This is a genomic window from Burkholderia arboris (assembly GCF_902499125.1).
GTDB lineage: Bacteria > Pseudomonadota > Gammaproteobacteria > Burkholderiales > Burkholderiaceae > Burkholderia > Burkholderia arboris.
In genome coordinates, this window is the sequence record NZ_CABVPX010000003.1 from 168,808 (window position 1) to 225,814 (window position 57,007).

Annotated in this window: 47 protein-coding genes and 1 pseudogene (2 of these 48 running past the window's edge); 14 read left to right on the plus strand and 34 right to left on the minus strand. The window is 67.4% G+C overall.

What is annotated here, in order from left to right:
• Both BLA15945_RS05195 and BLA15945_RS05200 read right to left on the minus strand, forming a co-directional pair.
• On the minus strand, positions 1 to 1,189 hold the 5' portion of the coding sequence (locus BLA15945_RS05195) for an NAD(P)/FAD-dependent oxidoreductase (protein ID WP_059238433.1). It extends 62 nt beyond the left edge of the window; the window shows 1,189 of its 1,251 coding nt (coding positions 1–1,189); its start codon is at positions 1,187 to 1,189; its stop codon lies off the left edge, out of view.
• Positions 1,190 to 1,220: 31 nt separating this feature from the next.
• The gene (locus tag BLA15945_RS05200; protein WP_059238431.1) at positions 1,221 to 1,574 is read right to left on the minus strand and encodes a RidA family protein; all 354 of its coding nucleotides are present in this window, start codon (positions 1,572 to 1,574) and stop codon (positions 1,221 to 1,223) included.
• A 275-nt stretch (positions 1,575 to 1,849) separates the two neighbouring features.
• Here BLA15945_RS05200 and BLA15945_RS05205 point away from each other — a divergent pair, with 275 nt between their 5' ends.
• Together BLA15945_RS05205 and BLA15945_RS05210 are read left to right on the plus strand one after the other, a co-directional pair.
• Positions 1,850 to 2,488, plus strand: coding sequence for a helix-turn-helix domain-containing protein (locus BLA15945_RS05205; protein ID WP_059238429.1), 639 nt, complete (start codon positions 1,850 to 1,852; stop codon positions 2,486 to 2,488).
• Between the two features lie 127 nt (positions 2,489 to 2,615).
• Entirely contained in the window at positions 2,616 to 3,125 is a 510-nt protein-coding gene (locus BLA15945_RS05210) for a GNAT family N-acetyltransferase (protein WP_059238427.1), read from the plus strand.
• A 116-nt stretch (positions 3,126 to 3,241) separates the two neighbouring features.
• Here BLA15945_RS05210 and BLA15945_RS05215 read toward each other — a convergent pair whose 3' ends face one another.
• Positions 3,242 to 5,239 (minus strand): glycoside hydrolase family 28 protein, encoded by a 1,998-nt coding sequence (locus tag BLA15945_RS05215; RefSeq protein WP_174991681.1) that lies wholly within the window; start codon positions 5,237 to 5,239, stop codon positions 3,242 to 3,244.
• A 262-nt stretch (positions 5,240 to 5,501) separates the two neighbouring features.
• Positions 5,502 to 6,080, minus strand: coding sequence for a hypothetical protein (locus BLA15945_RS05220; protein WP_174991682.1), 579 nt, complete (start codon positions 6,078 to 6,080; stop codon positions 5,502 to 5,504).
• A 437-nt stretch (positions 6,081 to 6,517) separates the two neighbouring features.
• Here BLA15945_RS05220 and BLA15945_RS05225 point away from each other — a divergent pair, with 437 nt between their 5' ends.
• Complete coding sequence (locus tag BLA15945_RS05225; RefSeq protein ID WP_174991683.1) at positions 6,518 to 7,876, plus strand: aspartate aminotransferase family protein; 1,359 nt, start codon at positions 6,518 to 6,520, stop codon at positions 7,874 to 7,876.
• A 53-nt stretch (positions 7,877 to 7,929) separates the two neighbouring features.
• Here the strand turns inward: BLA15945_RS05225 and BLA15945_RS05230 are convergent, their stop codons facing one another.
• Genes BLA15945_RS05230 through BLA15945_RS05250 form a run of 5 tightly spaced genes read right to left on the minus strand, consistent with a single transcriptional unit; the run spans position 7,930 to position 13,968 of the window.
• The gene (locus BLA15945_RS05230; RefSeq protein ID WP_233464124.1) at positions 7,930 to 9,222 is read right to left on the minus strand and encodes a serine hydrolase domain-containing protein; all 1,293 of its coding nucleotides are present in this window, start codon (positions 9,220 to 9,222) and stop codon (positions 7,930 to 7,932) included.
• Positions 9,222 to 10,418 carry a serine hydrolase domain-containing protein gene (locus BLA15945_RS05235; RefSeq protein ID WP_174991684.1) on the minus strand — a complete coding sequence of 399 codons (1,197 nt, stop codon included), beginning with the start codon at positions 10,416 to 10,418 and terminating at the stop codon, positions 9,222 to 9,224. The genes BLA15945_RS05230 and BLA15945_RS05235 overlap by 1 nt, the downstream gene beginning before the upstream one ends.
• Positions 10,419 to 10,467: 49 nt before the next feature.
• Positions 10,468 to 11,880, minus strand: a complete 1,413-nt coding sequence (gene hydA, locus BLA15945_RS05240) for a dihydropyrimidinase (RefSeq protein ID WP_174991685.1) — start codon at positions 11,878 to 11,880, stop codon at positions 10,468 to 10,470.
• Between the two features lie 10 nt (positions 11,881 to 11,890).
• Entirely contained in the window at positions 11,891 to 12,619 is a 729-nt protein-coding gene (locus tag BLA15945_RS05245; RefSeq protein WP_059238419.1) for a maleate cis-trans isomerase family protein, read from the minus strand.
• 50 nt (positions 12,620 to 12,669) lie between these two features.
• Positions 12,670 to 13,968 carry an MFS transporter gene (locus BLA15945_RS05250; protein WP_059238417.1) on the minus strand — a complete coding sequence of 433 codons (1,299 nt, stop codon included), beginning with the start codon at positions 13,966 to 13,968 and terminating at the stop codon, positions 12,670 to 12,672.
• Between the two features lie 172 nt (positions 13,969 to 14,140).
• Between BLA15945_RS05250 and BLA15945_RS05255 the strand changes: the two genes are divergently transcribed.
• Positions 14,141 to 14,854: a GntR family transcriptional regulator gene (locus BLA15945_RS05255; RefSeq protein ID WP_059238416.1), complete on the plus strand. Its 714-nt coding sequence runs from the start codon at positions 14,141 to 14,143 to the stop codon at positions 14,852 to 14,854.
• Between the two features lie 25 nt (positions 14,855 to 14,879).
• Here BLA15945_RS05255 and BLA15945_RS05260 read toward each other — a convergent pair whose 3' ends face one another.
• Together BLA15945_RS05260 and BLA15945_RS05265 are read right to left on the minus strand one after the other, a co-directional pair.
• On the minus strand, positions 14,880 to 16,055 hold the full coding sequence (locus BLA15945_RS05260; RefSeq protein WP_174991686.1) for a M20 aminoacylase family protein: 1,176 nt from the start codon (positions 16,053 to 16,055) through the stop codon (positions 14,880 to 14,882).
• 29 nt (positions 16,056 to 16,084) lie between these two features.
• Positions 16,085 to 17,317 (minus strand): diaminopropionate ammonia-lyase, encoded by a 1,233-nt coding sequence (locus BLA15945_RS05265; RefSeq protein WP_174991687.1) that lies wholly within the window; start codon positions 17,315 to 17,317, stop codon positions 16,085 to 16,087.
• Between the two features lie 180 nt (positions 17,318 to 17,497).
• Here BLA15945_RS05265 and BLA15945_RS05270 point away from each other — a divergent pair, with 180 nt between their 5' ends.
• Positions 17,498 to 17,974 carry an Lrp/AsnC family transcriptional regulator gene (locus BLA15945_RS05270; RefSeq protein ID WP_059238411.1) on the plus strand — a complete coding sequence of 159 codons (477 nt, stop codon included), beginning with the start codon at positions 17,498 to 17,500 and terminating at the stop codon, positions 17,972 to 17,974.
• Positions 17,975 to 18,049: 75 nt separating this feature from the next.
• Here the strand turns inward: BLA15945_RS05270 and BLA15945_RS05275 are convergent, their stop codons facing one another.
• From BLA15945_RS05275 to BLA15945_RS05340, 14 genes are all read right to left on the minus strand, one after another.
• Entirely contained in the window at positions 18,050 to 19,774 is a 1,725-nt protein-coding gene (locus BLA15945_RS05275) for a tannase/feruloyl esterase family alpha/beta hydrolase (RefSeq protein ID WP_174991688.1), read from the minus strand.
• Positions 19,775 to 19,802: 28 nt separating this feature from the next.
• Positions 19,803 to 20,951 carry a porin gene (locus BLA15945_RS05280; RefSeq protein ID WP_174991689.1) on the minus strand — a complete coding sequence of 383 codons (1,149 nt, stop codon included), beginning with the start codon at positions 20,949 to 20,951 and terminating at the stop codon, positions 19,803 to 19,805.
• Between the two features lie 67 nt (positions 20,952 to 21,018).
• The gene (mhpT, locus tag BLA15945_RS05285) at positions 21,019 to 22,224 is read right to left on the minus strand and encodes a 3-(3-hydroxy-phenyl)propionate transporter MhpT (protein ID WP_174991690.1); all 1,206 of its coding nucleotides are present in this window, start codon (positions 22,222 to 22,224) and stop codon (positions 21,019 to 21,021) included.
• Between the two features lie 214 nt (positions 22,225 to 22,438).
• Complete coding sequence (locus BLA15945_RS05290; RefSeq protein WP_174991691.1) at positions 22,439 to 24,340, minus strand: feruloyl-CoA synthase; 1,902 nt, start codon at positions 24,338 to 24,340, stop codon at positions 22,439 to 22,441.
• Complete coding sequence (locus tag BLA15945_RS05295) at positions 24,337 to 25,785, minus strand: aldehyde dehydrogenase (protein ID WP_174991692.1); 1,449 nt, start codon at positions 25,783 to 25,785, stop codon at positions 24,337 to 24,339. The genes BLA15945_RS05290 and BLA15945_RS05295 overlap by 4 nt, the downstream gene beginning before the upstream one ends.
• Before the next feature lie 58 nt (positions 25,786 to 25,843).
• Positions 25,844 to 26,674, minus strand: coding sequence for a p-hydroxycinnamoyl CoA hydratase/lyase (locus tag BLA15945_RS05300; protein WP_174991693.1), 831 nt, complete (start codon positions 26,672 to 26,674; stop codon positions 25,844 to 25,846).
• 213 nt (positions 26,675 to 26,887) lie between these two features.
• Entirely contained in the window at positions 26,888 to 27,391 is a 504-nt protein-coding gene (locus BLA15945_RS05305; RefSeq protein ID WP_059238396.1) for a MarR family winged helix-turn-helix transcriptional regulator, read from the minus strand.
• Between the two features lie 179 nt (positions 27,392 to 27,570).
• Positions 27,571 to 28,473 (minus strand): SMP-30/gluconolactonase/LRE family protein, encoded by a 903-nt coding sequence (locus BLA15945_RS05310; RefSeq protein WP_174991694.1) that lies wholly within the window; start codon positions 28,471 to 28,473, stop codon positions 27,571 to 27,573.
• Between the two features lie 51 nt (positions 28,474 to 28,524).
• A complete protein-coding gene (gene araH, locus BLA15945_RS05315) occupies positions 28,525 to 29,544 on the minus strand; it encodes an L-arabinose ABC transporter permease AraH (protein ID WP_059238391.1) in 1,020 nt (339 codons plus the stop codon).
• A 32-nt stretch (positions 29,545 to 29,576) separates the two neighbouring features.
• Entirely contained in the window at positions 29,577 to 31,124 is a 1,548-nt protein-coding gene (araG, locus tag BLA15945_RS05320) for an L-arabinose ABC transporter ATP-binding protein AraG (protein ID WP_174991695.1), read from the minus strand.
• Between the two features lie 20 nt (positions 31,125 to 31,144).
• Positions 31,145 to 32,158 (minus strand): arabinose ABC transporter substrate-binding protein, encoded by a 1,014-nt coding sequence (locus BLA15945_RS05325; protein WP_174991696.1) that lies wholly within the window; start codon positions 32,156 to 32,158, stop codon positions 31,145 to 31,147.
• An 86-nt stretch (positions 32,159 to 32,244) separates the two neighbouring features.
• Complete coding sequence (locus BLA15945_RS05330) at positions 32,245 to 33,174, minus strand: Gfo/Idh/MocA family protein (RefSeq protein ID WP_059238386.1); 930 nt, start codon at positions 33,172 to 33,174, stop codon at positions 32,245 to 32,247.
• Between the two features lie 25 nt (positions 33,175 to 33,199).
• On the minus strand, positions 33,200 to 34,129 hold the full coding sequence (locus tag BLA15945_RS05335) for a dihydrodipicolinate synthase family protein (protein WP_059238384.1): 930 nt from the start codon (positions 34,127 to 34,129) through the stop codon (positions 33,200 to 33,202).
• A gap of 114 nt (positions 34,130 to 34,243) precedes the next feature.
• Positions 34,244 to 35,995, minus strand: coding sequence for an IlvD/Edd family dehydratase (locus tag BLA15945_RS05340; protein WP_174991697.1), 1,752 nt, complete (start codon positions 35,993 to 35,995; stop codon positions 34,244 to 34,246).
• Positions 35,996 to 36,109: 114 nt separating this feature from the next.
• Here BLA15945_RS05340 and BLA15945_RS05345 point away from each other — a divergent pair, with 114 nt between their 5' ends.
• Positions 36,110 to 37,060, plus strand: a complete 951-nt coding sequence (locus tag BLA15945_RS05345; protein ID WP_059238380.1) for a LysR substrate-binding domain-containing protein — start codon at positions 36,110 to 36,112, stop codon at positions 37,058 to 37,060.
• A 132-nt stretch (positions 37,061 to 37,192) separates the two neighbouring features.
• Here the strand turns inward: BLA15945_RS05345 and BLA15945_RS05350 are convergent, their stop codons facing one another.
• Together BLA15945_RS05350 and BLA15945_RS05355 are read right to left on the minus strand one after the other, a co-directional pair.
• Positions 37,193 to 37,837, minus strand: a complete 645-nt coding sequence (locus BLA15945_RS05350; protein WP_059238378.1) for a glutathione S-transferase family protein — start codon at positions 37,835 to 37,837, stop codon at positions 37,193 to 37,195.
• 28 nt (positions 37,838 to 37,865) lie between these two features.
• Positions 37,866 to 38,342 carry an OsmC family protein gene (locus tag BLA15945_RS05355; protein ID WP_059240867.1) on the minus strand — a complete coding sequence of 159 codons (477 nt, stop codon included), beginning with the start codon at positions 38,340 to 38,342 and terminating at the stop codon, positions 37,866 to 37,868.
• Positions 38,343 to 38,473: 131 nt separating this feature from the next.
• Between BLA15945_RS05355 and BLA15945_RS05360 the strand changes: the two genes are divergently transcribed.
• On the plus strand, positions 38,474 to 39,115 hold the full coding sequence (locus BLA15945_RS05360) for a GntR family transcriptional regulator (RefSeq protein ID WP_174991698.1): 642 nt from the start codon (positions 38,474 to 38,476) through the stop codon (positions 39,113 to 39,115).
• Between the two features lie 21 nt (positions 39,116 to 39,136).
• On the opposite strand, the gene BLA15945_RS05365 is transcribed toward BLA15945_RS05360, so the two are convergent.
• Entirely contained in the window at positions 39,137 to 40,162 is a 1,026-nt protein-coding gene (locus tag BLA15945_RS05365) for a LacI family DNA-binding transcriptional regulator (protein WP_174991699.1), read from the minus strand.
• 189 nt (positions 40,163 to 40,351) lie between these two features.
• On the opposite strand from BLA15945_RS05365, the gene BLA15945_RS05370 reads away from it, so the two are divergent.
• The 5 genes from BLA15945_RS05370 to BLA15945_RS05390 all read left to right on the plus strand — a co-directional run bounded on the left by BLA15945_RS05370 (position 40,352) and on the right by BLA15945_RS05390 (position 46,692).
• Entirely contained in the window at positions 40,352 to 41,500 is a 1,149-nt protein-coding gene (locus tag BLA15945_RS05370) for an ABC transporter ATP-binding protein (RefSeq protein ID WP_174991700.1), read from the plus strand.
• A gap of 8 nt (positions 41,501 to 41,508) precedes the next feature.
• Entirely contained in the window at positions 41,509 to 43,500 is a 1,992-nt protein-coding gene (locus tag BLA15945_RS05375; protein WP_174991701.1) for a beta-galactosidase, read from the plus strand.
• A 64-nt stretch (positions 43,501 to 43,564) separates the two neighbouring features.
• Entirely contained in the window at positions 43,565 to 44,824 is a 1,260-nt protein-coding gene (locus BLA15945_RS05380; protein WP_174991702.1) for an ABC transporter substrate-binding protein, read from the plus strand.
• 54 nt (positions 44,825 to 44,878) lie between these two features.
• Positions 44,879 to 45,823, plus strand: coding sequence for a carbohydrate ABC transporter permease (locus BLA15945_RS05385; protein ID WP_174991703.1), 945 nt, complete (start codon positions 44,879 to 44,881; stop codon positions 45,821 to 45,823).
• Positions 45,824 to 45,840: 17 nt separating this feature from the next.
• Entirely contained in the window at positions 45,841 to 46,692 is an 852-nt protein-coding gene (locus BLA15945_RS05390) for a carbohydrate ABC transporter permease (RefSeq protein WP_174991704.1), read from the plus strand.
• Positions 46,693 to 46,866: 174 nt separating this feature from the next.
• On the opposite strand, the gene BLA15945_RS05395 is transcribed toward BLA15945_RS05390, so the two are convergent.
• From BLA15945_RS05395 to BLA15945_RS05405, 3 genes are all read right to left on the minus strand, one after another.
• Complete coding sequence (locus BLA15945_RS05395) at positions 46,867 to 48,180, minus strand: DUF3944 domain-containing protein (RefSeq protein ID WP_059238364.1); 1,314 nt, start codon at positions 48,178 to 48,180, stop codon at positions 46,867 to 46,869.
• A 209-nt stretch (positions 48,181 to 48,389) separates the two neighbouring features.
• Positions 48,390 to 50,003 carry a hypothetical protein gene (locus BLA15945_RS05400; protein WP_174991705.1) on the minus strand — a complete coding sequence of 538 codons (1,614 nt, stop codon included), beginning with the start codon at positions 50,001 to 50,003 and terminating at the stop codon, positions 48,390 to 48,392.
• Positions 50,004 to 50,312: 309 nt separating this feature from the next.
• Complete coding sequence (locus BLA15945_RS05405) at positions 50,313 to 50,492, minus strand: hypothetical protein (protein WP_059238360.1); 180 nt, start codon at positions 50,490 to 50,492, stop codon at positions 50,313 to 50,315.
• Between the two features lie 318 nt (positions 50,493 to 50,810).
• Between BLA15945_RS05405 and BLA15945_RS05410 the strand changes: the two genes are divergently transcribed.
• Complete coding sequence (locus BLA15945_RS05410; RefSeq protein WP_059238359.1) at positions 50,811 to 51,863, plus strand: helix-turn-helix transcriptional regulator; 1,053 nt, start codon at positions 50,811 to 50,813, stop codon at positions 51,861 to 51,863.
• A 538-nt stretch (positions 51,864 to 52,401) separates the two neighbouring features.
• On the opposite strand, the gene BLA15945_RS05415 is transcribed toward BLA15945_RS05410, so the two are convergent.
• The 3 genes and pseudogenes from BLA15945_RS05415 to glcC form a co-directional block, all read right to left on the minus strand.
• The gene (locus tag BLA15945_RS05415; RefSeq protein WP_174991706.1) at positions 52,402 to 53,829 is read right to left on the minus strand and encodes a DEAD/DEAH box helicase; all 1,428 of its coding nucleotides are present in this window, start codon (positions 53,827 to 53,829) and stop codon (positions 52,402 to 52,404) included.
• A gap of 47 nt (positions 53,830 to 53,876) precedes the next feature.
• A pseudogene (locus tag BLA15945_RS05420) lies at positions 53,877 to 54,299 on the minus strand (DUF6306 domain-containing protein); the annotation flags it as partial.
• 252 nt (positions 54,300 to 54,551) lie between these two features.
• Positions 54,552 to 55,322 carry a transcriptional regulator GlcC gene (glcC, locus tag BLA15945_RS05425; RefSeq protein ID WP_059238354.1) on the minus strand — a complete coding sequence of 257 codons (771 nt, stop codon included), beginning with the start codon at positions 55,320 to 55,322 and terminating at the stop codon, positions 54,552 to 54,554.
• A gap of 218 nt (positions 55,323 to 55,540) precedes the next feature.
• On the opposite strand from glcC, the gene glcD reads away from it, so the two are divergent.
• Positions 55,541 to 57,007 carry the 5' portion of a glycolate oxidase subunit GlcD gene (gene glcD, locus BLA15945_RS05430; RefSeq protein WP_059238352.1) on the plus strand. 33 nt of this gene lie beyond the right edge of the window, so 1,467 of the gene's 1,500 nt are visible here — the first part of the coding sequence; the start codon lies at positions 55,541 to 55,543; the stop codon falls past the right edge of the window.

Consider the following 57,007-nt stretch of genomic DNA (forward strand, 5'->3'; position numbering starts at 1 on the left):
CGGTCATCAGGTCGGCGATCAGCCGGCCGGTCACGGGGCCGAGCGTGAAGCCGTGATGCGCATGCCCGAACGCGAACCACAGATCGCGGTGGCGCGGCGCCGCGCCGATCACGGGCAGCATGTCGGGCGTACACGGCCGGCGGCCCAGCCACGGTGTGCCGTCGACACGTGCGCCGAGCGGAAACAGCTCGCGCGCGACCGGTTCGACGGCGGCGAGCTGGGCCGGCGTGGGCGGCGTGTCGCGATCGCCGAGTTCGACGCCGGTCGTCAGGCGAATGCCGCGCGTCATCGGCGTAATCAGGAAGCCGCTGTCCGCATCGAGCACGGGCCGGTGCAGCCGTGCGCCCGGCTGCGGCGCGTAGTGCATGTGATAGCCGCGCTTGACCGCGAGCGGCAGCGTATAGCCGAGCCGTTCGCACAGCAGGTCCGACCACGGGCCGAGCGCGACGACCGCCGCGCGCGCGTCGACCGGGCCTTGCGCGGTGTCGACACGCCAGCCGTTCGCGGCCGACAGCGTCAGCGCATCGCCAGTCATGATGCGGCCGCCGAGTTGCTCGAAGTGCCGCGCGTAAGCCGTGACGAGCGCATTCGGATCGCTGATCGAATCGGAATCCGTATAGCGCAGCGCGCCGAGCAGCGCGCGGCTCAGGTGCGGCTCCGCGTCGCGCAGCGCCGCCGCATCGAGTGCGTCGAACGTCACGCCGTATTCGGCGCGCCAGCGCTCGGCGTCGCGCGTTTCGGCATCGCGCGTCGCCGCCGTGCGGAACACCTTCAGCCAGCCGCCTTCACGCAGCAATTCGCCGGCGCCGGCCGCTTCGATCAGCGCGCGATGCTCGGTCACGCAGTGTTCGATCAACGGCGCATACGCACGTGCGATCTCGGCATGGCGCGCCGGATGCGAATTGCGCCAGTAGCGGTACAGGAACGGGATCAGCTTCGGCAGCGCACCGGCGTGATAGCGGACGTCGGGCGAGCGGTTGCATGCGTATTTCAGCAACGTGCCGAAGCCACGCGGAAACGCATACGGGTACACGCCTTCGCGCTGGATCAACCCGGCGTTGCCGAGCGACGTTTCGTTGCCGGGCGCCTTGCGGTCGACGAGCACGACCGACAGGCCGCGCTGTTGCAGATGAACGGCGACCGATACGCCGATCATGCCGCCGCCCAGGACGAGCGTGTCGAATGTCATCGGGAATTCCTCGCGGCGGGCAACGCGAGCGTCAGGCGAGCGCGGTCACCGCGATCTCGACGTCGAGACCGGGCTTCATCAGCAGCGCCTGCACGCACGCGCGGGTCGGCGCGTGGCCGGCCGGCACCCAGGCGTCCCACACCGCGTTGAACGCGTCGAAATGCGCGGCGTCGCTGAGCCACACGTTGGCCGTCAGCACGCGCGTCTTGTCGACGCCGGCCGACGCGAGCAGCGCGTCGATGCGCGTGAGGATTTCGGTCGCCTGCACGGCGATCGGCGCGCCGGCCGTATCGGGCACCTGGCCGGCGAGATGGACGAAACCGTTCGCGATCACGACCTGGCTCATGCGCGGGCCGGTCTGCAGACGTTTGATTTCACTGGACATGGATTGCACCTTCGCGTGCCCGGCCGCATCGGGCCGGGGAAATGACAAGGAAAACCGCCGGCACGTACATGATCGGGCAGCCGCCGCACGGGCGAGCTGCGCCGATCCGTACCCGCCTCGTTCGCGCCGGCCGCATCGGCGCCGCGAGTTTCGCGCCGTCCGATGCTAGAGTGGCCGTCACGCCCACCTCGGCGATTTCGACGAAAATTATCATATACGAGAAAAATTATTCTCGTATACGACAAAACCCGTATTCACGCCGTATTCGTATCCGCATGCCCAAACCCACCGCTCCCGTTCCGCCGCCCTCCGACGCCGCCGCTCCGCAGCTCGACCACCAGACGGTCGGCGCGCGGCTGCGCGACGCGCGCAAGTCGCGCGGCCTGACGCTCGCGCAACTGTCCGAGCGTTCCGGTATCGCGGTGTCGACGATCTCGAAGGCCGAACGCGGCGACATCGCGCTCACCTACGACAAGTTCGCGGCGCTCACGCATGCGCTCGCACTCGACTTCGACACGATGTTCGGCCGGCCCGCGCCGGCCGGCGCGATGACGCCGTCGTTCACGCCGGCCGGCCAGCAGATGGTCTACGACACGCCCAACTACGCGTACGGGATGCTCGCGAACGACCTGACGGGCAAGCGGATGGTGCCCGTGCGCGGCAGGATCCATGCGCGCAAGCTGTCGGACTTCGCCGACTACATCCGGCACAGCGGCGAGGAGTTCGTGTTCGTCCTGAGCGGCGAGCTGGAACTGCGCTTCGAGAACGGTCATGCGTACCGGCTCGGCGCCGGCGACAGCCTGTATTTCGACAGCGCGGTCGGGCACGTGTACCTGAGCCTCGGCGACACCGATGCCGAAGTGCTCGCGTGCTGCGTCGACGGCGATGCGCGGCGGCCGCGCGACGCGATCTGACGGCGAGCGCGAAACTCCGCCGAATGGCGCCACGCGAGATCCGGATTCCCATTAGGATAAGGACGATGCATCCCGCGGCCGCAGCGGCCCGCGCCGGCATGCACGACCCTCAACCGGAATTCACCCGATGACGATCACGACCCGCCTGCTCGATGCGGCCGACGCCGCCCGTTTCCAGACCGTTCGCCTGCGTGCGGTCGACACCGCGCCCACGTCCTTCCTGCCGACGCTCGACGAGGAATCGCAGGTGCCGGTCGACGAGTTCGCGACGCGCATCACGCCGACCCACGAGCGCGCAGTATTCGGCGCATTCGACGGCGATACGCTCGTCGGCATCACCGGCGTGCGCCGCGATGCACGCGCGAAGATCGCGCACAAGGCGACGATCTGGGGCGTGTTCGTCGATCCCGCGTATCGCGGGCGGGGCATCGCGCAGGCGCTGCTCGAAAGCGCGACCGGGCATGCCGCACAGGCGTGGGCATGCAAGCAACTGATGCTGTGCGTGAACGAGGTCAACGGCCACGCGGAACGGCTGTATGCGTCGCAAGGGTTCGTGCGGTTCGGTACGGAACCGCGCTCGATGTTCGTCGATGGCAAGTTCTACGACGAGCACTACATGGTGAAGACGCTCGCGTAACGCGTTCACGTTCGCTCGCTTGTGCGCTTGCCGGTGCGCTTGCCGGTGCGGTTGCGTTCGCGTGCCTCGACCGGCCACCCCGCACGCGAACGCCTTCCCTCCGTCACCTCATCGCGTCACCGCTTGTCGGTGATCGTCGTGTTGACCGCCTGCCCGGCGATCGTCACGTTCGTCAGCGTCATCGCGCTCACGTTGAACGCATAGATCGGCCCCGGCGACGTGACCGTCGGCGTGCCCGACGCGACCGGCGTGCCGAAATCGCAGCGGCTGATCGTCACGCCGGAGATCGGCTGCACGGCAGGCGTGGGCGGCGTACCGTTGTAATCGAACGCGACCGGCCCCTGCGCGACGATTGCCTGGAAGCACGACGCGGTCACGCCGTTCAGCGTCACGTTGCTCGCCTTCACGTCCGAGATCGTCACGTTCTGCATGACCGGCGGACGCGTGCGCACCGCATCGTTCGCGGGCTGGTAGTCGCAGTCGAACGTGACGATGCCGCCCTGTGCCGCGGATGGATTGCCCGCCGACGGCGTCACGACGCCGAGCGGCACGCTCGCGTTGACCGGGCTGCCCGCGAGCAGCGCGCTGCCGTAGCCGCCGCCCTTCAGTGTCACGCCGTTCGGCAGCGCGACACCCTTCACGTGGAAATCCTTCACGTAGCCGCCGCGATTCATGTTGGTCTTCACGCGAATCGCGATGTTCAGCGGGTTGGTCTGCCAGTTCGCGTTCAGCATCGACAGGTTCGTCGCATAGATCTGCTCGACGCCACCGCCCATCTCGCTGCCGAGCGTGATGCCGCCGTGCCCGCTGTTCATCGTGCAGTTGCGAATCAGGTGCCGCTTCGCCGGGCCGTATTCGGTGTCGCGGTCCTTGCCCGACTTGATCGCGATGCAGTCGTCGCCGGTGTTGAACGTGCAGTCTTCGCACAGCACGTCGGTGCAGGCGTCCGGATCGAAGCCGTCGTTGTTCGGGCCGATGCTGTTGGTCGTCACGCCGCGAATCACGACGTTGCGGCTCGCGGTCGGATGGTGCTGCCAGAACGGCGTGTTCTGCGTCTGGTAGTTCGCCATCAGCACGTTCGTGCAGCCGATGAATTCGACCATGCACGGGCGCAGGTAGTGACCGAGGCCGAAGATGCGTTTCTCGACCGACACGCCGGCCTCGGACAGCGCGGGCAGATAGTTCTGGTCCTGCTGCCACGGCGTGACCGGCGACGTCAGCAACGCATAGAGCGCGTCGGGAATCGCGGGCGCGACGATCCGCAGGTCGACGTTGTTCGCATTCGCATACGCCTGGCTCGGCACCGTCGCGCTTGCGCCGTACGCGCCCGACGAACCCTTGTAGGTCCACCAGCAGACGCTGTTCGCGCCGCTGCCGGAGAACGGCGTCATCGCCTGCCCGTTGAGTACCGACGTCGGGCCTTCGCCCGTCAGCGCGATGTTCGTCGCGTTGCGCGCATAGACGGGCGCGCCGTAGTTCAGGCAATCGTTCGCCTGCCAGCGGCTGTAGTACAGGCGGCCGTTCGCACCGCAATCGACCGGGCCGTCCTTCGCGTAGTCGGCCGGGTTCGGGCTGAAGTAGATCGTGCAGTTCGCGCTCAGGTGGAACGTGACGTTGCTCTGCAGCACGATCGGCCCCGCGCAGTACCAGGTGCCGGACGGCACGACGACCCGGCCGCCGCCTTCGCGCCGGCACGCGTCGATCGCCGCGAGGAACGCGGGGCGCGAATCGAACGCGCCGGGCGCGGTCGTCAGTTCGGAACCCGGGCTGACCGGCGATTTCGCCACCGGGTACGGCGACGTCTGCGCGACCGTCGCGCACGGGCGCGCGCCGTAGTGCGTCACGTCGAAGTCGCGCCCGCGCCGTGCGAGCCGCGACACATGCGCGAGCGACGCGGCGATGCGTGCCGCCGCGCCGTGCTCGCCCCACACGAGATCGACCGCCGACGCATTGGACACGGCGCCTCCCGCCAGCGCCCGGGTCGCCGCGAACGGTCCGCCGAGCATGGCGCCGCCGGCGAGTGCGCCGGTCCAGCCGATGAAGGCGCGACGCGATACCCGCCTCGACGAGGGCGGCGGGGCAGACGAAGACGAACGGCGGCGATAGGCGGCCATGGGCACTCCTTCAGTGTAGGGGGTATCGATGCGCCGGGCGGCGGATCACGATTTATACGTCGTCGTACTACATCGAGCAGTCTAGACGCGATCGGAGCACGACACACATCTGTCGTTTACCCTGTTTTTACTGACTTAATGCCATGAATGTGGGCACGCACTCACATCTGGAAGTGCTTCTTTAGAGATACGTTATCGTATGTTTATGCGCAAAAACTCTAACTAAAAAACCCGGCGGAAGATGTCCGCCGGGGGATTTCCGCTACTCGTCAGCCGCCGCGACGGCCTTCGTTGCCGGCTCGCGTCCCGCCGAAGCAGCCGGCTCGAACACCAGCACGAGGTCGCCGCGATAGCACCCGTTCGTCGAAACCGCACCACCTGCGCCCGGCGCTTGCGCGCTGATCTTCACGTTGCGGGTTTCGTCGTAGCCGTCGAAGCCGTCGTGTCCGGGGCTCGCCAGTGTGATCGGGCGAGCGGTACCGGGCGCGATGTCCGCGTTGCCCGCGCCACCGGTCATCAGCACGACCTTCGCGTTGACCATGTCGTCGCGGCCGTTCGACAGCCGCAGCGGCTGCAGCAATGTGACGTGGATCTCGGGATTCGTCGCGCGCACGCGGAGCGGCAGCGTCGTCGCGAACGTCTGCTGCGTGCCGTCCATCGCATTCAGCTCGACCACGTCGTACGCGGAGTTGTCCGGCTTCGACACGAACAGGCTGTCGCCAATGTGCGCGGTCAACCTGATTTTCTTGACGACCGCGTGCGGCGATGTCGAGCCTGCGTGAGCGATGCCGGTCAATGCGCTGCAGGCGACGAGTATGGCGAGATGGATTCGGATTTTCATTGTGCGGTCCCGCATTCTGGAGCGTTGGAATCGGGCGCCCGAATCCGTCCCGTCGCAGGCAATTCCGGAACCCAACTATCCCGAAATTTGCCGGCAAGCCCCCGTCGAATTCGCTGCGTCCAGCCGCGTGCGCGAACGATCGAGTCGGCCGGATTCGATCGCAACCACCTACCGGATTCGCGCGCCGGCCAATACTGGCGTGCTCGCGCGAACCCATCGCGCCATGACATGCAACAACGATAGGCCACGAAAAGCCCGTTAAACATCCATGAAAACCTTCACGGTTTCGTGCGGCTTTCGTTCACCTGTTCCATCTTGAAATCAAATAGGAAGCGCCGGCGAATTCCGCCATCAACCCGCCTCGGTAATTCCGCGTCTGTTCAGCCCCCCGCCGCGCGCGCTATCGTTTCCTCTTGTTCACAGCCCAGGAGCTGCCTTTGCCTTCCCGCCACGGAGTCGACCTCATCCGCGCCCGCGCGCTGTTCGATCGCGAGCGCCAAGCGTTCACCGAAGCCATGCCGGTCTCCCGCGCCCTCTCCGCGGAAGCGTCCGAGCACCTGCTGTTCGGCGTGCCGTTGCACTGGATGCAGGACTGGTCGACCCCGTTCTCGCTGGTCGTGAAGGAGGCGCGCGGCGCGACGTTCACCGACGTCGACGGCCATCGCTACGTCGATTTCTGCCTCGGCGATACGGGCGCGATGTTCGGCCATGCGCCCGAGCCGGTCGCCCGTGCGCTCGTCGAACAGGCCACGCGCGGCTACACGACGATGCTGCCGAGCGAAGACGCCGCCTGGGTCGCGCGCGAACTCGCGCGCCGCTTCAAGCTGCCGGTGTGGCAATTCGCGTTGAGCGCGAGCGACGCGAACCGCTTCGTGCTGCGCTGGGCGCGCGCGGCCACCGGCCGCAACACGATCGTCGTATTCAACGGCTGCTATCACGGCACGGTCGACGACGTGTTCGTCGATCTCGTCGACGGCCGCCCGGTGCAGCGCGACAGCCTGCTCGGGCAGTCCTACGACCTGCTCGCGAACACGCGCGTCGTCGAATTCAACGACCTGGCCGCGCTCGAGGCGGCCTTGAAGGATGGCGACGTCGCATGCGTGCTCGCCGAGCCCGCGATGACGAACATCGGGATGGTGCTGCCCGACCCGGGCTTCTGGGAAGCCGCACGCGAACTGACGCGCCGCTACGGCACGCTGCTCGTGATCGACGAAACGCACACGATCAGCAGCGGTCCCGGCGGCTACGCGGTCGCGCACGATCTCGAACCGGACATGCTGGTGGTCGGCAAGCCGATCGCCGGCGGCGTGCCGTGCGCGGTGTACGGCTTCAGCGCCGAATTCGCCGAACGCGCGAAGCAGGCGAAGCTGAACGCGCCGCCCGGCCATTCGGGCATCGGCACGACGCTCACCGCGAACATGCTCGCGATGCATGCGATGCGCGCGACGCTGGCCGAAGTCGCGACCGACGCCGCGTATGCACACATGTTCGAACTCGCTGCGCGACTGGCGACGGGCCTCGAGCAGGCGATCGCGAAACACGGGCTGCCGTGGTGCGTGACGCGCATCGGCGCGCGCACCGAGTTTCAGTTCACCCCCACGCCACCACGCAACGGCACGTTCGCCGGCGCGCAGCTCGACAGCGAACTCGAACACATCGTGCACCTGTATCTGCTGAATCGCGGCGTGCTGATCACGCCGTTCCACAACATGATGCTGGTGTGCCCGAAGACGACGGCCGACGATGTCGACCGGCTCGTCGCGCAGTTCGACGCTTGCCTCGGCGAGCTGGTGTGACGTGACGTGGTCCCGGCTCGCGCATCGACGCGAACCGGGACCTCGCACGCAACCTACTTCGGCAGATCCGTCGGATCGACCTGTGTGCCGGGTACGCCTTCGGCGTGCGCACTCAGGTCAAGCTCGCGCGTGAGCGCAGCGCGCGCATCGCCGCCTGAAGCCTGCACCGAAGAAGCCGCGCCATCGAGCGCCGGCAGGATGTAGCCGTTGACCATCCGGCGGAACAGCTTCACGTTCTCCGCATCGCGCAACCCGCCTTCCACCGGCAGCACACCCGTCATCACGACCACCGCATTGCGCTTCGGCAGCACCGTGATGAATTGCCCCTTGAAGCCCATCGCGCCGAGCTCAGGCTCGCTCTCGACGATGTTGTTGATCCACCAGTAGTAGCCGAAGTGCGGCGACACGCGCGGTGTCGTCATCTCCGCAATCCACTGCTGCGGGACAACCTGCCGCCCCTGCCAGCGGCCGCCGTCGAGCACGAGCATGCCGATCTTCGCCATATCGACCGCGCGCAGCCGCAGGCCCCAGCCGGCCGATACGAGCCCCGTTCGATCCGCGCGCTCCCATGCCGCGCGTTTCATGCCCAGCGGGCCGAACAGGTGCGTCTGCGCGTAGCGCTCGACCGGCTCGCCGGCGGCCGCGCTCAACATCGCCGCCGCGAGGATCGGGTTCACGTCGGTGTACTCGAACGCGGTGCCGGGCGCCACCTTCGGCGCGGCCGACGCGGCGAGCTTCAGCCGGTCGGGCGCCGTGTAATAGATTGGATCGTCCTTCGGGCTGAAGTCGTAGTGCAAGCCGCTCGACATCGACAGCACGTGTTTCAGCGCGATATCGCGCTTGTCCGCGAGCGCGCCGGCCAGATCGGGCCGCCATGCGGCGAGCCGCGCGGCGACCGGTTCGTCGAGCCGCACGGTGCGCTGATCGACCAGGACGCCCGCGACGAGCGACGTCACGGCCTTCGTCACCGAGTACAACTCGTAGGTCGCATCGCGCGACGCCTTGGCGCCGTAGCGCTCGAAGATCAGCTTGCCGTCCTTCACGACGAGCAGGCTGTACACGTCGAGCTTCTGCTCGCGGATCCAGCGCGACAACTCGACGAGCTTGCGCGAATCGACGCCGACGTCCTCCGGCGCGGCGGCTTCGATACCCGTTTCTTGCAGCGGCGGCCATGCAGCGGCCGCGTGCGCCGCGGAGATCGCCGGCACCGGCGCGAGCGCACCGCTGCCGATCAGCATCGTCGCAAGCCGCGCGAGCAGCCGGCGCACGCAAGGCACGGCGCGCGATCCGGGCCGCCGCGCATCGAGCCACGCATCCGGGTTGGCCATCATGTTCGTCATCCTCATCAAATCTCCGGTGCATCGTTGAACGCGGCGGCCGTGCCGGGCACGCCCTTCGTCTCGCGGCTGCGCGCCAGCTCGTCGCGCAGCGCCTGCGTCGTCGCTGCACGCTCGACCGGCGGCTGCGCCGGCGTGAGCGCCGGCAAGATATAGTCGTTCACCATCCGGCGATACAGGTTCAGGTAGGTCGCATCGCGCAGCCCGCCGTCGGTCGGCAGCAGGCTCGTCATCACGACCACCGCGCGCTGTTCAGGCAGCACCGTGATGAACTGCCCCTTGAAGCCCATCGCGCCGAACTCGGGCGTGCCGTGCTCGACCACGTGGTGAATCCAGCAGTAGTAGCCGTAATCGTCCGCGGCCGACGACGGCGTCGTCATCTGCCGGACCCAGCCAGCCGGCACGACCTGCTTGCCGTTCCACTGGCCGTGGTCGAGCAGCAGCATGCCGATCTTCGCCATGTCGACCGCGCGCAGCCGCAAGCCCCAGCCGCCCGCCACCGCGCCCGTGCCGTCGGCGCCGCTCCAGCGGTAGTGCGCGAAGCCGAGCGGCTCGAACAGCCGCTGGCGCGCGAATTCGTCCTCGCGTTCGCGCGCGGCGATCGACACGGCCGTGCCCACCAGCACCGGGTTCACGTCGATATAGTCGAACCGCGTGCCGGGCGGCTGCGCCGCCCGGCTCGTCACGGCGACTTTCAACCGGTCGGGTGCTTCGTAGTACAGCGGATCGGTGCCTTCGCGCGTCGTGTAGCGCAGCCCGCTCGACATCGACATCAGGTGCCGCAGCTCGAGGTCCCGCTTGTCCGCGAGTTCGCTCGCGAGATCGGGCCGCGCGGCCGCGATCAACGGCGCGACCTTCGTCGACGGGCCGAGCTTGCCTTCGCCGTCGAGAATGCCGGCGAGCAGCGCGGTAATCGTCTTCGTCACCGAATACAGCTCGTAGTTGTGGTCGCGCGTGAGGCCGTCGCCGTAGCGCTCGAACACGATCTTGCCGTCCTTCACGACGACGAGGCTGCGCACGTCCATCCGGTCGTGGCGCAGCCAGGCCGACAGCCGCACGAGCGGCGCCGAATCGACGCCGGCCGATTCGGGCACGACGCTCGGCATGTCCTGCGGCGCGCCGCCTGCGGCCAGCGCCGGGCCGCCGCACGAACCGGCGACGACGGCTGCTGCCGCGATACCGCGCATTGCGTGGGAAACGCTCATCACTGCTCCTGTCGAATCCTGCGCCCGCGCCATCGCGCGGGCCTTCACCTCAATCGAGGCGCGGCTTGCCGGCCGGCACGAACTGCCCGCGCCCGGGCTCGGCCGCGAGCAGCCGGCCGTCCTCGACCAGCAATTCGCCGCGCGACAGGCAATGGCGCGGCCAGCCCGTCACCTCGATGCCTTCATACGGCGTGTAGTCGACCGCATGATGCAGCGACGCATTCGCGATCCGCACCCGCTTGTCCGGATCCCACACGACGATGTCCGCATCGGCGCCGACCGCGATCGTTCCCTTGCGCGGATACAGCCCGTACAGCTTCGCGGGCCGCAGCGACGTCAGCTCGACGAACTGGTGCAGCGACAGCCGCCCGTGACGCACGCCGTCGAACAGCAGCGGCAGCCGCGTCTCGAGCCCCGGAATCCCGTTCGGGATATGGTCGAACGAGACGGCCTGCCCGCCCGGATGCTTGCCGCACGGATCGTCGTAGTTGAACGGCGCGTGGTCGGACGAGAACACCGAGAATACGCCCTGCTTCAGCGCCTTCCACACGGCCTGCTGGTTCGCCGGATCGCGCGGCGGCGGGCTGCATACGCACTTTGCGCCTTCATAGTCATGATCGTCGTGGCCGAGATCGGCGGCCGTCAGATACAGGTATTGCGGGCACGTTTCGGCGAGAATCGGCAACCCGCGCGACTGCCCCCAGCGGATCTGCTCGATCGCCTCGGCGCCCGACACGTGCACGATCAGGATCGGCACGTCGACAAGTTCCGCGAACGCGATCGCGCGGTGCGTCGCCTCGCGTTCGACCACGGCCGGGCGCGCGTGCGCATGGAAATGCGGCGCAACGCGACCGTCGCCGAGCAGCCGCTCGGTGAGCCAGCCGATGCAGTCGGAATTCTCCGCATGCACCATCACGAGCGCACCGTGCTCGCGCGCGACCGACAGCACGTCGAGCATCTGCCGGTCGTTCAGCTTCAGGTCGTCGTAGGTCATGTACACCTTGAACGACGTATAGCCGTTCGCGATCAGCCGCGGCAGCTCCTCGGCCAGCACGTGCGGCGTCGGATCGGCAACGATCAGGTGAAAGCCGTAGTCGACCAGCGCGCGCCCTTCGGCGCGCCGGTGATAGTCGTCGACGGCGGCCTGCAGCGACTGCCCCTTCGCCTGCGCGGCGAACGGGATCACGGTCGTCGTGCCGCCGCACAGCGCCGAGCGCGTGCCGGACAGGAAATCGTCGGCCATCCGCAGCCCGTCGGGCATCGGCTGATCGAGGTGGCAATGCGCATCGACGCCGCCCGGCATCACGAGCATCCCGCTCGCATCGAGCTCGCGCGGCGCGCGCGGCAGCCCGTGGCCGAGCATGGCCACGCGCCCCGCGCGGATGCCGATGTCGCACGAGAACCGGTCCGCCGCCGTCACGACGTCGGCGTGACGGATCACGAAATCGAGATCGTTCGACATGGCGCGCGCCTCAGATCACTTCGTTGAAGAGACGGCCCCAGCCCTTCACCTGCCGCGTGTCGTAGTCGGCAAGCTGCAGCGATTTCCACACGACGGTCGAGATCGTGTCGTAGATCGGGATGCCCGTTTCCTCCTCGAGCGCCGGCACCAGGTGCGCGGCGTTCAGGTTCGTGCAGAAGATCGAGATCGCGCGCGGGCCGGCCGCCGCGACTTCGCGCACCATGTTGCCGATCTCGTCGCCCGTCACTTCGGAGAACGAGAAATTGACCTTCAGGTTCAGGTGGCGCTCGGCAATGCAGTTCAGCCCCGAACGGCGATAGTTGTCGACGATCTTCGTCTGCACGTCGTCGAGGTATGGCGTGACGAGGCCGAACTCGTGCGCGCTCGTCTTCTTCAGGATCTCGTTGAGCGCGAGCACCGACGTGGTGGCCGGAATGCCGGTCGCTGCGGTGATCCGCTCGCACAGCCGCTCGTCGGCTTCGAAGCCGAGCCAGCCCGACGACGTGCCGTTCCACGCGATCACGTCGACCTTCGCATCGGCGAGCAGCATCGCGGCCTGGATGATCTTGTCGTCGTCGAACTGGCCGAGCGCCTGGCCCGTCAGCGAGATCTCGGTAACCGGAAAGCGCGCGAAGTGCGCGGACACGCCCGGCAGGCCCGCGACCATTGCGCTCGTCAGCGGTTCGAGCGACGTGTTGGAGGACGGGGTGAGCATGCCGAGCAACGTACGTTTTTTCATGATGGTTTCTCTCTACCGGTGAATGCAGTCGATGCAGTGAAAGGGGTCGGTCAGACGGGGAGCTTGTTTTCGTAGTCGATCGCGCTGGAGCACACGAGCAGGCCGACGCCGGCCGCCGCGAACACCATCAGCGCAAGGAAATAGGAACCGGTGAACTGCACGATCGCGCCGACGGCGATCGGCACGGTGACGCCGCCGATGTTGCCGCCGAGGTTCATCAGGCCGCCGAGGAAGCCGATCTTGTTGCGCGTGCCGAGCGACGACGGGATGCACCAGTACAGCCCGCACCAGCGCAGGAAGAACAGCGTCGACGACAGCAGCGCGACGCACACGACCGGGTCCTTCACATACGCGACCGAGAAGATCGACACCGTGGCGATCACCGCGGCGATGCCGAACAGCGTGCGCATCACGACGTTCGGGCGGCCGCCCGCGGCCTTCCATTTGTCGGCGATCCAGCCGCCGAGCAGTTCGCCGACGAAGCCGCTGAAAAAGATGATGAAGGTCGAGCCGCCCATCTGCTTGATGTCGAAGCCGTGCACCTTGTGCAGGTAGTTCGGCATCCACGTGAGCAGCCCGTAGAACACGCTGTTGAAGCACATCCAGCCGAAGAACATGCACCACACCGAGCGGTACTTGAAGAAGTCGCGCGAACGGCCCGACGCGCCGGCCGGCTCGGCCGCGAGATCGCTCGCATGCGACGCCTCGATGTAGTCGGCTTCGAGGTCGTTGACGCCCCGATGCTCGCGCGGCGAGTTGCGGATGTAGTGCCACGCGAGCAGCCCGGCCAGCACGGTGCCGACGCCGGCCACCGCGAATGCGAGCCGCCACGAGCCGAGCACCGCGATGAGCCCGGCGATCAGCACCGCGCCCAGTGCCGCGCCGAGCGGCGCGCCGCCATCGAGCAGCGTGGCGCCGCGGCCGCGCTCGGTCTGCGTCATCCAGATCGCGTTGAGCTTGCCGCCGGCCGGGTAGATCGGCGCTTCGGCCGCGCCGAGGCCGAGGCGCGTGAGCAGCAGCGACGGCGCGTTCGTGCACAGCGCGGCGATCGCCTGGAAGAAGCCCCAGAACACGGTCGCCGTCGCGATCACGATGCGCGGCTTGAACCGGTCGGCCAGCATCCCGCCCGGGATCTGCATCACCGCATAGGTCCAGAAGAACGAACTGAGGATCAGGCCCTCCATCGCGGGCCCGATATTGAACTCCTGCGAGATGTAAGGCATGGCGACGGACAACGACGCGCGATCGACGTAGTTGATCGCGATGAGGCTCAGCATGACGACGAATATCTTCCAGCGAACAGCGGATTTACCGACCGTCAGGGCGGCGACACCGGAGGTTGAAGACATGGACGGACTCCAGGAGTGAACGAGGATGGTCAGGACGTCGCGCAACGTGGAGCCGAGTATAGAATTAGAAATTTATAATTACTGTTATCGTAAACACTTGGTTTTATTGATATTCTTATATAACAATGTTGGTGCAGGGTAAGCCCCGATATCGTGATAAGCTCGCACCATCATGAGCCAGACACCCCGCAATCCCCTGCTTCTGCGCACGCGCGGCATGGCCGCCGAGATCGCCGCGCGCCTGCGCGTGATGATCGACGAGGGCGAATTGCCGCCCGGCGCGCGGATCGACGAAAAGGAACTCAGCCTCGCGTTCGACGTGTCGAAAACGCCGCTGCGCGAAGCGTTGAAGGTGCTCGTCGCGGAAGGCGCCGTCACGCATCGCCAGTACATCGGCTATCGCGTCGCGTCGATCGACCTCGACGACCTGGTCGCGACGTTCGAGCTGCTGCACGGGCTGGAGGCGATGGCGGGCGAGTTGCTGCGCAAGCGCATCGGTGCACCGACGCTCGCCGCGCTGCAGGCGAAGCACCGGAAGATGGTCGAGTGTCACGAAGCGGGCAAGCGGGTCGAGTATTTCCGGCTGAACCAGCAGATTCATCAGATGATCGTCGACGCGGCCGGCAACCCCGTGCTGTCGGGCATCTATGCGTCGCTGATGTCGAAGGTGCACCGTGCGCGCGGTGCGGCGAACACCGACACGCTGCGCTGGGCCGAGTCGCTGCACGAACACGACGACATCATGGCCGCGCTCGCCGACCCCGACCACGCGGTGCTGCCGCAGCTGCTGCGCAGCCATTCGGAGAACACCGCACGCGAGGTGCTGGCCATCCTCGACCGCACCGGCACGGCCGATGCGCCGGAGCAGCGGTCGGCCGGCGCGTGAAGCGTCAAGGCTGTCTGACGACCCGCTACGCGGCCCGCAACGCGCGCCGCGCCACTTCCGCGAAATACCGCGCGCCGGCCGGCAAAATCGCATCGTTGAAATCGTACGTCGCGTTGTGCAGCGGCACGCCGCCTTGGCCAGCCGCTTCGCCGTTGCCGATGAACACGAAATTGCCGGGCACCGCCTGCAGGAACGCGCCGAAATCCTCCGAGATCATCATCGGCTGCACGTCGGCGTTCACCGCGTCGGCGCCCGCAATCTGCGCGGCGGCCTGCACCGCCGTGTCGACCCATTCCGCTGAATTCACCGTCGGCGCGAACTCGTGCGTGTACTCGAACGTGCAGGTCGCGCCGTGCGTGCGGCAGATCCCTTCGCTGATTTCGCGCATCCGCGTTTCCAGCAACCCCTGCACGTCGCGCGAATAGCTGCGCGTATCGCCCTTGATCGTCACGGTCGACGGCAGCACGTTGCGCAGCCCGTCGGTGATGAACTCCGTGCACGAGATCACGGCCTGCTGGCCCGGGTCGAGATTGCGCGACACGATCGTCTGCAGCGCGAGCACGATCTGCGAGCCGATCACGATCGGATCGATGCCCATGTGCGGCCGCGCCGCATGCGTGCCGCGCCCGTCGATCCGGATCACGAAATTGTCTTCGCTCGCCATGATGCCGCCCGCGCGCGTCGAGAACGTGCCCGCACGCATGCCGGGCATGTTGTGCGCGCCGAAAATCGCGTCGACCGGAAAGCGCTCGAACAATCCGTCGGCCATCATCGCCTTCGCGCCGCGGCCATGCTCTTCCGCCGGCTGGAAAATGAAGCGCACGGTGCCGTCGAAATCCTTGCGCTCGGCCAGCAACTGCGCGGCACCGAGCACCATCGACATGTGGCCGTCGTGCCCGCACGCATGCATCTTGCCCGGCGTGCGCGACGCGTGTTCGCGGCCCGGCGCGTGCTCGGCGATGTTCAGCGCGTCCATGTCCGCGCGGATGCCGATCGCGCGCGTGCCGGTGCCGGCCGTCAGGTTCGCGACCAGCCCCGTGCCGCCGATCCCGCGATGCACGTCGAGCCCGAGCGTCGTCAGGATGCGCGCGACGTAATCCGACGTGTTCACTTCTTCGAAACCCGTTTCCGGATACTGGTGCAGATGGCGGCGCCAGCGCTTCAGTTGCCCCTGCAACGTGCTTTCTTCGATTGCGTCCATTGCGTTCGCCTCGTCGGTCGTCATGTCGTTCAGGCCGCCACCGCCGCGCGGTTCAGCCAGTCGCGCTGCCGCGCGAGCACCGCGTCGGCCGTCTCGCCGACGCAGTTCCGGTACACGGACGGCGCCGTCGCGCCTTCCGTATTGATCGCCAGCACGCGTGCGTTCGCATCGAGCCCGACCTGCCGCGCGAGCGCCGGATCACGCATCAGCACGTCCAGGCCCGCCACGCCGGCCGCACCCGATTCGCCGGCGACGACCGGCACGTCGCGTTCGCTGCCGGCCGCGAGGCAGCGCATCGTCTGCACCGCGTCTTCGTCGTCGATCAGCATGAAGTGGTCGATGCACATCTCGAGGAAATCCCATGCGAGCGGCGACGCCTCGCCGCACGCGAGCCCGGCCATCACCGAATCGACGCTGCCGGTCGCCTTGGTCGCGCGGCCGGCCAGCGCGCTCTGGTACAGGCAATCGGCCTGGCGCGGCTCGACGACGACGAAGCGCGGCCGCTGCACGCCGTCGCGCTCCCACAGGTAACTCGCGACGCCCGCGGCGAGGCCGCCCACACCGCCCTGCAGGAACACGTGCGTGAACGGCCGCCCGTCTTCCTCCGCCGCCTGCGCGGCCGCTTCGGCGGCGATCACGCCGTAACCCTGCATCACGTCGCGCGGAATCGCTTCGTAGCCGTCGTACGACGTATCCGACACCACATACCAGCCATTCGCCTGCGCGAGTTGCGCCGCGCAGACCACCGATTCGTCGTAATTCCCCGCGATGCGCACGATCCGGGCGCCGTATGCCGAGATCGCGCGTTCGCGCTCGGCGTCGACGTTCGCGTGCAGCACGATCACGCACCCGCAGCCGATCGCGCGCGCGGCGGCGGCCAGCGCGCGGCCGTGGTTGCCGTCCGTCGCGCTGATCACCGTCAGGTCGGCCAGCTCCGACGCGTAGGCGCCGGTGACGAGCCCTTGCGGATCGAGATCTTGCGTACGGCGCAGCCGCTTCACGAGCCGCACCAGCGCGATCGGCGCGCCAAGCGCCTTGAAGCTGCCGAGCGGCGAGCGGCACGACTCGTCCTTCACGCTGATGCTCGCGACGCCGAGCCGCGCGGCGAGATCGGGCAGCGCACGCAGCGGCGTGCGCGCGTTGCCGACGAGCGGCCAGTGCGACAGCCATGCGCCGCTTTCGTCGGCCGATGCGATGTTCATCACGCGGCGCAGCGCGTGGGGGTAAGCGGTGCGCGACGCGCGCGGGTTGGCGATCAGCATGGCGGAAGGCTCCTGAGCAGGACCGCGCGGGCGGTCAGCCGGTTAGGTCGGATCGGGCAAGCGCCAGTTGCGCTCGCCGTCGGTTGGAAAAATAATATTGCGCAGGCCGATCAATAAAATCGCCAAATCGACGGCTTCAACGCAAAAATTTCTCATTCTTTCGAGGTTTCACGCGCCATCATGACGACCCCACTCGATGCGTTCGACCGCAAGCTGCTGATGGAACTCCAGCGCGACGCGCAAACGCCGCAGGCCGAGCTCGGCGCGCGCGTCAACCTGTCGACCGCGGCCGTGAACCGGCGCCTGAAACGTCTCGCGGAAGACGGCGTGATCGAGCGCTACACGGCCGTGATCGCGCCGGACAAGGTCGATCATCCGCTGACGATCATCGTGAACGTCGAGGTCGAGAGCGAGCAGATCGGCCAGCTCGATGCAATGAAACGCGCGTTCGAGCGCTGCCCGCAGATCCAGCAGTGCTACTACGTGACGGGGGAATGGGATTTCGTGCTGATCCTCGCGGTGCGCAACATGGATCAGTACAACGCGCTCACGCGCGAGCTGTTCTTCGCGAACAACAACGTGAAGCGGTTCAAGACGCTGGTGAGCATGAGCCGCGTGAAGGTCGGGCTCGACGTGCCGGTCGATCTCGGCGAGTAAGTGAGCGCCTGCTTGCAGGAACGATTCGGCCGGCGCGTCACTGCTCGCGCCGGCCGCTTCCCATCGACGGCTACTTCACCGACAACTGAAGCTCGCCGCCGCATTCGCGTCGCCCGAGCCGTTATAGCGCGCGACCTGCGGATACGGGCACAGCGGCCGCGTGCGGCCCGTGCCCCACGACGTGGGCACATCGGCATTCGGCACCGCGTTCGTCGTGTCGCGCGCGGCGGCGACGATCGCGGCCGGCGCCTGCCCCTGCTCGACCCACGCGACGAGCGGCGTCAGCATGTCGAACTGGTCGGTCGCCGGCCCGCCCGAGCAATGGTTCATCCCCGGCACCGGATAGAAGCGCGCAAAATCCGACGCGTCGCCGCCGTTCGCCTGCGCGACGTTCGCGTACCAGTCGCGCGTATCGTTGAACGAGAACACCGGGTCGCCCGTGCCGTGATACGCGATCAGCTTCGCGCCGCGCGACTTCAGCGCGGACAGGTTCGTCTCGTCGGGCGGCGTCATGAACGACCACGCGGATTGCGTGTACACGCCGTTCGTCGCGAAGATGGCCGGCGCGTCGTTGTCCATGTCGAAGCCGAGCGCGAAACCGGGCAGGTTCGCGAGCGTCGCGGCGGTTTTCGGCGGCGTCATGAACGTGAACGCCATCGCGGCCGGATCGAGCGTGACCGAATTCGACTGCTTCCATGCAGCCCAGCCGCTGCCGGCCACGCCAGGATCGTACGGAAAACTCGCGTACAGCGCCGTGCCCGCGCTGTTGCGCGCACCCGCGAACACGTTCTCCAGCGCGGTTTTCTGCGCGGGCGTCAGGCAGGCGCCCGTGCGCGCGCCGTTCGCGCAGGTCGGGATATCGGTATCGACGCTGAAATGCGCCTGGCATGCGGCGACGTCCTGCACCATCCCGTCGGCCGCACCGTCGAGCGCATCGCATTTGTCGAGGATCTTCGCACCGACGAACTGCCGCTCCGCATCGGTGAAGCCGCTGCGGATATCCGGCAACCCGTTCGTGCCCGTCGCCGACGCGATCTTCGCGAACTGCTGCGCGCCGTACATCTCGCCGATCGCCGCCTTCGGCAGATGGAAACCCGGATCGCCGACGATGATGCCGTCGTAGTCGGCCGGGTTGCGCACCGCCGTGACCATCGCGTGACGGCCGCCGTTCGAGCAGCCGCCGAAATAGCTGCGGTCGGGCGCTTTGCCGTATGCAAGACGGATCACCTGCTTCGCCATCGGCGTGAGCGCGTCGACCGCGCCATAACCGTAGTCGATGCGAGCCTGCGGATCGAGGCCGAACAGCGGATTCTGCGCGGCACTGTGCCCGGAATCCGAACTGATCACGGCGAAACCCAGGTTCAGCGCATCGCTCAGCGGCCCGCCGCCGCCGATCTCGCCGGTCGCGGTCACGACGTTGCCGTCGAGCCCGCCGTTCGCCTGGTAGAAGAAGCGGCCGTTCCATGCTTTCGGCAGACGCATCTCGAAGCCGATCGCATAGGTATTGCCGTCCACCGTGCTCACGCGCTCGTTCATCTTCCCTTCGATCACGCAGTGCTCGGCGATCGGCTTGCCGGCTACCGTGAGCGCGCCGGCGGCTGCGGTCGTCACCGACGTGAACGACGTGTTCGCATAGGCGAGCTTCGCGGCGAGCGCGTCGCAGGTCTGCGCCATCTCGGCCGGCGTCGCGGCGCTCAGATGCGTGGGCGCGGCGTTGACCGAATCGTCGCCGCCGCACCCGGCGAGCATGGCCGCCGCGGACAGCGGCGCGATACAGAGGAATGCAGATTTCCTGTGCAAGATATCTCCCGTTCGTCAGGCTGCCGGATCAGAACATGTGCCGCACGCCGACCATCGCGCCGAGCTGCCCCATCCCTTCGCCGGGCGTCGTGCCGGCCCCACCGCCGCTGACCGCGTAGCGCGCATGCGCGCTGTTCCACAGATACGACGATTGCGCATAGACGGCCGTGCGCTTCGTCAGCAGATAAGTCGCGCGCAATGTCGCCATCGTCGCGCGCGTGTCGTGCGCGCTGTTGACGATCCGGTAGCCTTCTCCATCGACGACGAAATCGGGCTTCACCGCATACGACGCGCCGACGAAGAACAGGTCCGAATGCGCACCAGCCGCGGCCGGCGAGCCGGTCGACACGCGCCGCCCGATCCAGCCCGCGCCGATCCGCGCGCCCGCCGCCTGCGCGTAGGCGCTCACGTGCGTGCGCGCGTCCTTGCCGCCGCTGCTCGTGAAGGCGACCGGCGCGATGCCGTCGAAGAAGTTCGCGGCCGCGCCGGCGCCGCCGCGTTGCTCCTCGTACGACGCCGCCGCCCCGAAATACGCGCTGTCGTACTTGAGCATCACCGACCAGTCGCGACACTGCGTGGCGTCGCCCGGCACCTGCCCCGCGCACGTTCCTTGCCCCGGCGAGTTGCCGGTGCCCGCGCCGTCCCGGCCGAACGAATAGGCCGCGCCGAGCGTCACGCCGCGATAGGTGCCGACGTAGGTCACCGCGTTGTCGGCGCGGCCGTTCGGCACATAGGCATCGAGCGAACCGAGCCCGTAGATGTCGGGGCCGATGATGTCCGCGCCCTGCAACGCGAGATAGGTCATCGTGTACTGGCGGCCGAACGCGAGCGTGCCGAAGTCACCCTTCAGCCCGACGAACGCCTGCCGCCCGAACAGCCGGCCGCCCTGCCCGAGATCGCCGCCGCGCACGTTGAAGCCGCTTTCGAGCGTGAACACCGCCTGATAGCCGCCGCCGAGATCCTCCGCGCCGCGCAGCCCCCAGCGCGACGGCAGTTCGCCCGTCACGCCCGGCATGCGCACCACGTGGTCGCCGGCCGCGTTTGCGTGCAACACGAATTCGACGCCCGTATCGATGATCCCGTACAGCGTCACGCTCGATTGCGCGTGCGCCGCCGGCGCGGCCAGCGCGCAGCACGCGCCGGCGGCCAGCAGGCCGTTCCTTGTCTTCGTCTTCATTTCGTTGTGTCTCCAGACCGTGAGTAATCGCGCGCTCTGACGGCACGCATTGAAGAAACGGGAAAGGTCAGTCGCCGGCTTGCGGGCGGCGAATCAGCAGCAGCGCGGCAACGGCCGCGACGAGCGTGACGGGGATGCTCGCGCCGATCACGACCGGCGCGCTGCGGCCGGCGGCCAGCAGCGTCGCGGCCGCAAGCGGCCCGACGACGGAACCGAGGCGGCCGACGGCCACCGCCGTGCCGACGCCCGTGCCGCGCATCGCGGTCGGGTAGTACATCGCCGCAAGCGCATACAGCACCGACTGCCCGCCGACCACGAACATCCCGGCCGCGAACGCGGCCGCCGCGAGCGACGCGAAGCCGGGCGCCGCTGCGAGCGCGGCAAGCGACAGCACGATGCCGACATACATGCCGCCGACCACGCGAGACGCGCGCATCCGGTCGAGCGCCGCGCCGATGCCGAGCGCGCCGAGCCCCGCGCCGACGTTGAACGCGATCTGCACGAGGCCGACGTGCTCGCGATCGAGTCCGCGCGCGGCCATCAGCGACGGCAGCCAGTTCAGCAGGAAGTAGAGGACGATCAGCGTGCAGAAGTAGCTGACCCACAGCGCGACCGTCGACGTCGTGCGGCCGTCGCCGAACAGCGTGCGGGCGACGCTCGCGCGCGCGGCCTGCGTGCCGGCGACGTCGAGGTACGCACGCGACTCCGGCAGGAACCCCACCAGCAGCGGCACGAGCAGCAGCGGCCCCGCGCCGCCGACGTAGAAGATGTGCCGCCATTCGGTGTCGCCGGCGAGCAGCACGCCGATCAGCGATGCGATCACGCCGCCGAACGGGATGCCGCAGTACATCGCCGCCACCGCGCTGCTGCGCGAGCGCGGCTCGACTGCTTCGGACGACAGTGCGATCAGGTTCGGCATCGCGCCGCCGAGCCCGATGCCGGTCAGCACGCGCACGACGACGAGCATCGCGAACGTCGACACCTGCGCGGTGGCGATCGACAGCAGCCCGAACAGCACGGCCGAGGCGATCAGCACGCGCTTGCGGCCGATCCGGTCGGCGAGCCGGCCGCCGAGCATCGCGCCCGGCAGCAGCCCGAAGGTGCCCGCGCTGAACGCGATGCCCATCTGCGATACGGTGAGCCCGAATTCGCGCGCCATGCGCGGTGCGGCGACGCCGACCGACTGCAGGTCGAGCCCTTCGAGGAGGGCGATCGCGAAACACAGCGCGAGCGTGGTCGCGACCGTGGGTTTTTCGGCAACGTAAGTGTTCATGCTGTCTCCAAATCCGATGTCTTGTCTTGTAGTCGGTCGGCCGTGCAACAACCGCCGCGCGCCGCCGCCGGCCAGTGGCGGACCGGTGCGCGAGGTGTCGTCGAAACGGCCGCCTTTATCAGGCAACCTGAGTCACTGGCCGCAAGAATGCCTGTCGGTCACGTGGCCAGCCGGTCGTTACGCCTGCTTGTAGCGGCTCGTACCTGCCAACCGCTTACGCGTAAATCACGTCGGGATCGTGCCGCGCCGGGTCGTACAGCGCGTCGATCGTCGCCGCGCGATGCTTCTGCACGGCCGCCTGGTTCAGCGAACCCTTGTCGGTCGCTTCGCCAAGATCGAGCGACGGCAGCGTGTCCATCAACCGGATGCGCGCGACGAATGTCGAGCCGCCGCTCGCATGCCGGTTCAGCGCGGCAAGCCACGCCGCGAACGCCGCGCGCACGGCCGGCGCGCGCAGCACGTCGGCGACCGGTGCATCGGCTGCAAGCCCCGCCAGCGCACGACACGCGTCGACACGCGGAAACACCAGCAAGCCGATGTCGTCGCGATTGATCCCGGTGACGACCACGTCCTGCACGTACGGCGCGCCACTCGATACCGCGTTCGCACGCAACGGCCCGACGCTCACGAACGTGCCGCTGCTCAGCTTGAAGTCCTCGGTCAGCCGGCCGTCGAACAGCAGCCCGAGTTCCGGCCGCTCGGGATCGGCAAACACGCCCGCGTCGCCGCTGCGGTAATAGCCTTCGTCGTCGAACACATCGCGCGGATCGACGTCCGCGTGCCAGTAGCCGCGCATCACGTTCGGCCCCTTGAAACGCAGTTCGAGCTTGCCGCCGCACGGCACGAGCTTCGCGTCGCAACCGGGCGCGGGCAGCCCGATGTAGCCGGCGCGCATCAGCGGCCCTGTCGTGAACAGGCACGACGGCGACGCCTCCGTCATCCCGAGGCCGGCCATGATCCGGATGCGCTCGCCGCAATGCGCGTCGGTCACGCGGTCGAGCCTGTCCCACGCGGCCTGCGACAGCCCCGCGCCGCCAAAGAAATACAGCTTCACGCGCGAGAAAAACGTGTCGCGCAGCACGGCGTCGCTTTCGAGCGCGGCGGTCAGCTCCTCCCAGCCCTTCGGCACGTTGAAGTAGATGGTCGGCGCAATCTCGCGCAGGTTGCGCACGGTTTCGTCGAAGCGGCCGGGAACCGGGCGGCCGTCGTCGATGTACAGCGTGCCGCCGTTGTACAGCGCGATGCCGAGGTTGTGACTGCCGCCGAACGTGTGATTCCACGGCAGCCAGTCGACCAGCACCGGCGGCTCGCGCGTCAGCTCCGGCATCGTCTGGCGCAGCATCTGCTGGTTGCTGCACAGCATCCGGTGCGTGGTCGGAACGGCCTTCGGCTGCTTCGTCGAACCGGACGTGAACAGGATCTTCGCGAGATGATCCGGGCCGACCGCCGCGTGGATTTCATCGATCGTGCGCGGGACGGTGGCGAGCAGGCACGACAGCGGCACCGCGCGCGCTCCGGCATCGCCATCGGCATCGTGCGCGACGATCAGCGCCGCATCGGCCGGCAGCGTCGCGTCGAGCGCACGCGTGAACGGCGCGCGTTCGGCGACGAACACCGCGCCCGGCCGCAGCACGCCGAGCGTGTGACGCAGCTTGCCGTAGTCGGTCGACACCAGCGAATACGCGGGCGAGATCGGCGAGTACGGCACGCCGGCCAGCATCGCCGCGAACATCAGCTGCAGATGCTCGAGATCGTTGCCGGACAGCACCGCGAGCGGACGCTCGGCCGACAGGCCGAGATCGACGAGGCCCTGGCCGAGCGCGCGGGCGCGTTCGAGCATCTGCGCGTAGGTGATCTCGATCCAGCGACCGTCGGCGCCGCGCCGCGCGGCCAGCACGCGGTCGGGATGCGCCTGTGCGCCGCGCACGAGGCAGTCGGTCAGGCGCGTCGGGTAGTCACCGAGCGGTTCGCGCGAGCGCAGGTACCACGCGCCGTTATCCGCGCGACGAATCTCGGCCGCACCGACGGCAACGGCCGCCGCGCGATAGCGCACGCCGCCCGTGTCGTTCACCGGCCCGCTCGCGGGCGTTGCAACATTCATCGTCGGCTCGCTCATATCGGGTAGTGACGCGGCGTGGTCTGCACGGTGATCCAGCGCAGCTCGGTGAATTCGGCAATCGACGCGCGGCTGCCGAAGCGGCCGTAGCCGCTCGCCTTCGTGCCGCCGAACGGCATCTGCGCTTCGTCGTGCACGGTCGGGCCGTTGATGTGGCAGATCCCCGAGTCGATCCGGCGCGCGACCGCCATCGCACGTGCGACATCGCGGCTGAACACGCTCGCCGACAGCCCGAACTCGCTGTCGTTCGCGAGCGCGACCGCTTCGTCGTCGCTGTCCGCGCGCAGGATCGCGACAACCGGCGCGAACGATTCCTCGCGATATAGGCGCATGTCGCGCGTCACGCCGTCGACGATCGCCGGCTGCATCGTCGCACCTTCGACGCGGCAGCCGAGCGGCAACTGCGCGCCGTGCGCGCGAGCGTCCTCGACGAGCGACGCCGCGCGCGCGGCGGCGGCCGCGTCGACCATCGTGCCGAGCGGATGGCCTGCGAGCGGATCGCCCGCGACGAGCGTGCGCGCCTTCGCGGCGAGGCGTTCGACGAGCGCATCGGCGATCGCCCGCGCGGCGATCACGCGTTCGGTCGACATGCAGATTTGCCCCTGGTTGAAGAACGCGCCGAACGCGATCGCGTCGACGGCCGCATCGAGATCGGCGTCGTCGAGCACGAGCACCGGCGCCTTGCCGCCGAGTTCGAGCAGCACGGGTTTCAGGTGCGCCGCCGCGTGGCGCGCAATGATGCGCCCGACGTGCGTCGACCCGGTGAAGTTGATCCGCTTCACGTGCGGATGCGCGATCATCCGCTCGACGAGTTCGGGGGCATCGGCCGCCGCATGAGTAATCACGTTGACGACACCCGCACCGAGCCCCGCCTCGTCCAGCACCGCGCCGATCAGCGCGTGCACGCCGGGGCACGCTTCGGATGCCTTCAGCACGACCGTGTTGCCGCATGCGAGCGGCATCGCGAGCGCACGCGTGCCGAGAATCACCGGTGCGTTCCACGGCGCGATGCCGAGCACGACGCCGCACGGTACGCGCATCGCGAGCGCGAGATTGCCGGGCACGTCGGACGGGATCACGTCGCCGGCGATCTGCGTCGTCATCGACGCGGCCTCGCGCAGCATGGTCGCCGCGAGCGTCACGTTGAAGCCGAGCCAGCCCGGCGTCGCGCCCGTTTCGGCGACGCCCGTCGCGACGATCTCGTCGATGCGCGCGTCCATCAGGTCGGCCGCCTTCAGCAGCCGGCGGCGGCGCTCGGTCGGCGCGAGCGCCGCCCACGCGGGGAACGCGCGGTGCGCGGCGTCGATCGCCGCGTCGGCGTCGGCCACGCCGGCCGCCGGCGCGCGCGACGCGAGCGCGCCGGTCGCGGGGTTGAATCGGTCGAAGGTCCCGCCGTCGCGGGCGGTGCACCACTCGCCGGCGATCAGCATCCGTCTGTCGGTCATGTCGTCTCCTGCCTTGCCTGTCTCTTGCGGTTGCGTGGGCGGTTCGTCCGCGCTCGTATCAGCGCTTGTACGCCTGCAGGCCCGGCTTGATCGTCTTGTCGTCGAGGAACTGCTTCAGCCCTTGCTCGCGGCCGCGCTCCGGATCGCGCAGCTGCGCCTGGTCGAGCTTCGCATACAGGTAATCCTCGCACTGCTCCCACGTGAGTTCACGCGAACGCTTGAAGCCGTGCTTCGCCGCGCGCAGCACGACCGGGTTCTTGTCCATCAGCCGCGCGGCGAGCGCGATCGTCTCATCGCGCAGGCCGGCCAGCGGCACGCTGCTGTTCACGAGGCCCATTTCCGCCGCGTCCGCGCCGGTGAACGTGTCGCCGGTCATGATGTAGTGCAGCGCGCGACGATGCCCGACCGTGTCCGCCATCGCCTTGCTGACGAGGTTGCCGGGCGGGATGCCCCAGTTGATCTCCGACAGCCCGAACACCGCTTCGTCCGCGGCGATCGCGAGGTCGCACGCGACGAGCGGCGAGAACCCGCCGCCGAAGCACCACCCGTTCACCATCGCGATCGTCGGCTTGTTGTACATCCGCAGGCGGCGCCATTGCCATTCCGATGCGTCGCGGCGCACCTTTTCCTGCAGCGCGTCGGAGCCGCCGTCGATCTCGCGGAAATATTCCTTCAGGTCCATGCCGGCCGTCCACGCGGCGCCCGCGCCGGTCAGCACCAGTACCTTCGCCTCATCGTCGAACTCGACCGCGTCGAGGACTTCCAGCATCTCCCGGTTCAACGTCGGGCTCATTGCATTGCGCTTGTCCGGACGGTTCAGCGTCACCCATGCGATGCCGGCCTCCACGTTCACGTCCACGGTCTGCCAGCGGTTGTCGTACTTGCTCATGTCTGTTCCTGTCGTTCGTTCCTGTGCGATTCGGTGCGCAGCATTCCTGCTGCGGACGGCTTCATTTAATATCAGGCTACCTGATATTGCAAGCGGCACGAGTGGCGGTGTAAACCCGGAGCGGAAAGCGGCGGAAATGGGGAAAGAAGTCGCGACCGGCACTGGCCGCGGAAGCGGGCCGGACGGCCCGCGCCGGGAAACTTCAGGAAGCGATCAGCCGCGCAGGTTGCGCGCGAACAGTTCGAGGGCGCGCTGCACGTGCGCGGCATCGTCGGCGGAGAGGTCGCCGAGCATCCGCGTCTCGAGCGGACGCAGCACGGTTTCGCATTCGCGCAGCATCGCCGCGCCTGCGTCGGTCAGCGTGAGCAGGATGATGCGGCCGTGCGACGGGTCGGCTTCGCGCGTGACGAAGCCGCGCGCGGCCATCACGCTCATCACTTCGTTCGCCGATTGCGGCGTGATGAGCGAGCGCTCGGCCAGTTGCGCGTTCGACGACGTGCCGCGCGCCTCGAGCACCGACAGCGCCGTGTATTGCGCGAGCGTGATGCCGAGCGGCGCGAGCGCGTCGGTCATGTGGCGACGCAGCAGCCGGTCGAGGCCGCCGATCACGTAGGTCATGCGCTGCGGCACGCGCGCCTTCGGCTTGTCGCCCGTCACGCGGGTAGTGTTCGTCGCGGCGTGCTTCGGGTTCGCGGGCTTGGTCGGGGTGGAGCTCATGGCGCGGGCAGGATGGGATTGCGGGCCATCTTACCAGCAGGTCGAGGGACGAACGGGGTGTTCCGGCAGCCGGACGGCGCCGGTGCCGCTCACGCATCCGCAGTGGACTGCGGACCTGAGCGCACAGTGCGCAGCGTCAGCGGCATCCCATGAACGGGATCCCTTGCGTGAATCCGCGATCAGCCGCGCGGCGTGCCGGCGAACCGCGCGGTCGGCAACCCTGCGTAGCGCGTCCGGGCGACGAACACGCCGCCGGCACCGGCATCGCTCGCAAGCGCATCGTCGCTCAACCCGACCCGCGCACTCGTCACGTACAACCGGCCTTCGCCGTCGAGCGCCACGCAGCTCGGCTGTGCGGTCGGCACGGCCACACGATCCGTCTCGACGCCGTCCGGCCCGTAGCGCACCACGCGCCGGCCGCCCCACTGCGCGTTCCACAGCCCGCCGTCGCAGTCCATCGTGGCGCCGTCCGGGTCGCCGTCCGCATCGGTCAACCGCGCGAACGGCCGCACGTTGGCCACGTCGCCGCCCGCGCGGTAATCGCACACGAAAATCTCGCGCACGAGCGAATCGCAGAAAGTCATCTTCGCCCCGTCCGGCGAGAACGCGATGCTGTTCGCGATCGCCGCCGGCGGCAACGCGAGCCGTTCGAGCGTCAGGTCGGCGTTGAGCCGGTAGAACCCGCCGACCGCGCGCGGCGGCTCGGCGCCTTCGTCCTTCATCCCGAACACGAACGCGCCGGACGGATCGCAGCGCCCGTCGTTCAGGCGCGTCGGCAGATCAGGCTCGACGTCGACGATCCGCGTGAACGCGCCGCTGCGCAGGTCGAAGAACGCGAGATGGGTCGCGAGCCCGACGAGCAGCACATCGGGATCGTCGGTCAGCGCGAAGCACGCGAGCCGCTCGGGCATCGCCCACGGTGTCAGGCCGGAACCGTCCGCGCGGCAGCGCCACAGTTGCGCGCCTTCGATGTCCACCCAGTACAGCGCGTGTGCCCTGTCGCACCACGTCGCGCCCTCGCCGAGCGTGTTGCGGCTGTCGGCCAGCAGCGTCGCCGACGCGGCCGGATGAGTCTGTTGCATGCCGTCTCCCGATATCTGATCTGTCACGTTCGCGGGCGGCCGCGCTGCCGGTCAGATCTTCATCGCGCGCCGCTGGTTGCGACGATACTGGTCGAACAGCACCGCGAGCAACAGAATTCCGCCGCGTATCAGATATTGGTAAAAGGTCGGCACGTTCAGCAGGCTCATCGCGTCCTGCACCGCCCCCATGATCAGCACGCCGACCAGCACGCCGGAGATCGTCGCGACGCCGCCCGTCAGCGACACGCCGCCGAGCACGCATGCGGAGATCACGCCGAGTTCGAGGCCGACCGACGTCTTCGGATCGCCAAGGCTCATCCGCGACGCGAGCATCACGCCCGCGAAGCCCGTCACGAGCCCCTGCAGCACGAACACGGCGATCTTGATGCGCATCACCGGCAGCCCCGCGAGCAGCGCGGCCTCGCCGTTGCCGCCGACGGCCAGCACGTTCTTGCCGAACACCGTCTTGCGCAACAGGAAGCCGAACACGACGAAGCCGACGATGTTGCTCCAGATCGGATAGGAGATGCCGAGGAACGAACCCGACCCGAGTTCGAAGAAGCGCTCCTCGGAGATCATCACCGCATCGCCGTTCGACGTGATGAACGCGAGCCCGCGCACGACTTCCATCATCGCGAGCGTGACGATCAGCGAATTGATCCGGTAGCGCGCGATCAGCACGCCGTTCACGAGCCCGACCGCGCCGCCCGCGAGCACGCCGGCCGCGGTGCCGAACAGCACGCTGTGCGTCGCCGTGATCAGCGTCGACGCGACGACACCCGAGAACGCGACGATCGACGCGACCGACAGGTCGACCTCGCCGAGCGCGAGCACGAACATCATCGTCACCGCGATCGAGCCGATCAGCGTGACCGACAGCAGCAGTCCCTGGATGTTGCGCGGCGTGAGGAAGTCCGGCACCGTCAGCGACAGCGTCGCGAACAGCACGACAAACACCATCACGATGCCGGAGCGGTTGATCAGTTGCCACACGCCGCTGCGCGCGCGTGCGGGCACGGCGGCGGCATCGGGGGACGGGGTAGTACGTTGGGGTTGCATGGCCTGGCTCATGTCGTATGCTTTCCGGTTGTTGCAGCACGCCGCTAGCGCGGCAGCGCGAGCTTGATCAGCGCATCGGGCGTCGCGTGCGCCTTCGCGACCTCGCCCGCGATCCGTCCTTCCTTCATCACGACGATGCGATCCGACACGCCGATCACCTCGGCCAGATCGCTCGACACGAGAATCACCGTGCGGCCCGCTTCCGCGAGTTCGTAGAACAGGTTGTAGATTTCCGCGCGCGCGCCGACGTCGATGCCGCGCGTCGGCTCGTCCATCAGGAACACGTCGATGCGCTCGGCCAGCCAGCGCGCGAGCACGACCTTCTGCTGGTTGCCACCGGACAGCGCGCCGATCGGCGTATCGCCGTCGCGGGTCTTGATCGCGAGCCGCTCGATGTAGCGTTGCGCGAGTTCGCGTTCGCGTCGCCCGTCGAGCAGCATGCGCGCCGGGCTGAAATGGCGGCGCGCGCTGATGTTCAGGTTGTCGGCCACCGACGCAATCGCGACGATGCCTTCCTGCTTGCGGTCTTCCGGGCACAGCGCGATGCCGGCGCGCACCGCGTCGCGCGGGCTTCCGAATGCGACGCGCTTTCCGCTCAGCTCGACGTGCCCCGCACTCGGGCGCACCGCGCCGTACAGCAGCTTCATCAGCTCGGAGCGGCCCGCGCCGACGAGCCCGAAGAAGCCGACGATCTCGCCACGCCGCGCGGTGAACGACACGGGCTCGGCCAGCCCGGGCCCGGCCAGCCCCTTCGCCTCGATCAGCACGTCGCCGGCCGTGCGCGGCCGGTAGCCGTATACGTCTGCGATCGAGCGGCCGACCATGCAGCCGATCAGCCGGTCGCGATCGAGACCGGTCGCGGAATCGAACGTGTCGATGCGCCGGCCGTCGCGGAACACGGTCACGCGGTCGCACAGTTCATAGACCTCTTCCATCCGGTGCGTGACGTAGATGATCGCGCGGCCTTCCGCGCGCAGCGCACGGATGATCCGGAACAGCTGCGTCGTTTCGCGCGCCGACAGCGAACTCGTCGGTTCGTCGAACGCGATCACGCGCGCGTCGCGCATCAACGCCTTGCCGATCTCGATCATCTGGCGCTGACCGATCGACAGGTACTTCACCGGAATGCCCGGATCGATGTGCTCGCCGAGCCGCTCCAGCGCATCGAGTGCGCGCGCGGCGAGCGTGCGCTCGTCGACCACGCCGAGCCGGCTCGGCAGTTGCCCGAGCATCAGGTTCTCCGCGACCGTCAGCTCGGGCACCAGATGCAGCTCCTGGTAGATGATCGCGATGCCGGCCTCGAGCGCCGCGCGTGTCGACGCGAAGCGCTGCACGGCGCCGTTCAGCGTCAACGTGCCGGCCTGCGGCTGGTTCACGCCGGACAGCACCTTCAGCAGCGTCGATTTGCCCGCGCCGTTTTCGCCCATCAGTCCGTGCACTTCACCCGCGCGCACCGACAGCGACACGCCATCGAGCGCACGCACGCCCGGGAACGTCACCGTGATGCCGTCGAGCGCGAGCAGCGGGCCGCCCGGCGGCGTAGCCGTCTCGGCGTCGCTGCCGGACACGGCCGTCATCATCTGCATCGTCATCGCCTTCTCGCCTCGCACGCTCAGATGCCGAGCTCGGTACGCACGGCCTGCCAGTTCGCGCGCGTCATCAGCTTGCCGCTCGTCTGCGTGTCGGCCGGCGGCGTCTTGCCGTTGCGGATCCAGTCGACGAGGTTCTGCGTGCTGTCCTTGCCGTGGTTCGTCGAGCTGACCGCGATCGTCCCGTAGAAGCCGGTCGGCTCCTTCTTCTGGAATTCGGCGAACGCCTCGCCCGCGCCGTTGATACCGACGCCGATCACGTCGGCCGACGGGATGTGCAGTTGCTCGGTCGCACGCACCGCACCGAGTACGGTCTCCTCGTTCAGCGCGTAGACGACCCATTTCTTCACGTTCGGATGGCGCGCGAGCACGGGCGCGGCCGCGCTGAAACCGCCTTCGTCGTCGGTCGTCTTCTGCGGCGCGTCGAAGATGTTCTCCTTGCGGAAGCCGTTCGCGAGCAGCGCCTGCGTCGCGCCGTCGGTGCGCAGCTTGGCGGTCGGCAGCTCGTAGTTCGTGACCCGCAGCGCGCCGACTTCCTCGGGCTTCCAGCCGCGCCGCTTCATCTCGTCGGCGATCGCCTGGCCGACCTGGTTGCCGATCTTGGTCGCCGACATCCCGAGGTGCGGCACGTTCGTCAGCGGCTTGCCGGTCGAATCGACGAGCTGGTCGTCGACCGTCACGAACTTCATGTTGTAGCGCTTCGCGCGCGCGGCGATCGCCGGGCCGAGGCGCACGTCGGGCGCGCAGATCACGAAGCCCTGCGCGCCCTGCGAACCGAGGTTGTCGATCGCGGCCAGCACCTTCTCGCCGTCCGGCGTGCCGATCTTCACGACCGAGAAATTCTCCTTCTGGCCAAGCGCGGACGCCGCGTTCTGCTCGTTGATGAACCATGCCTGCTCGGGCATCTTCACGAGGAAGCCGATCTTCAGCGGCGCGTCGGCGCGCGCGGTGCCCTGCATGCCGAGCGGCGCGATGCAGAGCGCGGCCAGCAGCGCGCGCAACGTATGGCGGCGAATCGTGTGAGTCGTGCGGTTCATGCGGTGTCTCCTTTATGTCGGCTTGTGCCGTGACGTGGTGTGCCGGAAAGATTCGTCGTGCGCGCTTCGTGCCGAAGCGCGCACGTTCAGCGGCCGAACGCGTCGGTCTGCACGCGCCGACCGAACAGGAACGCATCGGCGACGAGCCGCAGCGGCCGCACGTCGACGTCGCTTTCGCCCCGCGCGATCAGCGCGTGGAAGTGCGCATACAGCGCCGGATACTCGCGTTCGGGCCCGATCTCGACCGGCTCGCCCGCAATCGACAGTTGCGCGCCGCCGCGGCTGATCGCGAGCACGCCGTCGGCCGTATCGACCGCGATCTCCCATTGCTCGACGGGGCCGTGCCGCCAGTCGAATTCCGCGCGCACCGGCACGCCGCCGGTATCCGCGCAATCGAGTTCGGCCGCGATCGGCGTCTGCACATCGCCCGGCACGAACAGCGTCGCTTCGCGCAGCACGAGTTCGCGCGGCAGGATTCGCGTGACGATCGACAGCGCGTTGATGCCCGGATCGAACACGCCGAGGCCGCCCGGCTCCCAGATCCACTGCTGCCCCGGATGCCAGCGCCGCACGTCCTCCTTCCAGCGCACCTGCACCGCGCGGATCGTGCGCGTCGCGAGCCATGCGCGCGCGGGCTCGACCGCACTCGCGCAGCGCGAATGCCAGGTCGCGAACAACGTGAGGCCGCGTTCGCGCGCCAGCGCGTCCAGCGCGGCCACTTCGCCGAGCGTCGCGCCCGGCGGCTTCTCGAGCATCACGTGCTTGCCGGCTTCGAGCGCCGCGCGTGCCTGCGCGTAGCGCACCTGCGGCGGTGCGCACAGGGACACCGCGTCGAGCTCGCGCTCGGCCGCCAGCAGCGCGCGCAGATCGGGATAGTTGCGGACGCCCGCGACTTCCGCGTGGCGGCTCGCGCACGCGGTCAACGCGAATCCCGGTTCGGCGGCGATCGCCGGCAGGTGCTGGTCGCGCGCGATCTTGCCGATCCCGACGACACCCAGCGAAATCGGATCACTCATCGTGCGTGTCTCCTTCGCGCATCGCTCAGTGCGCCCAGCGCAGCACGAGCGGATCGAGCCGGCGCGCGATCGCGAGCAACTCCGCGCGCGTGTCCGGGTGCAGTTCCGGCATCGGATGCCGCGGCCGCTCGCACGCGATCACGCCGCCTGCGCGCATCAGCGCCTTCGCGGTGAGGATCCCGGACTGGCGGTTCTCGTGATTGATCAGCGGCAGCCACGCCTGGTAGCGCGCGTACGCATCGTCGTGGCGCCCTGCGCGCCACGCGTCGAGGATCGGCCGGATGCCGTCCGGATACGCGCCGCCCGTCATCGCGCCGGTCGCGCCCGCATGGAGATCGGCGAGCAGCGTGATCGCCTCCTCGCCGTCCCACGGCCCCTCGATCGCATCGCCGCCGAGCCGGATCAGCTCGCGCAGCTTGTTCGCGGCGCCCGGCGTCTCGATCTTGAAGTACGCGACCTGCTCGATCTCGCGCGCCATCCGCGCGAGACACGGTGCGGACAGCGCGGTGCCGCTCGCGGGCGCGTCCTGGATCATGATCGGGATCGAGATCGCGTCGGATACGCGCGCATAGAAGTCGAAGATCTGCGCTTCCGGCACGCGGAACGTCGCGCCGTGGTACGGCGGCATCGCCATCACCATCGCCGCGCCGAGCTGCTGCGCGCGCAGGCTGCGCGCCGCGCACACCTGCGTGCTGTAATGCGACGTCGTGACGATCACCGGCACGCGGCCCGCGACGTGCTCGAGGATCGTGCGCGTGAGCACGTCGCGTTCATCGTCGGTGATCGCGAACTGCTCGGAGAAATTCGCGAGGATGCACAGCCCGTCCGAGCCCGCGTCGATCATGAAATCGACCGCGCGCTTCTGGCTCGCGAGGTCGAGCTCACCGGTGTCGGCAAACGTCGTCGGAACGACGGGGAAGATGCCGCGATAACGCGGCGTGCTGCTCGATGTCATGGTTCGCGTCCTGCTTCGGCCCCGGTCACGGCCGGCCGTCATGCGTTCACGGTTTCACGTCGTGCGGGCCGGGCGCCCGCGACCGGCTGCGGCGCACCTCGCGCCGCGCGCCGCTCAATGCGAATGGCTCGGCACGTCCGCGCCGCGCGTGCCGACCAGGAAGTCGAGGTCGCACCCCTCGTCGGCCTGCAGCACGTGATCGATGTACAGCCGCGCGTAACCGCCCTTGCCGATCTGGCCGGCCACCCCCGGTGCCGCGGCCGGATCGACGTCCGACAGGCGGCGCTGCAGTTCGTCTTCCGTAATGTCGAGATGCAGCGTGCCGGCCTCGCAGTCGAGTTCGATCCAGTCGCCGTTGCGTACGGCCGCGAGCGGGCCGCCGGCAGCGGCCTCGGGCGCGACGTGCAGCACGACCGTGCCGTACGCGGTGCCGCTCATCCGCGCATCCGAAATCCGCACCATGTCCTTCACGCCCTGGCGCAACAGCTTCGGCGGCAGCCCCATGTTGCCGACCTCGGCCATGCCCGGATAGCCGCGCGGCCCGCAGTTCTTCAGCACGAGCACCGAGCTGGCGTCGACCTCGAGCGCCTCGTCGTTGATCGTCGCCTTGTAGTGGTCGAGGTTCTCGAACACGACCGCGCGGCCGCGATGCTTGAGCAGTTCGGGGCTCGCCGCCGACGGTTTCAGCACCGCGCCGCGCGGCGCGAGGTTGCCGCGCAGGATGCAGATGCCGCCATCCGCGATCAGCGGCCGGTCGAGCGGGCGGATCACCTCGTCGTCGTAGTTCGGCGCTTCGCGCACGTTGTCCCACAGCGACTTGCCGTTCACCGTCGGCGCCGCCGGGTGCGGCAGCAGCCCACCTTCGCCGAGGCGGCGCAGCACGGCCGGCAGCCCGCCCGCGTAATAGAACTCTTCCATCAGGAAGCGCCCCGACGGCATCAGGTCGACGATCGTCGGGGTCGCGCGGCCGATCCGCATCCAGTCTTCCAGTTCGAGCGGCACGCCGATGCGGCCCGCAATCGCCTTCAGGTGGATCACCGCATTCGTCGACCCGCCGATCGCCGCATTCGTGCGGATCGCGTTCTCGAACGCCGCGCGCGTCAGGATCTTCGACAGCACGAGCCCGTCGAGCGCCATCTCGACGATGCGGATGCCCGACATGTGCGCGAGCACGTAGCGACGCGAATCGACGGCCGGAATCGCCGCGTTGTGCGGCAGCGCGACGCCGAGCGCCTCGGCCATGCACGCCATCGTCGACGCGGTGCCCATCGTGTTGCAGGTGCCGGCCGAGCGCGACATCCCGGCTTCGGCCGACAGGAAGTGATGAAGATCGATCTCGCCGGCCTTCAGCGCTTCGTGCAGCTGCCACACGGCCGTGCCCGACCCGATGTTCTTGCCTTCCAGCTTGCCGTTCAGCATCGGGCCGCCCGACACGACGATCGCCGGCACGTCGCAGCTCGCCGCCCCCATCAGCAGCGCAGGCGTCGTCTTGTCACAGCCGGCGAGCAGCACGACGGCGTCGATCGGGTTGCCGCGGATCGCTTCCTCGACGTCCATCGACGCGAGGTTGCGCGTGAGCATCGCCGACGGCCGCAGGTTCGATTCGCCGTTCGAGAACACCGGGAATTCGACCGGGAAGCCGCCCGCCTCGGAGATCCCGCGCTTCACGTGCTCGGCGAGCTTGCGGAAGTGCGCATTGCATGGCGTCAGTTCGGACCACGTGTTGCAGACGCCGATGATCGGCCGGCCGTCGAACGCGTGATCGGGGATGCCCTGGTTCTTCATCCAGCTCCGGTACATGAAGCCGTTCTTGTCGTTCGTGCCGAACCATTGGGCGGAGCGCAGCCTCGGTTTTGTTGCCGACATCGTCTGTCCTCGGGTGACGGGATACCGGCGCAGTCTAGGCAGAATTTTGATAACTGGCTAATGACGTTTTTGGCGATTACGATATCGATTCCGATATCGATATAAACCCGTACGATGCCCGAAGCCAGCCCGTGGGGAAACCGTGGCCGCCTGAAGACACGCCAGCTCCTGCTGGTCGTCGCGCTCGCCGACGAAGGCAGCATCCATCGCGCGGCGGCCGCGCTGAGCATGACGCAGCCGGCCGCGTCGAAGCTGCTGCGCGAACTTGAGGAATCGATCGGCGCGGTGCTGTTCGAGCGCCTGCCGCGCGGGATGCGGCCGACGCTGTACGGCGACGCGCTGATCCGCCACGCGCGCATGGCGCTCGGCAGTCTCGACCAGGCGCATGAGGAACTGGCCGCGCTGAAGGCCGGCCATCTCGGCCACGTGGCGGTGGGCGCGATCACGTCGCCGGGGCTGCGGCTCGTGCCGCCGGCCGTTGCCGCGGTGAAGGGCACGCACGCGGGCCTGCACGTGTCGGTCGAGATCGACACCAGCAACGTGCTGCTCGAACATCTCGCGCAGGAGAAGATCGATATCGTGCTCGGCCGGCTCTCTGCCGAACACGACAAGCTGCGCCTGCGCTACGAGCCGCTGACCGGCGAGCCGGTGGCCGCCGTCGTGCGAACCGGCCACCCGCTGCTCGCGCAGGTGCCGCTGTCGCTCGCGGACGTGCAGCGCGCCGCGTGGGTCGTGCCGCCGGCCGGCAGCGTGCTGCGGCATCGTTTCGAGCTCGTGTTCCAGCGTGCGAGCCTCGCGCCGCCCGCCAACCTCGTCGAAACGGCAGCGCTGCTGTTCATCACGCAACTGCTCGAACAGAGCGACATGATCGCGGTGCTGGCCGAGGACGTCGCGCGCTATTACGCGCGGCACGGGATCGTCACGGTGCTGCCGCTGGAGATGGATTGCCGGATGGACGATTTCGGGATCATCACGCGCACCGACCGGCTGCATTCGCCAGCCGTCGCGGTGATGGCCGATGCAATTCGCGTGGCGGCGCGGGAGGTTTACGGCGTCTCGCTGTGACGACGCTGCGGCGGATCGGTTGCCGGGATGCCCGTATCGCCCGTATCGCCCGTATCGCCCGTATCGCCCGTATCGCCCGTACGCCCGGCATGCACGCGCGCCGCGTGACGCGCATGCGGCTCCTGCCGCGCGTTACACCCAGGGCGCTGCGAGCCCTTCCGTCTTCAACGCCCGCTGGATCGCCGGGCGCGCAAGCACCCGCTGCAGATAACCGCCGAGTACCGGCCGCTGCCGTGCCGGTGCGGCAAAGCCGCGCGTCCAGCGGCACAGCATCAGCGCGTACGGATCGAGCACCGTGTAGTGCTCACCAAGCAGCCACGGCCCGCCGCCCGTTTCCAGCTGATGCTCGAGTTGATCCAGCAGCGTCGCGATCTTTGCCTCCGCATGCGCGTTGACCTGCGCGGCGCCCGACGCATTGCCCGCATCGACCCAGCGTTCCGGATAGAAATACGCGATCAGCGTCGCCTGCAGCGTGTTGGTGAGCCACATGAGCCACTTGTAGCACTGCGCGCGCGCCGGTGTACCGAGGCCGGGCGCAAGCCGCTGCTCCGGATGCGTATCGGCGAGATGCAGACAGATCGCGGCGGTTTCGTACAGCACGAGATCGCCGTCGACCAGCACCGGGATGAGTCCGTTCGGATTCAGCGCGAGATAGTCCGGCGACTTGTGCTGGTCGTGCGTGCGGTCGACATACGCCAGCTCGAACGGCTTGCCGATTTCCTCGAGCACGAAGTGCGGCGCCATGCTCGCATTGCCGGGGTAGTAGAAAAGCTTCATCGTCGATTTCGTTTGGCGGCTGGCGGCGTCAGGCGGCGGCGAACTCGATCACGGGTTCGCAGCGGATCGGGAAGTTGACCGAGTTCGCGATATAGCATTTCGCATGCGCATCGTGATGCAGATGCGCCGCCTTTTCGCGATCGCCGCCGGCCTGAATGGTCACGTGCGGACGCAGCACGATTTCGGTGAAGCGGCCTTCCTGTGCGCTGTCGAGCATCGTGCCTTCCGCGTGGTCGACATAGGACACCACGCGGATGCCGGCATCGGAACACAGGTGCAGATACCAGAGCTTGTGGCACGCCGATGCCGACGCGAGCAACAAGTCTTCCGGATTCCAGCGTGATGCATCGCCGCGAAACGCCGCGTCCGACGAACCAGGAATATCCGGCTTCGAACCCGCGCGGATCACATGATCGCGGCCGTACTCGCGATATCCCGACGTGCCGGTGCCGCGATTGCCCGTCCACTCCACTGCGACGCGATACTTGTGTTCGCCTGCTGCCATCTCGCTCTCCATTGATGTCGGTTGCTTCGACCGTGCCGGATGCCGTTTTGCAGCACCCGCCTGTGGCCGTCATTGTGGCACTGGATTGCCGTTTGGTATACCATTATTCCAAATTGACGGAACATGCAGGCATGGAAGCCAAACTCGACTCTACGGCAGACGCCATCGCCGCGTCGCTGCGCGACATGATCATCAACGGCGAGCTGGCGGCTGGCGAACGGCTCGTCGAGCGCGATCTGGCCGAGCGGTTCGGCATCAGCCGGATTCCGATGCGCGAAGCGATCCAGCGGCTGGAACGCGAGGGATTGCTGGATATCTTCAGGAATCGCGGCGCCGTCGTGCGGATGCTGAGCGCATCGGACGTACAGGAAATCTACGACCTGCGCGTGCTGCTCGAAGGCGACGCGATCTACCGGAGCGTGAAGCGGCTCGACGACGAGACGCTCGCGCGCGCCGAACTCGTGCATCGCCTGCTCGGCGATGCGGCCGTGCCGCGCAGGCAGGGAGAACTGAATCGCGAATTCCACGCGTTGCTTTACGCGTGTTGCGGCAATGCGCGGCAGTTGCGGTCGATTGCCGAACTGCGCAGTCAGGTCGAACGTTACGAGCGCCTGCAAACCACCCTGCTCGCCGATACGCCGTCGTTCCAGGTCGAACACGAAGAGATTCTGCAAGCGTGCCGCGAACGCAATGCGCGTGCGGCTCGCTCGATGACGGTCGCGCATCTGGAGTCGGCGAGAAACATCGTGATGCGGCTCGTCGAAGGCGGGTGAGCCCGGCTCGCGCGCACGCCGTTATACCGCGCGCCGTACCGGCCCGGTCGTCCCGCGCACCCTCAGTTTCGGCAACGACGCGACACGCACGCGCGACGCCGCGTCGCTCTGCCCGCCCGCCTCGCGCAACGTATTGAGCAGTTCGACCGCGAGACCGGCCGCTTCGGCGGTCGGGATCGCGACGGTCGTCAGCGTCGGGCGCGTGTCGCTCGCCAGATGAATGTCGGTCAGGCCGACGATCGACAGATCGTCCGGTACGCGCCTGCCGCGATCGGCCGCTGCGTGCATGGCGCCGATCGCCGGCAGGTCATTGGTCGCAACCAGCGCGGTCAACCGCGGATGCGCATCGAGCAGCCGCCCCGCCGCGCGCACGCCGCCTTCGATCGAATCGCGCTCGGCCGCGACGATCGACGCGTCAAGCCCGGCCTCGCGCATCACGTCAACGAAGCCGTCGTAGCGCGCCGCTTGCACGCCGCTCGCTGCGCCGCCGACGATCACGCCGATCTTCTCGTGACCCAGTTCGAGCAGATGCCGCGTCGCGATCCGTCCCGCCTCACGGAAATCGATCGCCACGCACGGCAACCCGTCCGGCGGCGCCTCGGGCCGCTCCCACAGGCACAGCACGACCGGCACGCCGCGTCGCGCGACGTCGAGCAGATCCGGCAGATGCAGGTTCGCGTTGGTCACGAGTATCCCTTCGGAGATCGTGCCGGCGATCTGGTCGAGATACGCGCGCCCCTGCAACGGATCTTCATTCGTATTGCAGACGATCAGGAACTGTCCGTTGCGGCGCACCGCCCGCTCGACCGCCAGCGCGAACTCCGGATAGAACGGGTTCGCGATGCTCGACACCATCAGCGCGACCGTCGGTGCGCGCCCTTCCGCCAGTGCCCGCGCGGCGAGATGCGGCCGGTACCCGAGCGCCTCGACCGCTTCCAGCACGCGCGCCCGCGTCGCGTCGCCCACCCTGCCGCGGCCGCGCAGCACGTTCGACACCGTTGCGGCCGTCACGCCCGCGCGACGCGCCACTTCATCCAGGGTTGCCATCGTATGCTCACTATATGAGACGTCGATCCAGTATTTGCTTCGCTCACCGAAGCGGCGCACTATCGCCGCACACCTTGCCGCCCGTCGAACGGGCGCGACTCGGCCGCGATCGCATCGCCTCTTTTTTTGATCGCGGTGATTAAGCGCTTAATCATGCAGTACGGCGTATTAAAACATGGAGCGGAGACAATGGCGAGCATCTCGATGCGACGCGTGCAGAAAGCCTATGGCGATCACGCGCCGGTCATTCGCGACGTCGATCTGGAGATCGGCGCGCATGAGTTCTGCGTGTTCCTCGGACCATCCGGATGCGGGAAATCGACGTTGCTGCGCATGATTGCCGGCCTCGAGGACCTGAGCGCGGGAGAGCTGTCGATCGACGGCCGCCGGGTCGACGACGTGCCGGCCGCCGAGCGCGGCGTCGCGATGGTGTTCCAGAGCTACGCACTGTTTCCGCACATGACGGTGTACGAGAACATGGCGTTCGGGCTGAAGCTCGCCCGTGTGCCGAAAGCCGAGATCGACCGGAAGGTGCGCGACGCCGCGCGTATCCTGCAACTCGACACGCTGCTCGAGCGCAAGCCGAAAGCGTTGTCGGGCGGCCAGCGGCAGCGCGTCGCGATCGGCCGGGCGATCGTGCGCGAGCCCGGCGTGTTCCTCTTCGATGAACCGCTGTCGAATCTCGACGCGGCGCTGCGCGGCCAGACCCGCATCGAGATCGCGCGGCTGCACCGGCAGTTCGAACGCGCGAGCGTCGTCTACGTGACGCACGACCAGACCGAGGCGATGACGCTCGCCGACAAGATCGTGCTGCTGCACGCGGGCGCGGACACCGCGCAGCACGGCAGCATCGCGCAGGTCGGTGCGCCGCTCGACCTCTACCATCACCCCGCCAGCCGCTTCGTCGCGGGCTTCATCGGCTCGCCGCGAATGAACTTCCTGCCGGCCGTCGTCGCTGCGTGCGACGCACATCGCACGACCGTCACGCTCGTGCCGTCCGGCGAAACCTTCACGCTGCCGCGCGACGGCTCGGCCCTCGGCGCCGGCACCGCCGTGACGCTCGGCATTCGCCCCGAACACCTGACGCTCGGCGCCGCACTCGACGCAACGACGCTCGCGCGCGACGTCGCGCTCGTCGAACGCCTCGGCGAACAAACCTACGTGCACCTCGACGGGCCCGGCGGCGCGCCGCTGATCGCGAAGGTGCCCGGCGACGCGCAGGTGCGCACCGGCGAGCGCGCGCACGTGCATGCGCCGGCCGCGGCCTGCCATCTCTTCACCGAAGACGGCCGCGCGGTGCCCGCGTGCGCCGACGTCCACGTCCACCACTACGCATAAGGATCGGCATGCGCCTCGGAGTCTGCTACTACCCGGAACACTGGCCGGAATCGATGTGGGCCGATGACGCCCGCCGAATGAAAGCGCTCGGCATCGAGCAGGTGCGGATCGCCGAATTCGCGTGGAGCCGCATCGAGCCGTCGCCGGGCGAATACGACTGGGGCTGGCTCGACCGCGCGATCGACGTGCTCGGCACAGCCGGCCTCGAGATCGTGATGTGCACGCCGACCGCGACGCCGCCGAAGTGGCTGGTCGACCGCCATCCCGACATCCTCGCGATCGGCGCGGACGGACGGCCGCGCGCATTCGGCTCGCGCCGCCACTACGACTTCTCGTCGCCGACCTATCTCGAAGCGTCGCGCCAGATCTGCACGGCGGTCGCCGAACGCTACGGCCGCCACCCGGCCGTGCGCTACTGGCAGACCGACAACGAACTCGGCTGCCATCAGACCGTCGTCAGCTACTCGCCGGCCGCGCTCGTACGCTTTCGTGCATGGCTGAAGGCACGCTACGGCACGATCGACGCGCTGAACCGCGCGTGGGGCACCGTGTTCTGGAGCATGGAGTATCGCCATTTCGACGAAGTCGACGCGCCCGTCGGCACCGTAACCGAAGCGCATCCGTCGCATCGCCTCGACTACCGGCGCTTCGCGTCCGACGAAGTCGCGCGCTATCACCGGATGCAGGTCGACGTGATCCGCGCGCACTCGCCGGGCCGGCCTGTCGCGCACAACTTCATGCAGCTGTTCACCGAGTTCGACCACTACGAGGTCGCCCGCGACCTCGACATCGCGACGTGGGACAGCTACCCGCTCGGCGCGCTCGAGGAGCAATGGTTCGCGCCCGACGTGAAGGCGCATTGGCTGCGCACCGGCCATCCCGATTTCGCGTCGTTCAATCACGACCTCTATCGCGGCATGTCGAAGCTGCCGTTCTGGGTGATGGAACAACAGCCGGGGCCCGTGAACTGGGCGCAGTGGAACCCCGCGCCGCTGCCGGGCATGGTGCGTCTGTGGAGCTGGGAAGCGTTCGCGCACGGCGCCGGCTGCGTGTCGTACTTCCGCTGGCGGCAGGCGCCGTTCGCGCAGGAACAGATGCATGCCGGCCTGCACACGCCCGACGACAAGCTCGATGAAGGCGGCCGCGAGGCGCAGCGCGTCGCACGCGAGATCGCGGCCGTGCACGACGCCGGCAAGGATGCGGATGCGGACGGCCCGGTGCGCGCACCGGTCGCGCTGGTCTTCGACTACGAAGCGAAGTGGCTGTTCGAAGTGCAGCCGCAGGGCGCCGATTTCCACTACCCGCGCTTCGCATTCGAGTACTACTCGGCGCTGCGCGCGCTCGGCCTCGACGTCGACATCGTTTCGGCGAACGCGCCGCTCGACGGCTACCGCCTCGTCGTCGTGCCGCCGCTGCCCGTCGTGCCCGACGATTTCGCGGCACGGCTCGCCGCATCGGGCGCGCATGCGGTGTTCGGGCCGCGTACCGGTTCGAAGACCGTCGACTTGCAGATTCCGCCGACGCTGCCGCCCGGCCCGCTCGCGTCGATCCTGCCGGTGCGCGTGTGGCGCGTCGAGTCGCTGCGGCCGAACGTGACCGAGCGGATCGACGGCACGCTGCGCGACGGTTCGCCGCTCGCGGGCGATGCGCGCCACTGGCGCGACTTCGTCGAGCTGCGCGACGACACGCGCAGCGTCGTGCGCGCCCGTTTCGCCGACGGTCATCCGGCCTGCGTATCGCATGGCGTGCTGCACTACTGGGCTGCGCTGTTCGACGACGCGACCACCACGAAGCTGTTCGCCGACGTCGCGGCCGAAGCGGGCCTCGCGCCGGCGCCGCTCGGCGACGGCGTGCGCGTGAGCCGGCGCGGCGGCCTGACCTACGTTTTCAACTACGGCAACGCACCGCACACGATCGACGCAGTGCCGCCGTCGGCATTCGTGCTCGGCGCCGCGCAAGTCGGGCCGCGGGACGTGGCCGTGTATCGAAGCCGTTCGTAGCATCCCGCCACCGGCGCCACGCCGCGCCGGTCACGCACAACGACACACAGGACTGGAGACACGCATGACACATCGCCCCCTTCGCGCCGCCGCCCGGCTCGCCACGGCCGCCGCCGTCGCCTTCGCGTCGCTCGGCATGACGGCGCCCGCCGATGCCGGCACGCTGACGATCAACATCGCGTTCAAGGGCGCGAGCCAGCGCGCGGTCTGGCAATCGACGCTCGACGCCTTTCGCAAGGCGCACCCCGACATCGACGTGAAGGCAACCTTCGTCGACGAGGAAGCGTACAAGGTGCAGCTCCCCGCGTGGCTCACGACCGTCGCGCCGGACGTCGTGAACTGGCACGCGGGTGAGCGGATGGCGTACTACGCGAAGCGCGGGCTGTTCGAAGACCTGAGCGGCGACTGGACGAAAAACGGCTGGGGCGCGATGTATGCGTCGACGCGCGACGCATCGTCGTACAACGGCAAGCAGTACGCGGCGCCGACCGTCTACTACTCGTGGGGGCTGTTCTACCGCAAGGACCTGTTCCGCAAGGTCGGCATCGCCGACGAGCCGAAGACCTGGGACCAGTTTCTGGACGCGTGCAAGAAACTGAAAGCGGCCGGCATCACGCCGATCGCGATCGGCGGCCGCGACGCGTGGACACTCGCCGGCTGGTTCGACTATCTCGACCTGCGCCTGAACGGCAACGCGTTCCACCAGCAATTGATGGCCGGCGACGTGCCGTACACCGACCCGCGCGTGAAGAAGGTCTACACGACGTGGAAATCGCTGATCGATGCCGGCTACTTCATCGACAACGCGCTGTCCTACGATCTCGACGGCGCGCAGCCGTTCCTGTTCCAGGGCAAGGCCGCGATGATGCTGATGGGCACCTTCATCGCGGCCGGCTTTCCGCCGAGCGTGAAGCAGGAAATGGGCTACTACCGGTTCCCGATCATCGACCCGAAGGTGCCGACCGCCGAGGACGGCCCGGTCGAGTCGCTGCACATCCCGACGAAGGCGAAGAACAAGGCCGATGCGCACACGTTCCTCGCGTTCGTCGAAACGCCCGAGATGGGCGCGAAGCTCGCGGAAGGCCTCGGCTCGCTGTCGGCCAACAGCAAGTCGCCCGAGCCGGCCGATCCGATTTCACGCATCGGCTTCCGCATCCTTGCCGACACGAAGGGAGGCGTCGCGCAGTTCTACGACCGCGACATGACGAAGGAAATGGCCGACGAAGGGATGAAGGGCATGCAGCAGTTCCTCGCGAATCCCGCGCAGCTCGATACGGTGCTCGCGCAGCTCGAACAGACCCGCAAGCGGATCTACAAGAAGTGACCGCGTGACCCAACCGGCGGCCGCGCGCCGCCGTGTCCGTTCAGGAGGCTTGCCGTGTCCAGTCCGATCACGTCCACCCCGCCCGCCGGCGCCGCGCCGCCGCCGCGCGGGACATCCGCCGCTGCGTTGCCCGCGCGCCGCCCGTCGCCCGCCGTGCGGCGGCAACAGCGCGCCGCGTGGCTGTTTCTCGCGCCGGCCTGCGCGATGGTTGCCGTCTATGTGATCTGGCCGATCCTGTCGACGCTGTGGCTGAGCCTGTACAACTGGGACGGGATGACCGAGCGCACCTTCGTCGGGCTCGCGAACTACGCCGAGCTGCTGCAGGCGCCGACGTTCTACACCGCGCTGCGCAACAACGTGATCTGGCTCGCGCTCTTCATGCTCGCGCCGCCGCTCGGCCTCGCGCTCGCGCTGTACCTGAACCAGGCGGTCGGCGGCATCCGGCTCGTGAAGTCGCTGTTCTTCGCGCCGTTCGTGCTGTCCGGCGTGGTCGTCGGCCTGATCTTCTCGTGGTTCTACGATCCGACCTTCGGGCTGCTCGCGCTGATCGCGGGGCACGGCATCCCGGTACTCGGCGACGCGCGCTATGCGACGCTCGGCGTCGTGTTCGCCGCGCTGTGGCCGCAGACCGCGTACTGCATGATCCTGTACCTGACCGGCCTCACGTCGGTCAACCCGGAACAGATCGAGGCCGCGCGGATGGAAGGCGCGCGCGGCTTCGCACTGCTGTGGCACGTCGTGCTGCCGCAGCTGCGGCCGACCACGTTCATGGCGATCGTCGTCACGGTGATCGGTGCGCTGCGCAGCTTCGACCTGATCTCGGTGATGACGAGCGGCGGGCCGTTCGAGAGTTCGACCGTGCTCGCGTATTACATGTACGACCAGGCAATCAAGTATTACCGGCTCGGCTATTCCGCGTCGATCGCGGTCGTGCTGTTCGCGATCATGCTCGTCTACATCGTGTTCCAGTTGCGCCGCATGCTGCGCAACGAGCAGTGACCCCGGGGAGGCTCATCATGTTTCCGACACCCGTTGCCCGATGGAAGCCCGTCTCGCGCCGGCTGTACAAGCTGTCGCTGCCCGTCGCGCTGCTGATCTGGCTGCTGCCGATGATCGCTGTGTTCGTCACGTCGGTGCGCTCGACCGAGGAACTCGTCGAAGGCCACTACTGGGGCTGGCCGCGCCACTTCGCGATGATCGAGAACTATCGCGACGCGCTGACGACGTCGCCGATGCTGCATTACTTCTGGAACAGCGTGCAGATCACGGTGCCGTCCGTGATCGGCTCGATCGCGCTCGCGGCGATGGCCGGCTTCGCGCTCGCGACCTACCGGTTTCGCGGCAGTACCGCGCTGTTCGGCACGTTCGTCGCCGGCAACTTCGTGCCGGTGCAGGTGCTGATGATTCCGGTGCGTGACCTGTCGTTGAGGCTCGGTGTGTTCAATACCGTCGAAGCGCTGATCCTGTTTCATGTCGCGTTTCAGACCGGGTTCTGCACGCTGTTCCTGCGCAACTTCATCAAGCAGTTGCCGTTCGAGCTGATCGAGGCCGCGCGCATCGAAGGCGCGGGGGAATGGACGGTGTTCTGGCGGATCGTGTTGCCGCTGATTCGGCCCGCGCTGGCTGCGCTGGCGATTTTGGTGTTCACGTTCGTGTGGAACGATTACTTCTGGGCGCTGTGTCTCACGCAGGGCGACGAGGCCGCGCCGATCACGGCCGGCGTCGCGGCGCTGAAGGGGCAATGGACGACGTCGTGGAATCTCGTGTCGGCCGGATCGATTCTTGCCGCGCTGCCGTCGGTCGCGATGTTCTTCGCGATGCAGAAACATTTCGTCGCGGGGCTCACGTTCGGCGCGACGAAAGGCTGAGCGCGCACCGAACGCGTTTTCGTATCTCCCCCTCCGCATCGTGAGGTTGCCCGCTTCGGCGGGCTTTTTTCGTGCTTTTCCTGCGAGATGTCGGCCCGCGTCGAACCGAGCGGCTGCAACGCGATCGACGTCCCGACAAGCTTGCCTGCCTCGGCGCGGCAGGCCCCTTGCATATCAAGCCGCGCGATTCATGCGCAGCGCCCGCCACTCACCGAGTGTTTTATCGATCGCGGATTTGTCGCGCCCACTCAACGCCAGCGTGTCCTCGACGACGCTGTCGAAAAACGCCAAGGATTCCGCGTTGTGTCGACTGACCAGTTCGAACGCTGTCGCGAGATTGGGCGGGGCGCTCGATAGTCGCTCGATTTTTTTGAGAACATGCTCAGGCATCAATCTGCCTCCGACACCCGCGATAAACTCGTTGATCTCGCGTGCTTGCTCCTGGGAAACGTGACCCTCCACCGCAGCACAGGCCAGGCCAATCGCATGGGTCGATACGATGAGTTCGAAGTATTCTTCCAGGCTCTTGGTTCTCACGAACACCGCGGCCACCGCGGCCTCCAGCTTGGCCTGTCGAGCTCGCATTTCGGCGGCAATATCGGGGGGGAGACCCGGTTCCCTGGCAGCCTCGCGCTTGGGCAAAATCGCGTCGGATGCAGCAGCACAAGCGTTCCTGGCGATGGCCGCGCTCACCGCCGCCCAGTAGCCGAACCGCCCACCCGGCACGCCCACCGGCCGCGAACTCGGCGCGTCGTTGGAAGTAGCTCCGTCTTGATGCATCGCCCGCCGCATGTAGGCGATCTGAATAACGGCGGGGATAGTGACTCGATACGCTGCTCCGCTGATGCTGGGCACCAGGAGGAATGCGGAGGCCGCCAGGCCGAACGGGCCGGCAAACGCACGCAAGACTGCCCCGCCACCCGCGATCAGTATCGCCTGACCGGTCAGCGTGTAGCCGAGTGACGCTGCAAGCGCCCTCACGATTGCAAACGCAACGGGGCCGCCGCCTTGCAAAAGGATCTGAAGCGACAGGAGGCCACTGCCGCCCACCTTGCAAACGCCGCCGACTCCAACCAGCAGCGCATCCTGGTCCGCTGGCGACAGCTTGTCCCACGCATCGGAGATGACCTTGTCGACCACCACCGTCTCGATGTCCGAGACCGATCCCTTCTTCTCTACCTTGACGTTCAGCTTTGCACAGACATCCAGCAGAATTTCTTTGTAGAGAACGCCGGTGCCACGGACCAGGTTGGCGAGTGTGTCCCCGCCGAAATGCTGAAGCTCGCCTGCAATGGCGTCCCAGGATTTCCGGTGACGGTCGGGTCGGCCCTCGGCCTTCCGGAAATCGGGATCACTCAGTAACTCGCTGGCGCGCCTCGGCTTGCCGTCCTTGTCGTGGGTCAGATAGCGCGCGAGTACCGCCAGGTCCTCCTCCGAACTGTATTTCAGAAACGTCAGGTCGTTGTCCGCCCGATACTTGATGCCCATTGTTATCCTTGGTTTGTTCAGTTTTCGTCCAGTTGCCCACGGGCCAATGTCTGGCGCACATGCCGGCACCGGCGTAGAAATAGCCTGGTGGTTTCCCCGTCCCGGATCTGCCAGGGACAAGATGTACTCCGGTTTGGATCGGCCCCGTGATGCATTCGCCGAGCCAGGGCGCCGCCGGCTCAGCATCCGATCCCGTGCGCCAAACCGCCTCAGCCCGCGCTCGCGGCCAGCGCCTGCAACAAGCGTTCGCACTCCGCCATGGACGCCTCGGTGTCTGCCTTCAGCATTTTGCCGACGTGTTCGTCCCGCGTCGTTGCCTCGGCGCCGAACAGATCGAGGTGATCCAGCATGAGCGCGCACAGAAGTGTCGCGATGGCGACGAGGGCGCCCACAATGACCGCGCCGGCGACGTCGGCGATGAGGCCCAGTCCGATCGCCTGGAGTTGGCGCACCAGAACTTCTTCGATGGCAACGCCGCCAATGACCAGCGCCCCCCCGAACGCGAGCTTGGATGCCTCGTGCATGGCTTGCTGGTAGGTCATGCCCTCCGGTCGCACGATGATCGTCTTGAACGCGCGGAACATCGAGAACACCCCTTCTCGAACCATTCTCGCGACGCGCTTGTGCGTCGTGATGAAGGCATTGATCACGACCGTGGCGAGGTTTGAGATGAACCCCGAGAGCGCTCCTTGAAGACCTTGCGACAGGAATGCCCTCCACTTGGAAATGACACTGTCGCGGATCCGTCCGAATCGCTCGTTGAAGTTGAAGTCCTTGCGACCGTTGCGATACCAATCCTGGAGTTCCTCGACGAGCGCGACGAGAAACTCCGCAACGGCCGCGCCGATCATCTGTTGCGCCCCCATCTTGCCGCCTTCGACAAGGCCGCTGCCAAGCACGTTGAACGCAAATTTCTCGCTGGTGTAGTACTGGCGGTTGACCTCGCCGTCCCTGTCCTTGCGTGCCTTCTCGTCGAGTTCCCGGGCGCGGGCTTCATCGACGCTCGCTTGCTGGGTGAGCTTGCCGAGTTCCTTGCGCTCCTTGTCGGAGAGCTCGGGCTTCGCGGCAAGTACTTCGATGCGCGCGTCTCGGGATTCCTTCCGCTCGGCCAGCCATGCCAGATACGCCGACATGCTCTTGTCCTTCTTCGAGGTATTGATCGAAGTGTGCGTCGGAGCCAGATTGTCGGGACGATTTGCCATGTCCGTGTGGTTCAACTCCGCCAGCGTAATGCCCGCGTCGTCGTGCGTTTCCTTCGCCGAGATCACGTGGTCGAGTTGCTTCTGCTTGTGTCGAAGCGTCTCGCCAGTGAGCGCATCCGTTGCCGTGCCGGCCTTCACGCCTTCCGACGTCTCGGCGTTCTTGGCCTTGTAATTCGCGTGGGTGTGGTAGGGCGTCGAGTCGTACTCGCCCCGGTTCTCGTGCCTTTCCCGTTCGGCGTCCGTTGCCCAGACGCCGTTACGCACGTTGTGAACCGTGTCGACGTTTCCCCCTCGCTTGTCATAGGCGCTGACAAACTTGCCGAGCCCGAACGGGCCGACAATCGACTGAATCACGTCCGATTTGCACTTCTCCAGCGTGGCGTCGAGTCGACCACGGTTATACGCGTCCGTGACCTCTTTCAAGATCGTGTCCACTTCCGCCGGGAGCACGGAAAAGTCAGGCAGGGTCATCGCATCTGCCCCAAGCGTCGCAAGAAGGGCCTCATCCACGTGACGGCCTGCCGATGATTCCGGAACTCGCGTTTCATTGGCAAGTTCGGTGCTCCGCTCCCGGCCCATCAGGGCCTTGCGTCGCTGGAATCCATCTACGCTAGTCGACATTCATTGTTCTCCAACCAAGCCGGATCTCCGGCGAGAAACGCCGGTCCATGGTTCATCGCTCACCGCCGAGGCGCTCTACCGGAAACGAACGCAAGCTGCTTGCCCAACGGGTGCCGCATCGCTGCGCATTCCGCCCGCCGCTCAGTGTTGAGACGGCTGGCAGATCGGGGTACGCAAACGTGCACTACCAATATCGGCCATCACCGGCGCATCTTTAGCCCGAGATCGAGCGATGCATCGCCAATACACCATGGTCGCGAGCGTCATGAAGGGGTGCCCCTTCGTTTGCAGGTGCCGACCGGGCAACGGTTAAAGGAAGCGCTCCAAGGGGCCTTTCGGAATTGCCTTGTACGCGACCGTGATCGCACATGCGACGGCCGCCACCACAAGCGCGCCGAACAGCGTGGAGGCGAGCCAGGCGCCAAACGCCGCCATGGCGGTATTGAGCAGCAAGGTAAACGTTGCCCAGAATGTGGTGAAAATGATCATCTCGTCGACTCCTCAGGTTGCGCGGTTGCCCGCTCGTTTTACACAGCGCGGCGGTGTGGCCACGTCGTGCCGGACCGTCGACGACAGTGTGGTAGGGCAACCGGACAGATTCTGTCCAGTCAGAGGACGCGGTCGCTTTTTTATCGGACCCGAGGCAGCACGGACGATGCGCCGATGATTTTCCCGCCACACATGCGGGGTGAGTGCCAGCGGTGAAGTACGCCCCTTGCCGGAAGCGCATTGATCCGGTCGCGGCCGATTAGACAAAACCGCGCGTGTCTCGTAGCATTTCGGCCTCAGACTCTGCAATAGACTCGAATGCTCGCGCCCGAACATGAGGCGGTATTGAATGCGATGGCGCCGTCATTGGACCGCTGGTGGACTTCCAGCGAACTGAAGGAAGTCGTGCTGGGTCGTTTCCCGGATTTTCATGAACGAAAAGCCAGACGGACACTGACCGCCCTCGAGCAGATGCGCTGGATCGAGCGCGACGGTATGGGTCCCGCGACTCGCTGGCGCTTGATCAAGCGGGTGCCCGCATCCATGAAGCGGCCATCCGTTGACCTTGCACTGGCTTTGCTGAAGTTGCAACAACTGGCGCAGCACCACCTTCCGCAACGCATGGGGGAGTTTGAAGCGTACTTCGATAGCGCCGCGGGAGTCCTTGCCGAAAGCGCTGCCGACAGCCGGCTTCTCAGCGCACAGGCGTGGATGGGAAAGACGGTGCGCCTGGATGCCGGCTATCCCTTGCTTGCGCCGGAGGTACCGCCTGGCATTTTCGACGCCGTACTGACCGCGCTGTATCGGGACGAGACACTGGCGATACGGTATTGCAAGGCCGACCAGCAATCCGGCGACGCAAGGGAGTACGTTGTGCTGCCCTACGCAATCGTCGAGAAAGGACCTTGCTGGTATCTGGTCGTGCGAGGCAGACGCTCCAGCGGCCGGCAAGGGGATGCCTTCCTGATCCGCTGCGATCGAATCGTCGCGGTGCGTAATCTCGGCCACGATCTCAAGCGCGAAGACGATTTCGACCTGGAGGCCTTCATCCGCGATGACCGGGTGCTCGAATGGTTCCCCGAGCCGCCCGTGCTGCTGGCGTTGCGCATTCACGAACGGAAGGGCGTGCCTAGCCCGTTCCGGTCGGTGCGGCTTGCTGCCGATCAGCATATCGAAGATCAGACCGATGGCTTCGTGTTACGGGCGACGGTGGCGCCTTCCGTCGCACTGCGCCATCTGCTGTTGCAGCACGCGCCGTCGGTTGAAGTGATCTCTCCGGTTGAATTGCGCGAAGAGATCGCCGGGTTGCTGGACGTGGCACTGCAGCGTTACCGGTTGCCGGTGACGGCCACAATGAAGTGCGGCGATTGATATTAGAGCCGCTCGGGTCGCAGAGAAGACACGGATACATCGCGGCGTCACCGCCGGTACCGGCTGTTGAGCGCGGCGCCGACGTCCGATCGCCTCGGCCAGACCAAGTACGAATGCCGCTTCATGGCCCAGTACAACCATAAGATGCGACTGCCGTTTCCTGATGCGATTCCGATGCAAGCCACGCGCCGTCGTCGAAATGAAGCTCGACGGCGGCATGCACAGCTTGCTTCAGCGAACGTCGGAGCTTCGGATCGCGGGGAAAGTTGCAGAATCCGTTTTGCCGACGACCGATGAATACGGATGCGGACGAAAGCGTGAGGCATCGAAACGAGAGACGGTGCGTCAGTCGACGCGCCCGGCTGCCCCGTAGCGTCCACTGAAGGAACCTGAACCGGTCGCCAACCCGACGCAGGCGCCACGCCATACGATCCTGAACGTCGCGTTGAATGACGCCCGCGCAACATTGATTGCCCGGATTGCCCGTCTTCAGCGCGGGGGATGGGCATGCTATGACACGGTTCGCGAAAGCGACGAATTACCTGGACGGTTTGCCACGGCCACCCGCCGGCTTGCCCGCACCCGCCTTCCCCGCAGGTTTGCTGCGCGGCTTCTGCACGCTAAACGGGCTGCCGATGGTGTAGTCCGTTCCGTTTCCGGCCGGCTTCGCGTGCTGTGCCGCAGGCTTGCGCTGGCTTTCGCCGCCCTGCGGGCGCGGCTTCTTGCCGGGCACCGGCTTGGCGACCGGCACCGCTTGCTGCACTTTGGGCTTCTTCGGCTTTTTGGGTTTCTTGAGAATCTGCCCCGTCGCACTCGTTTCCGGCACGCGGTGTTCGGCTTCGAAACCCGGCTCTTCCTCACGCCGCAGCGTTTGCCGGATCAGCGCTTCGATCGCGGCCAGTTGCGGCGCCTCATCGGCGCACACCAGCGACACCGCCACTCCGCTGGCGCCCGCGCGGCCGGTACGGCCGATACGGTGCACATAGTCCTGCGCGACGATCGGCAGATCGACGTTGATCACCAGCGGCAGATCGTCGATATCGAGCCCGCGTGCCGCCACATCGGTGGCGACCAGCATCTGTACTTCGCGCGTCTTGAAGCGCTCCAGCGCACGCAGGCGCGCGGGCTGCGGCTTGTCGCCGTGGATGGTGTCGACCGCATACCCTGCTTCATCCAGCATGGCCGCCAGGTAATCCACGCCAATGCGGGTCTTGACGAACACCAGCGCGTGCTCCCAGTTGTTTTCGGCCACCAGGTGCATGAAGAGGTCCGGCTTGTTCCGCTTGTCGACCGTCACCACCCATTGCTTGATCTTGCTGGCCGTGACATTGGGCGGGCTGACGCTGATATCGACCGGGCTGCGCAGAATGCTCGCCGCCATCGCGCGGATATCGTCGGTGAACGTGGCGGAGAACAGCAGCGTCTGGCGCTGCGTCGGCAACGCGGCAAAGACGGCATTGAGTTCGCGCGCGAAGCCCAGATCCAGCATGCGGTCGGCTTCATCCAGCACCAGCGTCTGCACCTGGTCGAACTGCACCGCGTTCTGGCGATTGAGGTCGAGCAGACGGCCCGGCGTGGCAACGAGCACATCCACGCCCTTGCGCAGCTTCATCATCTGAGGATTGATGCTCACGCCGCCGTACGCGGCCAGGAAACGCAGATCGAGGCCTTTGCCGTACTCGACGAAGCTTTGAAGCACCTGTTCGGCCAGCTCCCGCGTGGGCACCAGCACCAGCACGCGCGCGCGATTGCTGGACACCGCCGGGCCATGCTGCACGAGCCGTTGCAACAGCGGCAGCGCAAAACCGGCCGTTTTACCCGTGCCGGTTTGCGCCGCAGCCATGACGTCCTTGCCACTCAGCACGGCAGGAATCGCCTTGGCCTGCACCGGCGTAGGTGTCTGGTAATTGAGGCCCTGCAGATTGCGCAGCAGCGGCTCGATCAGGCCAAGGGAGGCGAAGGACATGGATGTATTCCGGGCTAAAACCGCAATTCTAGCGGTTACTGCGCCGGTCACGCCCCGCCCGCTCCCCCTCGCAATCGCACATCCACCGCCCCGATGTTCTTCTCGTGCGCGACCAGCATCAGCGACAGCGCGTGATGAATCTCCTGATTCGCGAGCGTCGGCAGCAGTGTCTGCAGCTTGCGCACGACCCAGCGCTGGCCGCGATTCAGGAACGCCATGCGCTCGGCCGGATCGTCGATCGCCATCGCCTTCTCGTAGAACGCGCCGGTCGCGCTTGTCGGGACCGCATCGAGCGAACGAATCGCGTCGACGAGCACGCGGCACCAGTGCGCCTCGTCTTGGCGGATATGCGTGATCAGCCGATGCAGTTCGGGATCGCCGGTGACCTCGGCCGCCGTTTCGGAAGCGACACGCGCACCGGCGCGCTCGGCCTCCAGCAGCTCGTCGAGCGTCGTCAGCAACGCGGCGCGGTCTTCTTGCGGAATCGGATCGGTGCGGGCGGCGGGGCCGTCTCCATGCGGCGGCATCGACATGCGGCATCCTCCTGTCAGGATCGGTGGCGTAACACGCTCGACGTTACGCGACGCGTGTTGCACGAATGTGCGCACATCAACGCGGACCGCACATCCAATACATCACATTGTGACATATTTGACCAGAACGCCGCCTCGTCAACGCACTCTGCTTGATTTACGTCATCGCCCGCACGGGCCGTCGCCTGCTCACGTCCACCCTTCGAGCCGCAACGTCGAACGCACGAGCCGCTGTTCCTCCTGCTCGATCTCGCGCAGATACTCGACGCACTGGCGGATGTGTTCGCTCGCGGCCTTGCGCGCCTGGTCGGGCAGCCGCCCCGTGACCGCGTTGTAGAGCCGCGCGTGCTGGCGGTCGATCTGCTTCTTCAGCGGTTCGCGGTGATAGAGGTTGTTCACCGATGCGAATACCGAACTGAGCAGCAGGTCGGTCAGCGACTGCAGCGTGTTGACGAGCACGGGGTTGTGCGACGCCTCGCAGATCGCAAGATGAAACGCGTGATCGAGCTTCGCGCGCGCGGCGGGGTCGAGATCCTGCGCATCGGCCGCCGTCATTTCCTCGTAGCGGCGCTTGATCAGGATGAAATCGGCCGGCGTGCCACGCAGCGCGGCAAGCCGCGCGGCCTCGGTCTCGAGCATCCCGCGCACCTCGAACAGGTCGTACAGCGTGCGCGGCTGCGAGCCGAGCAGATGCATCATCGGCGTGATCTCGCGTTGCGGGGTCAGGCTCGCAACGAACGAGCCCTTGCCATGCGTCGTGTCGATGATCCCGCGCGCGTGCAGCAGCTTCATCCCTTCCCGCACGGCCGTGCGCGACACGCCGAGCTTCTCGGTCAGCCGCCGCTCGGACGGCAGCGCCTGCCCGGCCTTCAGCACGCCGTCGACGATCAGCTTCTCGATCCGTTCGGCGACGACGTCGGCCACGCGTCGGGCCGGCCCTTCTCGATCCTGCATTTCCATACTGGTATGACCACTTTGGACGGAGAGCGGAGATTTTCGCACAAAGCCTTGTTCCAATTGGGATTTCATGATCTTCGCCGACTATCGACGGAGGGCCCCTCCAAAAACTGGTATGACCACATCGAAGACGTCTGGACAGGCCCGCGCGGCCCGCCAAGAATCCCCTCCTTCTGGCGTGTCGCGCATCGCGCAGCCGCCCGCATGGTGGAGACAGACCAATGAGTTTCATCTACGACGAACGGATCGACGGCCCGCTGACGACCGTCAGCCGCGACACGCTCGTCGCCGCGCTGCACGCGGCGGCGCCCGGCCTCGACGTGCTGCATGAACGCGAGGCGCTCAGGCCGTTCGAATGCGACGGCCTCGCCGCGTACCGCACGGTGCCGCTCGCGGTCGTGCTTCCCGACACGGTCGAACAGGTGCGTGCGGTGCTGCGCGTCGCGGCCGAGCACCGCGTGCCGGTCGTCGCGCGCGGCGCGGGCACGGGGCTGTCGGGCGGCGCGATGCCGCTCGAAAAAGGCATCCTGCTCGTGATGGCGAAGTTCAACCGGATTCTCGATATCGACCCCGATGCAGGCATCGCGCGCGTGCAGCCCGGCGTGCGCAACCTCGCGATCTCGCAGGCGGCCGCGCCGCACGGCCTCTACTACGCCCCCGATCCGTCGTCGCAGATCGCATGCTCGATCGGCGGCAACGTCGCCGAGAACGCCGGCGGCGTGCATTGCCTCAAATACGGGCTCACGGTGCACAACATCCTGAAGGTCGAGATCCTGACGATCGACGGCGATACGCTCACGCTCGGCGCCGATGCGCTCGACGCACCGGGCTTCGACCTGCTCGCGCTATTCACCGGCTCCGAGGGGATGCTCGGCATCGTCACCGAAGTGACGGTGAAGCTGCTGCCGAAACCGCCGAGCGTGAAGGTGCTGATGGCAAGCTTCGACGACGTCGCCGAGGCCGGCGCCGCGGTCGCGCGCATCATCGGTGCGGGCGTGATTCCCGGCGGCCTCGAGATGATGGACAACCTCGCGATCCGCGCGGCCGAGGATTTCATCCACGCCGGCTATCCGGTCGATGCGCAGGCGATCCTGCTGTGCGAACTCGACGGCGCGGCGAGCGACGTCGACGACGACGCCGAACGCGTCGCCACGCTGCTGCGCGACGCGGGCGCGACCGAGATTCGCGTCGCGCGCGACGAAGCCGAGCGTCAGCGTTTCTGGGCCGGCCGCAAGAACGCGTTCCCCGCGGTCGGCCGCATGTCACCCGACTACTACTGCATGGACGGCACGATCCCGCGCCGCGAGCTGCCGCGCGTGCTCGAAGGGATCGCGGCGCTGTCCGCCGAGTACGGGCTGCCGGTCGCGAACGTGTTCCACGCGGGCGACGGCAACATGCATCCGCTGATCCTGTTCGATGCGAACCGGCCCGGCGAACTCGATCGCGCGGAAGCACTCGGCGGCAGGATCCTCGAGCTGTGCGTCGCAGCGGGCGGCAGCATCACCGGCGAGCATGGCGTCGGGCGCGAGAAGATCAACCAGATGTGCGTGCAGTTCAACGCCGACGAAATCACGTTCTTCCATGCGGTGAAGGCCGCGTTCGATCCGCAGGGCCTGCTCAATCCCGGCAAGAACATCCCGACGCTGCACCGCTGCGCCGAATTCGGCGCGATGCACGTCCATCACGGC

Excerpts from the sequence above, each read along its gene's own strand:
- BLA15945_RS05200 (WP_059238431.1), bottom strand. The coding sequence starts at position 1,574 with ATGTCCAGTGAAATCAAACGTCTGCAGACCGGCCCGCGCATGAGCCAG.
- BLA15945_RS05205 (WP_059238429.1), top strand. The coding sequence starts at position 1,850 with ATGCCCAAACCCACCGCTCCCGTTCCGCCGCCCTCCGACGCCGCCGCT.
- BLA15945_RS05210 (WP_059238427.1), top strand. The coding sequence starts at position 2,616 with ATGACGATCACGACCCGCCTGCTCGATGCGGCCGACGCCGCCCGTTTC.
- BLA15945_RS05215 (WP_174991681.1), bottom strand. The coding sequence starts at position 5,239 with ATGGCCGCCTATCGCCGCCGTTCGTCTTCGTCTGCCCCGCCGCCCTCG.
- BLA15945_RS05220 (WP_174991682.1), bottom strand. The coding sequence starts at position 6,080 with ATGAAAATCCGAATCCATCTCGCCATACTCGTCGCCTGCAGCGCATTG.
- BLA15945_RS05230 (WP_233464124.1), bottom strand. The coding sequence starts at position 9,222 with ATGAGGATGACGAACATGATGGCCAACCCGGATGCGTGGCTCGATGCG.
- BLA15945_RS05235 (WP_174991684.1), bottom strand. The coding sequence starts at position 10,418 with ATGAGCGTTTCCCACGCAATGCGCGGTATCGCGGCAGCAGCCGTCGTC.
- hydA (WP_174991685.1), bottom strand. The coding sequence starts at position 11,880 with ATGTCGAACGATCTCGATTTCGTGATCCGTCACGCCGACGTCGTGACG.
- BLA15945_RS05245 (WP_059238419.1), bottom strand. The coding sequence starts at position 12,619 with ATGAAAAAACGTACGTTGCTCGGCATGCTCACCCCGTCCTCCAACACG.
- BLA15945_RS05250 (WP_059238417.1), bottom strand. The coding sequence starts at position 13,968 with ATGTCTTCAACCTCCGGTGTCGCCGCCCTGACGGTCGGTAAATCCGCT.
- BLA15945_RS05255 (WP_059238416.1), top strand. The coding sequence starts at position 14,141 with ATGAGCCAGACACCCCGCAATCCCCTGCTTCTGCGCACGCGCGGCATG.
- BLA15945_RS05260 (WP_174991686.1), bottom strand. The coding sequence starts at position 16,055 with ATGGACGCAATCGAAGAAAGCACGTTGCAGGGGCAACTGAAGCGCTGG.
- BLA15945_RS05265 (WP_174991687.1), bottom strand. The coding sequence starts at position 17,317 with ATGCTGATCGCCAACCCGCGCGCGTCGCGCACCGCTTACCCCCACGCG.
- BLA15945_RS05270 (WP_059238411.1), top strand. The coding sequence starts at position 17,498 with ATGACGACCCCACTCGATGCGTTCGACCGCAAGCTGCTGATGGAACTC.
- BLA15945_RS05280 (WP_174991689.1), bottom strand. The coding sequence starts at position 20,951 with ATGAAGACGAAGACAAGGAACGGCCTGCTGGCCGCCGGCGCGTGCTGC.
- mhpT (WP_174991690.1), bottom strand. The coding sequence starts at position 22,224 with ATGAACACTTACGTTGCCGAAAAACCCACGGTCGCGACCACGCTCGCG.
- BLA15945_RS05290 (WP_174991691.1), bottom strand. The coding sequence starts at position 24,340 with ATGAGCGAGCCGACGATGAATGTTGCAACGCCCGCGAGCGGGCCGGTG.
- BLA15945_RS05295 (WP_174991692.1), bottom strand. The coding sequence starts at position 25,785 with ATGACCGACAGACGGATGCTGATCGCCGGCGAGTGGTGCACCGCCCGC.
- BLA15945_RS05300 (WP_174991693.1), bottom strand. The coding sequence starts at position 26,674 with ATGAGCAAGTACGACAACCGCTGGCAGACCGTGGACGTGAACGTGGAG.
- BLA15945_RS05305 (WP_059238396.1), bottom strand. The coding sequence starts at position 27,391 with ATGAGCTCCACCCCGACCAAGCCCGCGAACCCGAAGCACGCCGCGACG.
- BLA15945_RS05310 (WP_174991694.1), bottom strand. The coding sequence starts at position 28,473 with ATGCAACAGACTCATCCGGCCGCGTCGGCGACGCTGCTGGCCGACAGC.
- araH (WP_059238391.1), bottom strand. The coding sequence starts at position 29,544 with ATGAGCCAGGCCATGCAACCCCAACGTACTACCCCGTCCCCCGATGCC.
- araG (WP_174991695.1), bottom strand. The coding sequence starts at position 31,124 with ATGACGATGCAGATGATGACGGCCGTGTCCGGCAGCGACGCCGAGACG.
- BLA15945_RS05325 (WP_174991696.1), bottom strand. The coding sequence starts at position 32,158 with ATGAACCGCACGACTCACACGATTCGCCGCCATACGTTGCGCGCGCTG.
- BLA15945_RS05330 (WP_059238386.1), bottom strand. The coding sequence starts at position 33,174 with ATGAGTGATCCGATTTCGCTGGGTGTCGTCGGGATCGGCAAGATCGCG.
- BLA15945_RS05335 (WP_059238384.1), bottom strand. The coding sequence starts at position 34,129 with ATGACATCGAGCAGCACGCCGCGTTATCGCGGCATCTTCCCCGTCGTT.
- BLA15945_RS05340 (WP_174991697.1), bottom strand. The coding sequence starts at position 35,995 with ATGTCGGCAACAAAACCGAGGCTGCGCTCCGCCCAATGGTTCGGCACG.
- BLA15945_RS05345 (WP_059238380.1), top strand. The coding sequence starts at position 36,110 with ATGCCCGAAGCCAGCCCGTGGGGAAACCGTGGCCGCCTGAAGACACGC.
- BLA15945_RS05350 (WP_059238378.1), bottom strand. The coding sequence starts at position 37,837 with ATGAAGCTTTTCTACTACCCCGGCAATGCGAGCATGGCGCCGCACTTC.
- BLA15945_RS05355 (WP_059240867.1), bottom strand. The coding sequence starts at position 38,342 with ATGGCAGCAGGCGAACACAAGTATCGCGTCGCAGTGGAGTGGACGGGC.
- BLA15945_RS05360 (WP_174991698.1), top strand. The coding sequence starts at position 38,474 with ATGGAAGCCAAACTCGACTCTACGGCAGACGCCATCGCCGCGTCGCTG.
- BLA15945_RS05365 (WP_174991699.1), bottom strand. The coding sequence starts at position 40,162 with ATGGCAACCCTGGATGAAGTGGCGCGTCGCGCGGGCGTGACGGCCGCA.
- BLA15945_RS05370 (WP_174991700.1), top strand. The coding sequence starts at position 40,352 with ATGGCGAGCATCTCGATGCGACGCGTGCAGAAAGCCTATGGCGATCAC.
- BLA15945_RS05375 (WP_174991701.1), top strand. The coding sequence starts at position 41,509 with ATGCGCCTCGGAGTCTGCTACTACCCGGAACACTGGCCGGAATCGATG.
- BLA15945_RS05380 (WP_174991702.1), top strand. The coding sequence starts at position 43,565 with ATGACACATCGCCCCCTTCGCGCCGCCGCCCGGCTCGCCACGGCCGCC.
- BLA15945_RS05390 (WP_174991704.1), top strand. The coding sequence starts at position 45,841 with ATGTTTCCGACACCCGTTGCCCGATGGAAGCCCGTCTCGCGCCGGCTG.
- BLA15945_RS05395 (WP_059238364.1), bottom strand. The coding sequence starts at position 48,180 with ATGGGCATCAAGTATCGGGCGGACAACGACCTGACGTTTCTGAAATAC.
- BLA15945_RS05400 (WP_174991705.1), bottom strand. The coding sequence starts at position 50,003 with ATGTCGACTAGCGTAGATGGATTCCAGCGACGCAAGGCCCTGATGGGC.
- BLA15945_RS05405 (WP_059238360.1), bottom strand. The coding sequence starts at position 50,492 with ATGATCATTTTCACCACATTCTGGGCAACGTTTACCTTGCTGCTCAAT.
- BLA15945_RS05410 (WP_059238359.1), top strand. The coding sequence starts at position 50,811 with ATGCTCGCGCCCGAACATGAGGCGGTATTGAATGCGATGGCGCCGTCA.
- BLA15945_RS05415 (WP_174991706.1), bottom strand. The coding sequence starts at position 53,829 with ATGTCCTTCGCCTCCCTTGGCCTGATCGAGCCGCTGCTGCGCAATCTG.
- glcC (WP_059238354.1), bottom strand. The coding sequence starts at position 55,322 with ATGGAAATGCAGGATCGAGAAGGGCCGGCCCGACGCGTGGCCGACGTC.